The organism is Bacteroidota bacterium (assembly GCA_018698135.1).
GTDB lineage: Bacteria > Bacteroidota > Bacteroidia > CAILMK01 > JAAYUY01 > JABINZ01.
The window spans coordinates 1-47,468 of record JABINZ010000134.1 but is presented as its reverse complement, the minus strand read 5'-3'; the positions used below and the strand labels follow the sequence as shown (position 1 = coordinate 47,468).

Sequence of the window (47,468 nt, the reverse complement as noted above, 5' to 3'; positions counted from 1 at the left end):
GATGAGTTTCTTCATATGAGTATTATTTCAGCAATTATACAATTTTACACTTTTTCAGTTTTACACTTTTTCAATTTAACAGTTTTTCAATTTAACAGTTTTTCAATTTAACAGTTTTTCAATTTAACAGTTTTTCAATTTTGCAGTTTTTCAATTTTGCAGTTTTTCAATTTTGCAGTTTTTCAATTATACAATTTTACACTTTTACAGTTTAATAGTTTACCAATTTCACAGTTTACCTCATTCATATCGCAAAGAAACAACTGGATTTCTTCTGGAAACCTGAATGGCTTTGTATATCGTGATTAAAGCTGTAATGGCAAAAGTAAGTATTGCAGAGAATGCAAAAGGCTCCCAGCCTATATTTACCTGATAAGCGAAATTAGCAAACCAAACTTTTAAAAATAAGAAGGCCAATGGCCAAGCCAATAAATTTGACCACAAAATCAGGTATACAAATTCTTTTGCTAATAAAAATATGATATTGGTGTTGGAGGCACCAAGTACTTTCCTAATGCCAATTTCTTTGGTTCGAAGCTCTGTTAAATAGGATGTTAATCCAAATAACCCCAGTGCTGCTATAAAAATTGTTAAAAGGGATAATATTCCAGCGATACTGCTAAACCTATTTTCTGATTCATATTGTGCAATCAAATCATCCTTTAAAAAAGAATATTCAAAAGGCCGGTTAGGAACATATTTATTCCATATTTTTTCAATAGCAACTATGGAAGCATCAATATCTTCATCTTCAAGTCGCACACTGATATAATTTGTCCATGAAACCTGGTAATTGGAAGGAGGGATCATATCGAGTAAAAAGGGTCCTTTTGGCATGTGCAGGGATTGTACATGAAAGTCTTTTACAACACCTATTACTTTTTCATTTTGCCCCTTGCTATGAAATGTTTTTCCAATTGCTTCTTCGTTCGTCCAATCCTGATGCCTTACCATAGACTCATTAATCAGAATAGAATTATACGATTCATATTCATAATCTTCGCTATAATCTCTGCCTGTAACCAATTCAATATCATAAGTTTTAATGAAATCATTTCGCACCATTAAAGCTGGGTAATAAAGCCAGTCTTCATCTTTTTCTTCCGATAACGAATAATCATGTGTGTTGTGGTTAATACCGAGCCTGTAATCGGATGCTGTTACAGAAACTATCCCATTTGTTTGTAAAAGGTCTTGTTTAATGCTATCGAAATAATAAGCTGCAAAAGAATTAGCAGAAGTTATAATAAGAATTTCATCATGATTGAAGCCAAGGTCTTTTTGCTCAACATATTTAACCTGCTTCATGGCAATTAGCGTAATAATTATAATAGCTGCGGAAATTGAAAATTGGAGGATTACCAATATTTTTCGTCCGAATTTGGCCGTTGAGAGTTTGCCGCTTTTGATTCTTAATACTTTAACTGGTTCGAACTTGGATAGGAAAAAGGCAGGATAAAAACCTGCAATAAATCCAGTAAGTATGCAAATAATGAATAATGGAAATACAGAGATAAATCGGTAATGTGTATTCAATTCAATACTCTTATCAGCAAATTCATTGAAAAGGGGTAAAACCAATTCTACTATACTTAAGGACAAGAAAAGCGATATGAAACAAAGAAAAATACTTTCTGTTAGGAATTGGAAAATTAATTGCGATCGTTTTGCTCCTAATACTTTTTTAATCCCGATTTCTTTGGCACGCGCAGCACTAAAAGCTGTGGCCAGATTCATAAAACTGATACAAGCAATAATCAGGATGAATAAAGCTATTCCTGCCAATAATAAAATATTCAGTATACTGCTATTGGGTTCTATTTCATAAGCAAGATCAGATGATAAATGAATATACTTTAAGTTTTGTAGGAAAAAGGATATGTAGTTTTGTTCATCGCCTGAATAATTATCAACTACAATTTGATCTAAAGCATGTTGAAGTTCTTCTTTGGTGAAATTTGGATTTAGTTTCACATAGGTCCAGCATGGATTCCAAATCCAGCTTTTTTGTGGTCTTTTGTAAATACTATCTACAGTTGACATCGATGATAGAAAATCCCAATGAAAATGTGATTGCAAAGGAGGATCTTTTACAACATTGGTTATCCTGAATTTTATTGCATCATCCAGGAGAATGTATTGGCCAATTGGATCAGCACTACCAAAGTACTTTTTAGCCATACTTTCTGTAATAACCATTGTAAATGGATTTGCTAATGCACTATCTGGATTACCTTTGATGAATTCAACCTTGAAAATTTCAAATACATTGGAATCTGCAAAAAACACTCTGTTTTCAAATGCTTTAATGCTATCGTATTGAATAAAGAACTTGGGTATTTGAAAATTGAAAAATCGAACAACTTCATCAATCATTTCAGGATATTCCTTTTCCAGATAAGGAGCAATTGGAAAAGGGACACTGGAAGAAACTTCTCCAACACCCTGATGGTTGACGGAATTACCTATCCGAAAAATGCGATTAAAATCATCATTATGCTTATCGAAGCTTAGTTCGTCATAAATGTAAAGCAAAATAAACATGAAGCCAACCAAACCAAGCGTAAGACTTAAAATATTGATAAAGGAAAAAGTCTTGTTTCGGATAAATGTGCGATAGGCCGTAATGAAATAATTCCTGAACATAATGCTAATTAGTTGTTATTTCCGGGGAATTAAAATTGGTTTCGGATAAGATTCGTCCATCAAATAGCAATATTTTCTTTTGGCTGTACTGGGCAATAAATTCGGAATGAGTGACTATGATCAGGGTAGTGCCTTCCTCATTCAATCGACTCAAAATTTGCATTACTTCTTTGCCATAAGTGGAGTCAAGATTTCCTGTTGGTTCATCTGCAAGTATAAGCTTAGGTTTGCTAATAATTGCTCTTCCAATAGCAACTTTTTGTTGTTGGCCACCTGATAGTTGTTGAGGAAAACTATTGGCTCGATTGATTAATTGAAGTTTCTCCAAAACTTCAGTTACCCTTAGCTTGCGTTCGCTGCTTGCTATTTTTAGATAAATCAGAGGAAGTTCAACATTTTCATAAACTGTTAGCTCATCAATTAAATTGAAACTCTGGAAAACAAAACCAATGTTGTTTTTGCGTAACTCTGCTCTCTTTCGTTCACTAAGTTTATTAATAAGCTGATCATTAAAATAATATGATCCAGCGGTACATGAATCTATCATACCCATGATATTGAGCAAAGTTGATTTGCCACATCCACTTGGCCCCATAATCGAAACAAATTCACCTTGTTTGATTTCCAGGTTAATATTATGCAAAGCCAGTGTTTCAATTTCTAAACTTTTGTATGATTTTGTCAGATCTTGAAATTTTATCATTTTTTTATCTCAGTTTTGATTTGGTATATTTTGTTCAACTATTGCTATATAAATCTTTCAAGTGCTATGCCGATGATATAATTAGCAGAATTACAGTGTTTTAAATAGGGTATTTATGTTATATCAAAGAATCGATGTGTTAAAATATTTTACAAAGTTGTCTAATTATTGGACATTTTATTAACTTGCATAAGATAAATTTAGTTTCTTGAAATAAATAAAAATATCAAATGAACAAGAAAGTAGCAAAAGTACTAATTGTTGACGATGATGAAGATATTCTGATGTCGCTTAAGCTTTTATTAAAGCAGCATTTTGCCGATATAATTACAGAGAAAAACGTGATTCAATTACCAAATCTTCTTGAAAAAGACAATTATGATCTGATATTGCTGGATATGAATTTCAGTGCTGGCCTGAATACCGGCAATGAAGGAATTTATTGGTTAAGAACTATATTGGATAAAGATCCTGCAGCCGTGGTAGTAATGATGACTGCTTATGGGGCTGTTGAATTGGCTGTAAAAGCCATTAAGGAAGGAGCAACTGACTTCGTACTTAAACCATGGGACAATGAGAAAATGCTGGCAACTCTTCATTCTGCATTAAAGTTAAGACAATCCAAATTGGAGATAAATAAGTTAAAAGGGAAACAACAGCAACTCAAAAAGGATAGTGATAAAAAATACACCAACTTCATTGGAGAGTCAGAAAAAATGATGGACGTTTTCAAAACTATATCAAAGGTGGCTAAAACCGAAGCGAATGTATTTATTATAGGTGAAAATGGAACAGGAAAAGAGTTAGTTGCCCGTGAGCTTCATCGTCAATCCAAACGACAGGATGAAGTGTTCATTTCTGTCGACATGTCTTCCATTAGTGAAAGCTTGTTTGAAAGCGAATTGTTTGGCTCCATGAAAGGCTCTTTTACCGATTCGAAAGAAGACAGGGCTGGACGATTTGAAGTAGCCAGTGGTGGAACTTTGTTTTTGGATGAGATTGGAAATTTATCCCTGGCCATGCAGGCAAAAATATTAACTGTGCTCCAGAATCGTGAAATATTTCGAATTGGATCATCCAAAGCAATTCCAATAGACATTCGGCTGATTTCAGCTACCAATAAGAATTTACACGATATGGTAAGCGAGGGAACTTTCAGAGAGGATTTATTATATCGTTTGAATACAATTCAAATTGGACTGCCACCTTTGAGAGACAGAACCGAAGATATACCTTTACTTGCTGATCATTTTCTAGCTCGATATGCTAAGAAGTACGAAAAGCAAAATCTTAAAATTAATAAATCTGCTTTGGATCACTTAAAAAGTTATCGATGGCCGGGTAATATCCGTGAACTTGAACATGCTATTGAAAAAGCTGTAATTCTTTCGGAATTGGATGTACTTAAAGCAGATGATTTCCTTTTTCATCCTTCGAAACGAAACGAAATGGATGATATCCAATCCCTGAACATTGAGGAAATGGAAAAGGTATTGATAAAAAAAGCATTGCTAAAGCTAAGAGGTAACATGAGTCATGTTGCTAAGGAATTGGGTGTTTCCAGGGCTACATTATATAATAAGATTGACCGTTATGGCATATAAACGATTTTTCATTTTAATCATTTTGCGAATAGCAATTATTGTGGCAATTGCCGTTTTTGCAACTTTATTGTTTATGAACAAACAATATATAACTGTGTGTGTTTTGCTGATTGTTTTGATCGGTATCATTATTAGTCTGATACAATATATCAATCGAACCAATTACAGCCTCAATCGATTTTTCGAATCAATCAAGAATAAAGATTTGACACAATCGTTTAATGAAAATGAAAAAGATGTTTTGATCCGGCATTTGCATAAAAGTTTCAATCAAATTATTGAGGTGTACAAAGAAGCACGTATTGAAAAAGAAAGCCAACATAATTTTTTAAAAACGCTTGTTGAACATTTAGGAGTAGGGCTTATTTCGTTTGATGAAAAAGGAGAGGTAGACATATTTAATAAAGCCGCACAGAATATTTTAAATATGCCATATTTACCTAACATTTCATTGTTAGACCGTATTGATAGTTCACTGTCAGGCATTGTTCGTAATATTCAAAATTCCGAGACCAGATTGGTGAAAATCCAACAACAAAATGAGCTAAAACAATTATCGATTCGAGCCACTGAAATGAAAATGGAAAACAATCTGGTTAAATTGGTTTCCATTCAGGATATTAAAAGTGAATTGGATGCACAAGAGCTGGGAGCATGGCAAAAACTAATCAGAGTACTCACACATGAAATTATGAATTCGATTTCACCAATTACCTCATTGAGTTCTACGATCAGTCAAATGTTGGAAACAGAAAAGCAGCAAACGAAAAATAAAGTTATAAATCCAGAAGTTGTTGATGATGTGCTTACAGGATTGAAAACGATCAGTAAAAGGAGCAAGGGGCTGATTAGTTTTGTGGATACTTACAGAAACCTGACTCGGATTCCTACTCCGGTTATCGAAGTATTACCTGTTAATCAGTTACTTGATAATGTACACCGGCTAATGAAAAAGGAATTAGCCGAACAAAAAATTAAATGCATGTGTACCGTCAATCCAGAGAGTTTGCAACTGAAAGCAGATGAAAAACTATTGGAACAAGTTATTATTAATTTGGTAAAGAATTCGATACAGGCTTTGGATAGTATTGCCGATGGAGTTGTTGATATCAGGGCATTTATGCATAAGAGTGGTCAGACTTTAATTCAGGTACGAGACAATGGAATTGGAATGAATGCAGATATTATTGACGAAATATATACACCATTTTTTACAACGCGTGAAAAAGGAAGTGGCATTGGATTAAGCATTTCGCGCCAAATTATGCAATTGCATGGAGGCAGTATATCTGTTATTTCAGCGCCTGGGGAGGGGACTGTGTTTACTTTGTCTTTTTAATGGCAAAAAAAAAGCCCTTTCGGGCTTTCACTTACTTTGCTGCTTCAAATTCATATCGGGTTATTGTTCCCGAATTATCAATTTCAAGAATGATAGATGAATTCTTGAGTTGAATAATGTTGTAATAGTCGGTATAATCATCATTAAGATAATATACTTCAATGATTTCTTTGTCTGCACTAAAACTCCAAATCGCTGGATTTACATTAGCTTGACCATTGTAACTTCTTGTAAAACTTTCGTCCTTGTTAAAGGACCAAACTACAACATCTGATACAGTTTGGCTGTTTTGCAGAACGATTTGCCAATCGCCCGTTATGCGGGAAACTTTTGACATTAATGATAAACTGGGTCCTTCGTCATACTTCCCGCAACTGCTTAAGCCAACTACAATAAATAAAAGAATTGAAACTTGTAATAAATACTTTTTCATTTGTTTGATTTTTGCCTTTCGTAAAGCATTCGAAAATAGTAGAATTGAATGAATTTTCGGTTCGAAAAATTTTAATTATTATTAACAATTTGGGTTTTTAGTATTCATAAAAATCCTAATCGGTCAAATGAATTACTCGACAGTGAATTAGCCACATATTGACTATGTTCCAAATAAGAATAATTAAACTCCAAGCCTCACCAATACTTGGCTTGCATATTTTATCTTTGTTGTTCAAAAAAATAGCATTTCATGTATTCAATTAGTGGATTAAGTGTGTCATTTAGTGGGATTGAAATATTCAATAATATTTCTTTTTTGATAAATGCCAGAGATAGAATAGGGTTAGTAGGAAAAAATGGTGTAGGTAAATCAACACTTTTAACCATTATGGCTGGACTTCAACAAGCAGAAAAAGGTTCTTTTAGTTATCCTCAGGAGAAATATGTATCCTATTTGCCGCAAGAACTTCGCAATAAATCGCACAAAAGTGTATACGATGAAACAAGTACAGCTTTTAATGAGCTTATTGAACTCAAAGAAGAAATTGATAAACTAAATAGTGAAATAGAAAATTTTGAGGATTTTGAATCTGACCGTTATTATAATTTATTAGATAGGCTGAATGAGAAAACTGAACGTTTGAGCTTTTTGGATGATGAGAAGAATGATGGGCTGATTGAGAAAATATTGAAAGGACTTGGTTTTAGAGAAACTGATTTTCATCGCAATATGTCTGAGTTTAGTGGAGGCTGGCAAATGCGTGTTGAATTAGCCAAGATATTATTGCGCAAACCTGATTTACTTTTACTTGACGAACCAACCAACCATTTAGATATAGAGTCCATTTTGTGGATGGAGAATTTCCTGAAGAATTACTCTGGAGCTATTGTAATGGTTTCTCACGACAGGATGTTTCTGGACAATATCTGCAACAAAACCGTTGAGCTAATTAATGGTAAAATATACGATTACAATTTGCCGTATAGCAAGTTTCTTGAAGTAAGAGACGAGCGTCTGAAGTCGCAATATGCTACCGCACTTAACCAACAGAAATACATCGAACAGCAAGAACGTTTTATTGAACGATTTAGGGCAAAAAATACAAAAGCTAAACAAGTAAAGTCCAAAATAAAGCGACTGGATAAAATCGAAAGAATAGAATATGACGAAGTCGATAAAAGTCAGATCAGCTTTAGGTTTCCACCTGCTCCACGCTCAGGTACTATCGTTTTAGAAGCTGAAGGATGTTCAAAAAAATATGATCAAAACGTAATTCTAAAAAATCTGGAATTTGTTATTGAAAGGGGGGAGCGGATAGCTTTTGTAGGAAAGAATGGAGAGGGAAAAACAACACTTGTTAAAATGATTATCAATGAAATTGCTTTTGATGGAACATTAAAAAGTGGGCATCAGGTTGAAGTGGGTTATTATGCTCAGGTTCAGGAAAAAAGCATGGACGATAACTTAAGTGTTTTGCAAACCATTGAAGATGTGGCTACTGGTGAATGGTCAAATATATCAAGAGTTCGTGGATTATTAGGTGCATTTCTATTTGATGAAAACGATGTGGATAAGAAAGTAAGAGTACTTTCTGGAGGTGAGAAATCGCGTCTTGCTTTAGCCAAACTATTACTCAAACCTGTGAACCTATTAATACTGGATGAACCAACTAACCATTTGGATATTCAAGCGAAAGAAGTATTGAAACAAGCCTTATTGCAATACGATGGAACCTTGATATTGGTATCGCATGATCGGGATTTTTTACAAGGATTAACCACACGTACATTTGAGTTTAAGAATAAAAAAATAAAGGAGCATTTGGGCAATGTTTCAGAGTTTTTAAGCAAACACAGTGTGCAAACTTTTAGGGAATTTGAATCAAATAAAAACACAAAGAGTTCGAAAAACACAAAATTAAGTAATCTCGATTCGGGAAATAAGGAACAGTACGAGCAAAAGAAAGAGTATGAAAAGCAAGTGCGAAAATTGAAAAATGCTGTTTCAAAAGCAGAAGCTGAAATTGCAGCCATTGATAGAAGGATAGCCGAACTCGACCTGATTATGCAAAAACCAGAATTTTATGATGATTATGCTGAGTCATCGAAGGTGATGCAGAACTATACCAAAATCAACAGCGATTTACTTACAAAATTCGAGGAATGGGAAAATAAAAATGCTGCATTAGAAAAATTACAAGCCGACTCTCCTCTTTAAATGATTCAATGCTTGATTAAGCTGACTGACTGAGTTTTTAGCTTCCAGATCGAATGAGCTTAAGTTTTTAACATCTTTATTGCCGGCTGATTTGTAGGTGTAGCTAATGCATGAACCTGAACTACAATTGATACGAACTTTTTTTCCAACAATTGAAAAACTGACTTTGGCTAAATCAAATGAATAAATTGCTGCTCCATTTTTATCAAAAAAATTCTCAGTGTAGGTGACCTGCGTTTTCAATGATCGCATACTAGACGTGTTTCCTGTTGGCTTAATGTTTTTACTAATCCAGGAAAGTGTTTGCGTTTTATCAAATGACTCAGAAAAGTCTTGAGAATAAATAAAAAGAGGCATCAACAATGCAAAAACGATAAAATACTTTTTCATTTTAATGTGTTTTTGCTTGTAAAATTAAGAATTCATTAATACATAGTAATAATGAATTTGAAATTAACTCTTAATCCAACTTATTATCTTATCATCATTTGGCTTAACATTCGAAGGATACATTTCAATTAATTGACCTTTTTCATCAATTAAATATTTTTGAAAATTCCATTTTACTTTGGAATCCATTTTGCCGTTTTTGTTTTTTCCCGTTAGCCATTTATACACAGCATGCTGGTCGCTGCCTTTTACAGATACTTTCGACATCATCTGAAAAGTTACTCCATAGTTTACTTGACAAAATGATTTAATTTGTTCTTCATTTCCGGGCTCTTGTCGTGCAAAATCATTTGAAGGAAATCCCAGAATAACAAAGTTCTCTCCTCCATACTTTTTATGTATCTCCTGCAGCTGCTCGTATTGAGGAGTAAAGCCACATTTTGAAGCTGTATTGACAATTAAAACCTTCTTTCCTTTTAAGGTAGAAAAATCAAATTCTTGATTATCAATTGTTTTTGCTTTTAGTGAATAGAATGATACAGAATTTTGAGCACTTAGTACGCTAGCCATGCTGATAATAATTAAGGTATATATTAACTTTTTCATTAAAATTTATTTTGAATAGTTCTAAACAATAATCATGCATAAGTGGATTGAATGAATCAAATGTGTTGATTTTCAGTGCTTTAGGTGTAAATGCTCTTTAGGGAATAATGTTAGCAAATTAGCTATAAGTTGATGCTTGATATTGCATCAAAGAGCAATAGGTTCAGGTAAATTAGATAATTCTAATTAGTAGATAGAAGAATAGCAAGATGGCTAGTTCAAAAATTGAAATAGCTATTTCTTAAACAATCATTTAATCAATACAGCACAAATTGCAATTAGAAATAATGAAATTAGTTAAGTATGTTTTTCATCAAGAATTTAATCTTATTATAGGCAAACTCATTTTTTCTGACATAATTGAATGCTCCAAATTTCAATGAGTCAAATACGATATTCATGTCTTCCTGACTGGAACAAAGAATCACTTTGATATCTTTGTTGTACTCTTTAATACTTTTTAGTGTTTGAATTCCATTTATTCCTTTCATTTCATAGTCGAGGATAATAACTTCAGGTTTTTTATCAAGATTCTTTATACATTCCTCGCCAGATTCAAATGTCATAACATTGTCAAAGTTCTCTGCTTTAAGATTATGTGAGATCATTTTATGATACATTGGATCATCGTCAACAATAAATATCAGTGGTCTCTTTTCTGGACTCATTATGTAAAATACTTTTCCGGTTCGCTACTTCTTTTTCCATTTTTATGCCATGCGAGAAAAAGTTATTAAGTTTTAGATTATGAGTTGCTTAGATATATTTGCCCTAAACCGAACTTCTTTATATAAGATAGCTTTTCCCAATACTGGAAATAATGTTTGCCTATTTGATTCAATTATTCTAAAATTAAGAAAATTTTCGTAATTTGGAATTCGTTTCAATTCTAGCATATCCAACTTAATTCAATTAATTAATGGATCCTTTTAAAATTTTTATCGTAGAAGATGACACCATGTACGGTGAATTGCTGGCTTTTAATTTGTCATTAAATCCAGATTACGAAGTCGAGCGTTTTTCTACAGGGGCTGAATGTGTGAATGCACTCTATAAAGCACCATCTGCAATCTCTTTAGATTATTCTCTTCCTGATATGACTGGTTTAGAAGTAATCGAAAAAATTAAAAAATACAATGCGGAGATTCCGGTTGTTATCGTTTCCGGTCAGGAAGATGTTTCAACTGCTGTCGATCTTCTAAAAAAAGGTGCATACGATTACATCGTTAAAGATGAAGACACCAAAGACCGATTGTGGAATACCATGAAAAATATTCGTGAAAACGTCAGTCTGAAAAAAGAAATATCTGAATTAAAGGAAGAGATTGGAAAAAAATATGAGTTCAATACCATAATTAAAGGTAAAAGTAATGTCATCTGGCAGTCATTTAAATTAATGGATAAGGCTGCAAAAACAAATATCACGGTTTCGGTAACTGGAGAAACAGGTACAGGAAAAGAGTTGGTAGCCAAAGCAATCCATTATAATTCACCTCGGGGAAAAAGACCTTTTATAGCCATTAATGTTTCGGCCATTCCTAATGAACTTATTGAAAGTGAGTTGTTTGGACACGAAAAAGGATCATTTACCGGTGCAGCAGCTCGCAGGATTGGTAAATTTGAAGAAGCAGCAAAGGGAACCATTTTTTTGGATGAAATTGCAGAAATGGATTTAAACATGCAAACAAAATTATTGCGTGTTATTCAAGAGAAGGAATTAACCAGAGTTGGAGGAAATCAGATTATTAAAACGGATGTCAGAGTAATTGTAGCAACACATAAAAATCTGGCAGAGGAGGTGAAGAAGGGTAATTTTAGGGAAGATTTATATTATCGTTTGTTAGGTCTGCCAATTGAATTACCACCACTTAGGGATAGAGGAAATGATATATTAATTTTGGCAAAGTTTTTTGTCGATGAGTTTTGCAAAGAGAACAAGTTGGAAAAACTGACCATTTCGGTTGAGGCACAGGAGAAATTGACAAAATATGTCTATCCCGGTAATGTTCGCGAATTGAAAGCTATTGTTGAATTGGCGTCTGTTATGTCTAATACAAGCATTATTGAAGCTGAAGATATTTCTTTTAATTCTACCCGATCAATGACTGATTTTCTGCTCGATGAAAATACACTGAGAGGATATACGCAGAAGATAATATTACATTATTTGGAGAAGTATGACAATAACATTTTAATGGTAGCAAAGAAGCTGGATATTGGGAAATCAACGATTTATCGGATGATTAAGACTGGTGAAATTAAAATGAAGTAATTTTAAACTATTTGTTATGGAAGAGAATATTAAGCTATATAACCTCGAGAATCTTATTAGTATGATTGGTGCTGATAAAGTTGCATTGCAAGAGTTTGTTAAATTGTTTTTAGAAACTTCGGCAGAAACAATGGATGAACTGAATTCATCTTTTGATAGTAAGGATTATGGGCAAGTTGGTGCCATGGCTCATAAGTTAAAATCCTCAATCGATTTAATGGGTATTGAATCATTAAAAACTGATATTAGAACCATTGAGCGAATCGGGAAGGATCAAGATGACATTGAATCATTGAACGATTTGATTCCTAAATTGTCCTCTACACTTAAGCAAGTATACATACAAATGGAACACGAACTTGATTAATTCTCTTTAATACGAATGAATACTTCACTTTTTTGTAGAAGTTGTAATCGAAAATATGGTTCAGCTAGTTTGCTTTGGCGATGTGATTGTGGTGGGTTATTAGATGTTGATTTTGTAGCTGAATTTCCTCTTGAAAAAATAAAAAAAAGTAGTCCCTCACTTTGGCGTTATGAAAGTGCCATACCTGTTTCAAGTAAGTATAAAATAAGTTTTGGTGAAGGATATACTCCTTTGGAACAAAACGAATTATTTGGAATTAAATTCCATATCAAACATGATTATTTATTTCCTACAGCCTCGTTCAAGGATAGAGGAGCCAGTGTTTTGATTTCTAAGCTGAACGAACTTGGCGTTTCCAGTATTATTGAAGATTCATCAGGAAATGCAGCGAGCTCAATAGCTGCCTATGCAGCAAAATCAGCCATTGCATGCAAAATATTTGTTCCAGAAAAAACCTCCAAAGAAAAAATCAGGCAAATTGAAAGCTATGGAGCAGATTTAGAATTAGTAAAAGGTAGCAGGCAAGAAGTTGCTGATTATACACTTTGTAAAGCTGAAAGTATATATTATGCCAGTCATAGTTGGAACCCTTATTTTTTTCAGGGAGTTAAAACCATTGCCTACGAGATTGTGGAACAGCTTAATTGGGTAGCACCCGATACAGTGATTTTACCTCTAGGAAATGGAACCTTACTCATTGGAGCTTATATTGGGTTTAATGATTTATTAATTGCTGGTTTGATTGACAAAATGCCCAAATTATTAGCTGTACAAGCTGAAAAATGTGCTCCCATTTATCATTATTTGAAGAAATCGACTTTTCCCAAAATGGCAAAAACAATTGCTGCAGGAATTGCTGTTGAAAAGCCTGTCCGGTTTGAACAAATAATTGAAGCAATTCTTAAAACAGAAGGAGATATTTTTAAAGTTAGTGAGGAAGATATAAAGCATGCGTTGAAGTTCATACAAAGAAAGGGGTATTATATAGAGCCTACTTCAGCGGTGGTTGTGGCTGCTATCTCCCAAATTCAAAAAAGCAATTTATTGGGACAAAACAATGTGTTGGTATTTACGGGTCATGGATTAAAATATTCAGGCTAAGCAAGAGACTTAATTATTTTTCTATTTTTGCTCAAAAATCAAAATATGCTTAAACGCCTTATTCCAATTCTTTTCATCCTCATTCTCAATTTTAATTCCTTTGCTCAAACAAAGGACAAGAAATCTTCTTTTGGAATTCAATTTCACGGTTTTGTAAACTGGCAAGCTTTTTATGATACCCGTCAAATGGTAGAGGCACGTGAAGGGATGTTTACGCTCTATCCTAAAAATGCAGATTATGACCATAATTTAGTGGATATGAATTCAGCATCCAGTTTCCAAATGTTAGCCATGACTACCCGATTATCTGCTAATATATCAGGACCTGATGTTTTTAAAGCGAAGTCATCTGCCTTAATTGAAGGAGACTTTACGGGTGTGAGCAATGGCGATAACAATGGTTTTCGATTAAGGCATGCATATATGAAATTGAATTGGGAAAATGATGAACTATTGATTGGTCATTATTGGCATCCGCTTGATGTAGTGGAAGTGAAAGTGGGTACGATTGCCTTAAATTCCGGTGCACCAATGAGATCTTTTTCTCGGTTTAATCAAATTTCGTATACAAGAAAAATTGGCCTTTTATCCCTTTTAGTATTTGCAGGTTCTGAAAGAGATTATGCATCCATTGGTCCGCTTGGTGTTTCCAATTCCTATCAACGAAATGCACTTATACCAAATGTTCATTTTCAGATGAAATTTGATCTTGAAAACTTCAAAGCAGGAGTGGGATTTGATCAAAAAATTCTACGTCCCAGATTGGAAACAGAAATGGGGTTTCAGACCAAGGAATTATTATATTCTCAGGCATTTGTAGCTTATGGGCAATATGTTTATAATGATTATGCTTTTAAAGTACAATATATTGAAGGTGGAAACCTGACTGATCATTTAATGTTAGGTGGTTATGGTGAGTTTCTGGAAGACACCATGACTGGATTTTCAAGCTATCATAATATTAGTCAAGCCTCTATTTGGGGTGTAATCGAAAAAACAAAAGGAAGCTTTCGACCAGGAGTATTCTTGGGTTATGCTAAAAATCGGGGCTCCGATCATATCATTAACAGCCATGTTTATAGCAGAGGATCAGATATAGATTATGTTTATAGAATAGGACCTCGCTTATCTTATTGGAGTGGAAAATTAATGGTATCTGCAGAAATTGAATATACTGTTGTTGCTTATGGTACCACCGATCAATACATGCAGGTTGCAAATTCCATCGAATATGCTAACCTCCGAACACTGATTGCCGCATTTTATTTCTTTTAGAAATAATACATCCAATTTAAAGCAAGTTTGCCAGCTGTTGTTACTTGATCAATTGATGATCCTGTTGAATTAAGAATTGAAATATCAGTATTGATTATTGCTGATCCTAGTATTTCCAAATACAAATCTGAATGATTCAGAAAATGTATTGTGTTTTTTGCTACGTAACCATAGGGGATAAGTAGGCTAAATCCAAGGTCTACAGATAGGTATGGAACTAATTTTTCATTGGTTAACATATCTTCACGATACAACTCAGTGAATGCAAAATTATAATGAGAAGCGAAATCCAAACACAATCTGAGGTTGTCAAAATATTTGTCGCTTTTATATCGATTATCACCCAATAGCAACCATTTCATTTTAATTCCGGGTGAAATCCGATTAAACTTAACTGTACGCAAATTTGTTTCAGGCAAACTTTTACCAAAGGTGTAGTTTACATTCCCACTGATATGAAATTTATACTGATTGAATAATCCAACTCCAAAAGAGAAACTTTCAGCACGTATTTCTAATTGTGAATATAAAACCTCATAAGCTGGTGCCAATGAAATAAAATACTGCTTATTATTTTGTGCTTGTATATGTATGGAAAGTATGTTTAATAATAAGCTGATCAAGATAATCAATACTAATTTTCTCATGAAATTTCATTTACTAATTCCAGAAACAATAATGCTCTGTTTGTATAAAATAGATTACATAAAATGTGAAGAGGTTACCCCAAAAACTTAAATTTTTTTAATGTTTTTGTAAGCTTTTATTAATCTGCAAAATTGAATAATTTGACGATTTAAGCCTGCTCCAGATAAAAACCAAAACTACTTCCTCTTCCTTCTTCACTCTGTACACTAACTTTACCACCTTGCTTTTCAATAATTCGTTTGACTATTGAAAGTCCTAAACCATGTCCTTTAATAATATTCTTTTCAGCCAGTTCAGTAGCATTAAAAATAACCGCAACTTGCTCGCTGGTCAATCCATTGCCATTGTCTTTTATCCAGTAATTAATCCATTTATCTTCTTTATTGAAGCCAAATTCAATTTCTGGTGGGTTTCCTCCATATTTGATGGCATTACTTATCAGGTTGAACCATACTTCCTCTATCCAAGCTGCATGCCCCAGTGACAAGGGGAAATTATCAGCCATTTTTATTGAAATATCTACATCACTAGTCAAATAATGCAAACGTTTTAAGGCTTCATCGATAACCGATTTCATTTCAATTGGAAGCAGATTGACCTCTATTTTATCGATACTGGCAAAAAGAAGTAATTCATTAATAATATTACTCAGTTTTCTCCCTGATTGAGCTACTTCTAGTAATAAATCTTTTTGTTTTTCTTGCGGAATATGATCGTATTGTTCTGCCAATAACTCACTTAAACTCACAACACCAACTAACGTATTGTTTATGTCATGTGCAACGGTTTTTGCAAATGCTTGTAATTCATTATTTGCATCGCGTAATTCATTCTCTAATTTTTTTCGAAATCGGAGATCATTTATAAAAGATATGCCCAATTTGCCTTCTTTGGTTTTTAAATAGCTAATGCTAACTTCAACCGGAATAACTTCCTGATCTTTCTTTTTAGCAAATAAATCAAGACCAATTCCCATGGGTCTGTTTTCAGGATTTTTGAAAAAACGATCAATATGAGATTGGTGTGTATGGATAATGTTGTCCTGAATTAATATATTCAATAATTGCCCTGCTAACTCAGCTTTTTCATATCCAAACAAATCTTCTACACGTTTATTGGTATGAACAATTTCATTGTTTTCATTAATAATTATAATTCCTACTTCGATGTTGTCAAGAAATCTAGCCAGATTAATATCATCTAAGCTTATATTTGTCAAGAAATCAATTTGTCGTGAAATGGCTTTCATTGGTAAGGTATAATTGAGCTATAAAATTATAAAAAAAATGCAATTGTCTTGTTACAAATTATCAAGATAGTTTTAATTATTTAAGACCAGACATTATTTCAAATCATTATATGTTTTTCTTTAAATGTATCGATTCTAGGCTGTTTTTCGCTGTGAATTAATTAACAAAAAACTTTGTTATCTGATTTATTTAATGATACTTTTGCCTCACTAATTAATATGGAATATGAGTATTAAACCAAAATATATCGAACATATTGGAATTGCTGTTCGCAATCTGGAAGAATCGATTGCTTACTATGAAAATGTTTTTGGATTAAGTTGTTATGCTATTGAAGAAGTTGCTGATCAGAAAGTTAAAACTGCCTTTTTTAAAGTTGGTCAGACAAAAATTGAACTCCTCGAATCTACCGATCCCAACGGGCCAATTGGTAAATTCATTGAGAAAAAAGGCGAAGGTGTACATCATTTAGCCTTTGCTGTTGATGATATTGAGGAAAAATTAACAGAACTTGATCAAAAAGGAATTCAATTAATAGATCAGGAGCCTAGAAATGGGGCAGAGGGTTTGTCAATTGCTTTCTTACATCCAAAATCAACACATGGCGTTTTAACAGAAATATGTGAAGATAAACAGAACAAATAGTTTATCATGAGTATGCAACTAAAGATCAATGAATTGATGGCTCTTCGCGAAACAGCCCGATTGGGTGGTGGCGAAAAGCGCATTGAAGCACAGCATAAAAAAGGAAAATATACTGCTCGTGAGCGTTTAGACATGTTGTTGGACGATGGTAGTTTTGAGGAGTTCGACATGTTCGTATCACATCGCTGTATAGATTTTGGCCTTGACGAGCAACACTTTCTATCAGATGGTGTTGTTACAGGTTATGGAACAATTGATGGGCGACTTGTATATGTTTTTTCACAGGATTTTACTGTTTTTGGTGGTTCACTATCGGAAATGTTCGCAGCAAAAATTTGCAAGATAATGGATAAGGCTCTCAAAGTGGGAGCACCAGTAATCGGGATTAATGATAGTGGAGGAGCACGTATTCAGGAAGGAGTAAAAAGTTTAGGTGGTTATGCTGAAATTTTTCAACGTAATATACTCGCTTCAGGTGTGATTCCTCAAATATCAGCCATTTTTGGTCCTTGTGCCGGTGGTGCAGTTTATTCTCCTGCTCTCACAGATTTTAATATCATGAGCAAGGATACGAGCTATATGTTTGTTACAGGCCCAAAAGTAGTAAAAACGGTTACAGGTGAAGATGTTACTACAGAAGAGCTAGGTGGTGCAAGTGTTCATTCTACTCGTTCTGGAGTGGCTCATTTTGTTGCAGAAGATGAGGAAGAAGGCCTCATGTTGATTCGCAAGCTAATCAGTTATTTCCCACAGAATAACATGGAAGATCCTCCATTAGCATTTTCAGATGATCCTATCGATAGAGTTGATGATAACTTGAATGAGATATTACCAGAAAACACCAATAAACCATATGATGTCAAAGAAATAATTGAGTCGATTGTTGATTATCATGAATATTTAGAGGTACAACGAAACTATGCACCGAATATAGTTACTGCATTTGCACGTTTCAATGGCATGTCTGTTGGTATTGTGGCTAATCAACCAGATTACCTGGCTGGAGTTTTGGATATTAATGCTTCCCGAAAGGCAGCTCGTTTCGTTCGTTATTGTGACGCTTTCAATATTCCACTTGTTACTTTGGTTGATGTTCCCGGATTTTTACCTGGTACTGCTCAAGAGTATGGAGGTATTATTATTCATGGTGCAAAGCTTTTGTTTGCTTATGGAGAAGCAACAGTTCCTAAAGTAACTGTCATTTTAAGGAAAGCCTATGGAGGCGCTTATGATGTGATGAGCAGTAAACATTTGAGAGGAGATATAAATTATGCATGGCCGGGATCAGAAATAGCCGTTATGGGTCCGAAAGGAGCTATTGAGGTCTTATTAAGCCGCGAATTATCATCTATCGAAGATGAAAAGAAAAAGAAGGAGATCTTAAAAGAGAAAGAAGCTGAATACAAAGATAAGTTTGCCAATCCCTATGTAGCTGCCAAGTTTGGCTATATTGATGATGTTATCGAACCACGAAATACTCGTTTTCGTATCATTCGGGCACTGCAATCTTTATCAACCAAAAAAGACGTGAATCCGCCTAAGAAACATTCTAATATACCTTTATAAATCAATATGCTTGTCCTGAATTTACTATTATCGACAGCCACTTTGATAGGTGCAAAAAGTGGAAGAAATTCTGCTCAAGAGTTTTATGAGCAAGATCCTACGGGTATTGGTATGGCTATTATTGCAATGAGCGTTGTTTTTATGTCGCTTGTTCTTCTTTTTTTAGTGGTTAATGCCCTGACCATGTTGATGAATAAGGATCTCCAAGTCAGAAGGAAAAGGAAATCAAAAGGTTCTATTGAAACAAAAAATGAAGAAGATATTTCTGGAGAGGTGAATGCAGCTATTGCTTTGGCTATTCATATGTACCGCAAACAAATTCATGATATTGAGAGTTTTAAACTTACAATTGATCGTGTTTCAAGAATATATTCACCCTGGAGTTCTAAATTGTATGGTATGTCTCAAACACCATTAAAAAAATCGAGATGAAAAAGTTTAAGTATATTATTAATGGGAATGAATACGAGGTTAATATCAAGGATATTGAAGATAATATAGTAGATGTTGAAGTGAACGGAACCCATTATTCTGTTGAAGTCGATAAAGATATAAAACCGACCAAAACGCCTAAATTGGTTCGTAAATCAGCTATTCCGACAACAGATACACCCAGACTTTCTCCGGAAAAAACGGTTCCCATTCAAACATCTGGAGAGGGATACCAAATACTTTCGCCCTTACCGGGTGTGGTTCTTGAGCTTGATGTAAAAGTCGGTGACATGGTAACAGAAGGTCAAAGACTGATGATGCTCGAAGCGATGAAAATGGAAAACAATATAGACTCTGACCGAGCAGGAAAAATAATTTCAATAAAAGTAGGCAAAGGCGATTCCGTTATGCAAGGTGATCTCCTGTTTGTTATAGCTTAAGGATTATGGAAAATACAAGCTTCATTGGTTTTTTATTAGAAAATCTGGAAAGATTTTTCCAATATACTGCTTTTGCAAACATGAGCTGGGGCAATTTAATCATGATAGTAGTGGGTTTGGTTTTTATAACCTTGGCCATCACAAAAGAATTTGAACCCTTGCTTTTAATTCCGATTGGATTTGGAATGATAGTCGGTAATATTGCCTTTTGGGGTGCAGAATTTACTGATATAAGCGATCCAAACAACATGAAATTGGGTGTTTATCAGGAGGGTAGTGTAATGAATTACCTATACTTTGGGGTAATAAAAGGTATTTATCCTCCCTTAATATTCCTTGGCTTGGGTGCCATGACTGATTTTTCCGCTTTACTGTCTAAACCTCGTTTGTTATTAATCGGAGCTGCAGCTCAATTAGGGATATTTGGTGCCTATGCCATTGCATTGGCTTTGGGATTTTCTCCAGAGCAAGCTGGTGCGATTGCCATTATTGGTGGAGCGGATGGACCTACAGCCATTTTCCTATCATCCAAACTGGCTCCTGAATTAATGGGTGCAATTGCTGTATCAGCCTATTCTTACATGGCTTTGGTACCGGTTATTCAGCCACCTATTATGCGAATGCTAACCAACAAAAAAGAACGTGTAATTCGAATGAAGCCACCTCGTGTTGTTTCTAAAACAGAAAAAATTATTTTTCCAATTGCCGGATTATTATTGACAACCTTCATTGTCCCTGCTGGTTTACCATTGCTGGGTATGTTATTTTTTGGGAATTTGTTGAAAGAATCAGGTGTAACCAAACGTCTGGCTCAAACGGCAAGTGGGGCATTGGTTGATATTGTGACCATACTTTTGGGACTTACTGTAGGAGCATCTACACAAGCGTCCACTTTTTTAACCACTAAGTCGATTGGAATTTTTGTCATTGGAGCATTTTCATTTATGGTTGCCACCACTGGAGGTGTTTTATTTGTAAAATTCATGAATCTTTTTCTCAAAGAGGGAAATAAAATCAATCCTTTAATTGGTAATGCTGGAGTTTCTGCTGTGCCAGATAGTGCTCGTGTCTCTCAGGTTCTTGGTTTACAATACGATAAAACCAATCATTTGCTGATGCATGCTATGGCTCCAAATGTAGCTGGTGTAGTCGGAAGTGCTGTAGCCGCAGGTATTTTGCTCAGTTTCTTGTATTAGGAATAGATGGTTGATAGTATTTTTCGATGACCTCCATAATCTCTGAATTCACACAGGTAAATGCCTTGCCATACACCTAAAGCTAATTGATAATTCTGTATGGGTATTGTGAGGGAGCAACCAATCAAACTGGATTTTATATGTGCTGGCATATCATCCGAACCTTCTTGCGTGTGCGTATAAAAAGATTCATTTTCTTTCACTAAAGCATTGATTGAATTCTCTAAATCTATTGGCACACTTGGATCTGCATTTTCGTTTATTGTAATTCCTGCAGAAGTATGTTTAATGAAAAGATTTAGCAAACCTTTTTCAGGTAATGCTGGGAGCTGCTTTTTAATGGTTTGAGTGATCAAATTAAAACCTCTTGGGTACGCATCTAAAACTATTTCCTTCTGCTCAATCATATTGTTTTCATTTGTAATGAAATTTAGCACTTTTAGCTGATTATCTTTGAATTGTTCAAAAGATATGGAAAGAAAGCTTCAACAAGACATAATGAATTGGTATAAGGAAAATGCCAGAGAACTGCCTTGGAGAAAAACAAAGGATCCTTATGTGATTTGGCTTTCGGAAATTATCATGCAACAAACTCGAATAGAACAAGGAACTCCTTATTTCAATAAGTTTGTTTCTAGTTTCCCAACAGTATTTGGTTTGGCCAAAGCCTCTGAAGATCAAGTTTTGAAACACTGGCAGGGCTTGGGCTATTATTCAAGAGCCAGAAACATGCATCATGCTGCAAAAACCATAGTTGAAAAGTGGAATGGTCATTTTCCTTCAAATTACGATGATTTAATATCGCTGAAAGGAATTGGAGATTATACAGCTAGTGCACTCCTTTCTTTTTGTCATCATCAGCCCTATGCGGTTTTGGATGGGAATGTTTTCCGGTTATTATCCCGATTATTTGGTATTGAAGAGCCGATCAACAGTACAATAGGAAAAAAAATATTCAAGAAAAAAGCAAATGAATTTCTTGATCAATCAAATCCTGGAGATTTCAATCAGGCACTAATGGATTTTGGGGCTATGGTTTGTAAGCCAAACAATCCTGCATGCACATCTTGCCCGTTACAATTTGATTGTGTGGCAAAGAGAGAGCAAAGTCAGGCGAGTCTACCCACGAAATTGAAGGCAAAAGATCTGAAAAAGCGCTATTTGCACTACTTTGTCTTCAAGCAAAATGGTTCTTTATTTATAAAAAAAAGAAACACAAAAGGAATTTGGTTTAAACTGTATGAACTTCCTTTACTCGAAAAAATGGATGAAGGGAAGCTGTCTTTGATTGAAGTAAGGAAAAATTTCTCTTGTGATTTAGAAAAACTCAAACTCATTTCATCAGTCAAGCACCTGTTATCTCATCAGGAATTATACATTTCATTTTATGAGATCGATAGGGGAGAATGCATGGTGGAAGAAGCTTATTTGGAAATAGCCGTTTCCGAAATACAAGCTTATCCTTTTCCAAAACCTATCATAGAATTCCTTGACTTTTATTACTAAATTTGTTAAAATTCAAACCTAAAAATATGAGAATAATTACATACATACTTTCATTTTCCTTATTAGCAACAATTGGTTTTTCTCAAAATGCAGGAACAGCTCTTGATTTTGATGGATCAAACGATTATGTAGATTGCGATACGAGTAGTTCATTTCGTCCTGCTCAATTAACTATTGAAGCCTGGATTTATGCAGATACATGGCGTTCAAATAATTGGCAAGGGACCATTTTAAGTACTGATTCGTGGTCAGGAACTGGTGGTCAACGAGGTTGGGATTTACGAACAGGAGACAATGGGAGACTTACACTTTTAGCAGCAAATGGCAGCACTGGAGCATGGGTAGAATGTATGTCCGCTCAATTAATGAGTACAGGAAAGTGGTATCATGTTGCAGGAACATATGATGGATCAAACCAAAAAGTATATATAAATGGTGTTTTAGTAAAAACAATAGCCAATACAGGCGGAATTCGTTACTCTACAATGGAGAAAATGATTATTGGAGATTGCACGGGGCAATTGGGAAATAGAGTTTTTGATGGTAAAATCGATGAAGTTCGATTATGGAATGTTGCATTGGATACCACCACAATGAGAAAATGGATGAATAAACCAATTAGCTCAGCTCATCCAAGTAGCTCTAATTTAGTAAGTTATTACAAAATGAATGCGGGAACAGGAACTACCGCTTATGATTCAAGTGGAAATAGTTTTGACGCTACTTTAACAAATTTTGCAGCTTCTCCATGGCAAAGCTCCTATGTTCCAATGGCGTCTACACCTTCCAATTTTTTACACGATTTGAATGCAGTCTGGCCAGTATGGTCAACAGCATCTTCCTCCGTTTTTGAAGTAAGTGATAATATGTCAGGAAACACCTACGTTGTTTTTGGACACAATGGAAACAGTTTGAGTTACAACATCACTAATAAACCCAGTTATATCCAAAAAAGGCTGGGTCGGATTTGGAGATTGGAAAAAGAGGGATCGCTAAGCGGATCGATTAAACTTGACTACGCTAATTTAGATACAAATGGATTTTATACTTTCAAATTATTAGTGTCATCTGATACGAATTTTAGCAATGCATCGGTCATTTCTGGTAACAAAATTGGAAATCATCAAATTGTATATAACAATATTTCATTTCAGGATTCTTTTTATTATTGTTTTGGAGCTTACGATTATCAGGGGCCAACAGTTGAAACAAACTTAATTGAAGAGGTGAAAGCTTATTCAGCTAAAATAAGAGGAAAAGTGCTTGATGATGGTGGCCTTCAAACCAATCGTGGAATTTGTTGGTCAACGAATGTTAATCCTGATATTGCTGACAGCAAAACCGCAAATGGAACCGGGAACGGATTGTATACAGCTAATCTTAGCAATCTAACTGCAAATACGACCTATCATGTGCGTGCTTATGCCTATAATACCAAAGATACTGTTTATGGTTCAGATAGTACGTTCACCACTCCAACACCATATGCACCTACAGTAACAACTGATGGAACGCTTAGTTTATTTACAGATTCAGCTTTGGTGGCAGGTACAGTGGTTTCTGATGGAGATGTTAATGTTACGGAAAGGGGTATTTGTTGGAGTAGCTCTGCGAATCCAAAAGCCAATTTAAGTACTAAAGTAATTAAGGGAAGTGGAGAAGGTTATTTTACAGCTATGATAAGTGGACTCACACCGAATAGTCAATACCATTACAGAGCCTATGCAATCAATGCAGTTGATACGTCTTATGGGGCAGATAGTAGTTTCACTACTTTGCCTATTTCAGTTCCTGATGTATTTACAGGAGGATTATCAGCTATTACCGGATATACTGCAACAGTTAGTGGAGGATGTACTTTTGATGGTAGACGTGCAGTAAGTCAAAAAGGAATTGTTTGGGGAACTTCTGCAAATCCCACTATAGCGTTAACTACTAAAACAACTGAAGGTGGTGGAATTGGTAATTTTGCGAGTTCACTCACAAATTTACAAGCAAATACAACCTATTATGCACGTGCATATGCAACTAATTCTGTTGGTACAGCCTATGGAGCCGATAGTGTTATTCTTACGGCTACACATCCCGAAGTTCAAATTGATCAAATAAGTGCAATCACCTATTATACAGCAACAGTAAAAATTAATGTAACCAGCGATGGAAGAATGCCCATTACATCAAGAGGGATTTGTTTAGGATTGAGTTCAAATCCTGATTTAAGTGCTTCAGCCGTGATTAAAGCAGGGGCAACTGGTGTCGTTAATTGCAATTTAGTAAACTTGTTTCCAAACACGATTTACCACACACGGGCTTTTGCCATTAATGATGTGGATACTTCATATAGTGCGGATAGTATTTTCACAACAGTCGCTACTGTTGCCTCAGTTGTGACCACTAAAAAAGTGGTTAATGTGCTTGCTACTTCTGCATTATGTGGTGGAATAGTTATTTCTGATGGTGGAACTCCTGTAACTGAACGAGGTTTATGTTGGAGTACATCCGCTAATCCAACAATTGTAACTGGTGTAAAATTGACCTTGGGATCAGGTACAGGTACTTTTAACGGAACCATGATTAATCTTGCCAAAGGAACTCTTTATCATGTTCGTGCTTATGCGATAAACAACATTGACACATCTTATGGTGGAGATAGTAGCTTTACTACCTTGGGAGCTCCTACTGTAGTTACCGATGCAATAAGCAATATAGGGGCAGGAACAGCTCAATGCGGAGGCACCGTAACGGATGATGGTGGAGCAGCAGTAATCAGAAGGGGTGTTTGTTGGAGTAATGTTCCGAATCCAACGGCCAATTTATCGACTAAAACTACTGATGGATACGGTTTAGGACACTATAACAGTGCTTTAAGTGGCCTTTCTGCTAATACTACTTATTATGTAAAAGCATATGCTATCAATTCAATGGACACTGCTTATGGACAAGAAATTAATTTTCTGACACCCAGTGCTCCTGAAGTTATTACCAGCGGAATTGAATTAATAAGCGGTTATACTGCAAAAGTAAATGGTGAGGTAGTTTCCGGAACGAATGTTACTGAAAGGGGGGTTGTTTGGAGTAAATATCCAAACCCATCAACAGGCTTAACGACCAAAAATATTGAAGGAAGCGGATTAGGAACATTTGGTAGTCTGATCACAGGCCTATTGGCCAATACCACCTATCATGTCAGAGCCTATGCCATCAATACTGTAGGAATAGCTTATGGAGGCGACAGCACATTTACAACAGCCGATAAACCAAGTATAACCACTGCCAGTATAAGCAACATCATGTCTTCTTCTGCAGATTGTGGAGGAAATGTAACTGATGATGGAAGAATGCCAGTACTATTGAGAGGTATTTGCTGGAGTTCAAACCCAAACCCAACAGTTGCCTTATCAACAAAAACGAATGATGGAGCCGGATTGGGAACCTTTGCATCCAGCATAACAGGCTTGCAAGCCAATACAATTTATTACGTACGAGCTTATGCTATTAATGATGTAGATACAGCATACGGTAATGAAAGAAGTTTTGAAATTACACCACCAACGGCTGTTACTGGAGCCCCAACCAATTCGACCATCGATGGTGTTGAGTTATCGGGAATTGTGAATGCCAAAGGAGTTTTAACCAATGTTTATTTTGAATATGGATTAACAACAGCTTATGGAAGAAATTCTGCTGGCATACCCAATAATATAACCACCAGTGTTGATGAAAATATTAGCACAACACTTAGCGCTTTAACCAGCAATAGGGAGTATCATTATCGACTAGTTGCTAAATGTGATCATGGCGAAGCTTATGGTGCAGATTCTACCTTTTATACTTTAAATAATGCAATTAGTGAAAACCCAAATGACGATCTCAAAATTTGGTCTGAGAATGGCAAAATTCACATCATTTCAAAAACAAGTGAAGCGCTAACTTTAACCATTTATAATGCAATTGGTAAGGAATTAGTTAAAGATTTTGTTAAAGGTGAATATTCTTACACGGTTCAGGAACCACAAGCTATTTACTTTGTGCGGATACAGTCAAGCAATTTACTGGTCAATAATAAACTATTTGTTCAATAAAATAAAACACGATTAAAATGAAAAAAACAGAACTCGGCTTCGTCTTACTTATTTTGCTTGGTGCCCTATTAAAAGTTTTGCATATTCCGGGTGGAGGAATTTTGCATGTATTGGGATTTCAGGCTTTAGCTATTTTCTATTTATTTGCATTATTGCCTTTATGTAGCGAATTGCCTATCAAAGCGGCTTATCAGAAGGTGCTAAAGGAAGATGAAAATTATTGGCGTGCATTCGGAACATTTGCAACAGCTTGGGTTTTTTCCATTCTCTTACTGGGAATCTTATTTAAAATTCAACTCTGGAAAGGAGCGACCATCATGCTCAAATTGGGCTTGCTTACTTTGCTTGTTTCTTTAATTATAGCTGCAGTTAAGCTTTTAAAAGCAAAAGATGATTTTTATTTGAATTTGATGAGGAGAATACTTCCAATTGGTATCGTGGCTTTTGTATTATTCAATATTCCCAATGTTAGTTTGATGAAATATCATCATAAAAATGCTCCTTTGGAATATATCCAGGCATATGAAGACTATCTTACCTATCCTGATAGTGTGGAATTACAACATATTTATGAAATGGAAAGGGAAAAAATGCATGTGAGAGAATATGAAAACGATGAAGTAGAAGACTCAACTTTTATTAAAATGTAATCTTATATCCAATTCCATGAATATTGAGAATTTCAATGCTGGAATTCTCTTTGGAAATAAGTAATTAAAGCGTATATTGCTTAGTGAAACAAATTCTTTTCAATTTAAATTAAGGATTATGCAAAAACTAATACTTGTCTTTATTTGCTCACTATTATCATTGTATGGAATTGCACAACATGATAGCTGTTTGCAAGCTGATTTCCGATTTGAAGGAAATGTTGATGATTATTCACTAAAAGGGGTTCAGGCTGTTAATTATGGTGCTGATGCTGTGGAAGGATATCTTGGGGATGCTAATTCTGCTTTTCATTTCAATGGGCAGGATGAATATATTGTACTCGATAATGCTTTTGATTATCCTAACAGATCAGTTAGTTTTTGGGTTTATGTTGAGGATAAAATGGAAACAACCATCATTTTTAATAATGATAATCCAAGTCTGCTTTATGGCAAAAATATTATCAATGTAAACCACGATGGTACTCAATACAACATCAAATACAATGTTGGTAAGGATGGCAATCAATTTAATCAAGCAATTTCTCTTGAAACATGGTATTTTATTGCTTTTACTGTAGATGTGAATTATGTTAAGTACTATTTTAATGGACAAGAGGTATATTCAGGAAATATGCTTTACGGAACGGGAAGTGTGGATGGTGATACCAATACCCGTGTTGGATGTGGTAGAAAGTATGATAAGTTTTTCAAAGGTTCAATAGATAATTTTAAAGTGTTTGGATGTAGCTTAACATCAGCTGAAGTTAACCATATTTATACTTCAATCAAAGAACAATATGTCGTTCAGGATCAGTTAAATGTATATCCAAATCCCGTGCAAGATGCTTTTACTATTGACTTTTCTGCTTCGCTTCAAAATCAATTAAGTTTTGAACTCTATAATTCATTAGGTCAGCAAGTTAGGAATGAAGCACTGGGTATGGGAAATGCAAAAATTTATAGAAAGGCCGAACCAAATGGTGTTTATTTTTATAAAGTATTTGACTCTGAACAGGAATTGATTGGCTCAGGAAAGTTGATTTTCAAATAACCGATAACATATTAGTCATTTCCATTCATGCGAATTAAATCATTTGTGCAAAAAGGAATTCGATTATTTCTAGATGAAGTATCGATGTTTTTCACAAGTGGATTAGTAGGATTTGCTAAATTAATTCTTCATCTGACTATTTTTATAGCAACCATTTTTTTTCAACTAGGAGTAATTCTTATTCTTACACATCAATTTAGAGCATTTGAAGAATTCTATGAAAGGATGGAAGATTACGAATACAAAACATTGGTTCAATTTGTTATTTCTATGCTTCTTTATCGATTGGTAAGTAGTAATATCAAGTTTTTGAAATCTAAATAATACTATAATTGAATATCCGCAATTGTACCTATGATGTAAAAATTGCCACAGATTCCACTGATTTGTTTTCAGGAGACATTGAAATTTCTGCGAATCAGTGGTCTAAATATGAATGGTATTAAGTAAATATGTTTGTAGCATAATAAAGGGTATACGTTAATATACTTTCAAGAATTATCTATTTCAAATACTGCAATGTACCCTTTTCTTTGGAGGGGATATAATAACCTTCTTTATCTAAGATTTGTTATCAGAAATTATACAGAGTCTTTTTTTATAAATAATATCAGTATTTTTATTGTCACTGCAACCTTTTTCTAATATAAAGGGTTCATATAAAAAAGAAAGCAACCTTGACTGAAGCTGACCTGATATTTCATTGTAAAGAAAAGAATACACTTGCACAGCGAATTCTATTTGATAGATACTATCAACAATGTTTTCATTTAGCTTTTAGGTATCTTGGAAATCACCATGATGTTGAAGATATACTGAGTCTGGCATTCACAAGAATATTTAAGAAAATAGTTTCCTTTGAAAACAGGGGTGAAGGAAGTTTAAATAAATGGATAAATACTATTGTCATAAATGAATCGCTCAGGTTTGTTGAGAAGAAAAGAATAGTTTTCTATCCAGATGAGATTGAGCATTATATGGATGAAAATTTGGATGATTATTTTGATTCATCTATTGACTGTGAAAAATTATATGCACAAATTAACGAGTTGCCAATAGCACAAAAACTAGTATTCAATCTATTTGTACTTGACGAATATTCACATCAGGAAATAGCTGATAAACTGAAAATTCCAGTTAATACATCAAAATCTCATTTGCATAGAGCTAAAACTCAACTCAGGAACAAATTGGTTAAAGTAGATGATTATGAAAAAGAATAAAGAAAACGAATTAAGAAAAATATTGGATACTTCATATCCTATTGCCCAAAATGCAGAAGATGTAAAAGAGAATGTTTGGAATAAAATTGATTTGAGTAAAAAGAATAACTTTTTGTGGTTTAGAATTGCCGCACTTTTACTGATAATATTTCTCTCTACTTCAACTATTTACTTGTATTTGAACAGAGATTTTCAGTCCAACCAGTTACTTAATGTGATTGAAGAACTGAAAACAAAGGTTAATCAAAATCAGGACATTATTGCTGTTTATCAGTCTGAAAATGAAGGACTGAAGCTTAGTTTGACAGAGAATGATTATTTGATTGAAAAAGAGGGAAGTATTAGTAATACCCAGGAAATAATCAACATAATTGAATACGACACTATCCGTATTTATCAAACCGAAGAACCTCAGTTTATTACTCATATTATTTATGATACGGTGATAATTGAAAAAGAATTGATTAAAACTATTGCAAGTAATTCTCACACTTCATCTACCCCAACCTCATTTCAGGTTGATTTAAAATCAAATAAAACCAGACCACAGGAAAAAGTAAGGTTTGGAATTAGAATAAGGAAATTTAATACAGAACATGCTGAAGAAGCTCAATTTTCAGCTTTACGAATAAAATTATAATAACCTAAAAATGAAGACATTAGCATTAAGTTTGATTTCTATCGTATTTATTCTGTTCACTTTGAATGTGGTAGCTCAGGAAGAGAATGAATTCAATGATTTAATCCAAATTAGATATAGTGAAAATGTATATTTAAATATGCATTTAGTAAACTATGCTGACGATTATCAGTTTAAAAGTATTGATACAATTTATAATCAGTTTTTAACTGTTTTTAATTCAGTAAAAGATTCAATTCCAGTGTATTCATCCTATTCTATCGAATTTGTGAATGGGAATTTTTTAAAAATTACTGCTGCTGAAAGTGCTAGTATTTATAGTCTGGGAAAAGATCAACTTTTTCATAGCCAGACATTAATTCACAAATTAGTTATTAAGGATTGGCATTATCAAATTGATGTTTTTTTTGCTGATTTAGCGTATTTGAATGATACGACTATTCAAAGCTTAATTAATCAGAGTCTGGAAGAATTGCCAAGAAGAAACAGGTGGTGTAATTCATTCCATTATGAGTATATTAATGATAGTCTCAAAAAATCAGAAAACTATAGGTTTAAGATTAATAAAAGTTATGTATATGACATCATATATAGTGCTCAATTTGGTATAATAAATGGCAGAATTGCCAATGTTTTAACATCAGGTATTGGTTATATGTGGACTGTTAAAAATGAAGACGAAATTTTTATATATTCTACCGTATCTACATTAAGTACCTATAATTCAGCGGTGGAAAAACTTGAAGGAGCTAGTCATATTTGTTTAGGTTTCAGAAGGAAAACATTACCATGGTATGGTAATATAGGAAATTGGTTTGGTTTTGAATTCGGATATCCCTTGGGTTCTGAAATGCAATTATTTGAAAACCCTATAAGCTATAAATTTGGACTTGTAATGAGTTCAGGCAAGAATACATGGTTGCATTTCGATACATACAAAATTAAGAATAATAAAAAATCGTATTTATTTATGGGCATTGGTATTGGATTCTAAAAGCAAATCATGTTATTCCATCTTCTATTTCAAATACTGCAATGTGCCTTTTTCTTTGGAGGGGATATAATAACCTTCTCTATCCAACAAATGATCTAAATTAGCAACGCCATATACGACTACAGCCGTAACAATGGCTGTATGCTCCTGATAATCAGGTATACTTTTATTATATAAATCCCTTTCGGTATGCCAAATTTCATGATAATCGAAATTGTCACCTCTTGGATATCCTGTGCTAAATGTCATGGTAGGAACACCCATAACTGCAAAAGGACCACTATCAGTTCCCCATGGTTTAAGCGGTTGCTGACGAGCTTCCTTGGTTTTAATTTCAAAAGGGAACTCAGGATTGATGCTGTTTAGTGGTGCACAAATCTTTTCCATATCATCAAGCATGGCTTCAGTTACACTTATTCCTGTGGTTACAGCAGGTCCTCCATCACGATTAAACATATTGGATATTTTCCCCAGTTTGTCTTCATTTCGCAAAATCCAACTGGTTGAACCCAACAAACCAAATTCTTCTCCAGCCCATAAACAAACCAGAATAGTCCGCTTTGGTTTTCCCCCAGCTTTCATAATCAGGCGGGCCGCTTCCATGGCAGGTGTAGCTCCTGAACCATCATCAACGCCTCCGGTGGCTACATCATAAGCATCCAAATGTCCACCCATAATTACATATTCATCTGGAAATTCGGTTCCAGGAATAATGCCAATTACATTGTGATATTTAATGGGACCCATTTTGAAATGATTGCGAATATCAAATTCTAACTGAAAGTATAATCTTTCTTTCACTTTCTGCTCTATGATTTTATATTGATGTTCGTCAAGCTTAATATCGGGTACGCTTGGCAGATTCTCAAACGTCATACTCATGATATTCTTTCGATCATACATAGCCCTTATGGGAAGCTTTGATGACTGAATAATACCCAATATTCCAGCTTCTACCATTTGTCGGTAGAACAAAGCTGGCTCTTCATAGTAGGGTAGAAGCTCTTTCTGTTTTTTACTATGCCTGTTTTCTCTACGAATGACATCGTTCTCTTTATCAATTTCTTTATTTAATGCAACAATAGAGTCTCTTATTTGGTCAGCTTTGGCTGAAATATCAATCGGAAAACCATCGTTCACACCAGTAATCAAAACCCAGGCTCCTTTGAGTTTACCTTTTATGTTGTTGAATTCAGCCTGTGTTTTTGGCTCAATCAAAACTTCACCTCTTTGCACTCCTTTGGTTCCGGCCGTATAAGACGGGGTTGCAAAATGCAAATGAAAGCCATCAACATCAAGCATTTTCCCAAACCATGGACCTCTGTTAAAACCGATAGGCAATTCGCCCGCTTCATCCAATTCAACGTCCATTCCCCATTCTTTGAATTTAAAGGCAGCCCAATTTGCTGCATTTTCATACGCGTCAGAACCAATGGGTCGACCACCAAATCGGTTGCACAAAATATCTAAATGATCCATGGCCTGGTTGTCGGTTTGTCCGATTTCTATGATTTTAGCAATAACCGGATCATCACCATCTGTAGTTTGGAATGCAAATAAGGATAAAATAAATAGGGGGAAAATGAATTTTAGGTATTTCATATGTCTATAATTATTTTTTTAAGGTTCCCGAATAACTCGGGAGAACTCACATGATAATCATCCCCCAATATGAGGAATATTTTACTCATGTTCGTTTCATATAACTGACTTTTGGCGGCTCAAACCTACATAAATTTTTCATTATTAATTTAAAATTATGTTGATGAAAAATTTTGTGAGCTGCTTCTTTCCATATTGTAATTGGTTTTACAATACTTTGTATATACCCTATAAAGGAACAAGTATTTATATTAATCCTTGTAAATAGCTATCACTTCTGATTTATCAGATTGTTTATAAGCACGGTACATCCCTTCGGTATTAAAGGATATAGCAATGTTTCCACAAGCATCTACTCCTACAAGGCCACCATCTCCACCTAATTTCAATAATTTATTGTTTACAACCTCATGGCAAGCATCAACTATGCTCATTCCTTTGTATTCCATTAAACAGGAAATATCATAGGCAACCACCCCTCTCATAAAAAACTCTCCCGTACCAGTGCAAGAAATCGCACATGTGAGGTTATTGGCGTAGGTTCCACTACCAATTATTGGGCTATCGCCAATTCGACCAATCTTTTTATTGGTTACTCCTCCTGTAGATGTACCAGCAGCAAGATTTCCAAAAGCATCAAAAGCAACAGCCCCAATGGTTCCTATCTTTTTATTTTTATTTACTGAATGATCTAACTGAACTTTATCCGAACCTTTCACTTCCAACCATTGTTGATATCTGAATTCATCATAGAAGTAGCTGTCTTGTTCAAACTTGCATTTCATTTTCTTAGCAAACTCAATGGCCCCTTCACCTGCAAGCATTACATGTTCTGATTTATCCATGATTAATCTTGCCAAAGAAATAGGGTTTTTTATGCTTTGTACTAAGGCTACAGCTCCGGCATAAAGTGTTTTCCCTTCCATGATAGAAGCATCCATTTCGTGAGTACCTTTATTTGAAAAAACTGCCCCTTTTCCAGCATTAAACAATGGAGAATTTTCCATTTCAATAATTGATAATTCCACTGCATCCACTGCAGTTTTGTTTTGTTCGAGGGCAGCATAGCCAACATCTAATGCCTGCTTTAGGGCTTTTTTATAAGCCGCTTCTTGTTCAGTAGTAATATATTTTTTTAAGACTGTACCTGCACCACCATGTATGGCTATAGCAATTTTGCTCATTTTTCAAGTTTTAAAGCACGAAGTATTTCTTCGGCCAGTATTTCTTTATAATCGATCACATCTTGAATCACTTGTTGTATATCATCTGCTTGAAGAACAACAATATCGCCATCAGATGCCATATTCAGGGCTTTTTGTGTAGCTTCTCTTCCATCAATTATAATATCTATATTATCTTTAGAATAACCAGCTTTAAGTAAACCCTGTTTTACCAGTTCGCATGTTTCCCCGGGGGCTCTATCGCGCGGATCAGTATCTTTAATCACTACATAATCATAAAATTCAGCAAGGCTTTCTCCGAAATCAATTATATCTTGGGTTCTGCGATTTCCTGTACCTACTGCCATTCTAATTTTTTTCCCCGGAGCAACAAAAGGAAGCATTTTTCCTGTAGCTATAACGGCTCCAATATTATGACTGTAGTCAATCATCACCTTAAATTTACCCATGTCAATAATATTCATTCTGCCTGGAGATTGACCAATGGATGGGCTGAAACTGATAACACCAGCTCTTATTTGTTTCTCGTTTAATCCTAATGCATAGGTTGCCCCAACTGCGGCTAGAGTATTTGACACATTGAATAAGGCATTACCATTAAGGGTGAGAGGTATTTCAATTACGTTAGCAACAGTAGAGATCAAAGATCCTTGTTGAATGATAATGACTCCATCAATAAGAGTTACAATAATATGTCCTTCGGCATGGTGTTTTTGCAATTCAGGATTATTGTGATTGATAGAAAATAGGATTACGCGCCCTTTTGTTTTCTCTTTTAGTGTCAAGACCAAATCATCATCTGCATTCAATACTGCGTAACCTGATGGTTTTATTGCCTCCACAATAGTGCCTTTTAATCTGGCGAGTTCTTCGAGGGTGTTAATTCCTCCTTCACCGAGATGATCCTGTGTGATATTTGTCACCACAGCAACATCACTTTCTTCATATCCAAGCCCCCTCCGAATAATTCCTCCTCTTGCTACTTCCAATACTGCATGATCTATAGATGCATCCCTCAGTACAATTTTTGCACCTTCAGGCCCGCTATAATCACCTTCAAGAATCAAGTCATTGCCAAAAACAATCCCATCTGTTGATGTCATTCCAACAATGTTTCCATTCAGCCCAATTATATGCGAAATGAGTCGGGTAGTGGTTGTTTTTCCATTTGTACCCGTAACCGCTACAATGGGAATGTCGAATTTAGACCCTGGAGGGAAAAGCATGTCTACAATTGCTCCTGCTACATTTTTGGATTTCCCTTCAAATGGGTTTACATGCATACGAAAACCTGGTGCTGCATTAACTTCGATAACGCCTCCATTGTCATTTGATAATGGAATTCTATGGTCACTTGTAATAAGATCGATACCAATTACATTTAATCCTACGATTTGAGATATGCGTTCTGCTATTGTTTTTGTCATCGGATGCACTTCATCCGTTACATCAATAGCGATTCCTCCTGCACTTAAATTTGCTGTAGATTTGATATAGAGTTTCTCGTCTTTCGGAATAATTGATTGCAGCGTCAATTGTTTTTGACTCAAAAGACGCTCTGTCATGTAATCAATTGCAATACGAGTGAGAATTTTCTCGTGACCAAAACCTCTGTTTGGGTCAAGATTTATCTCATTTACCAATTGCTGAATGGTGGATTTCCCATCACCAACAATAGATGCAGGATCTCTTCTGGATGCAGCTATAAATTTCCCATCGATAACCAGCATACGATAATCTGAGCCAGATAGGAATTTTTCAACCACAAGATATTCACTGAATTTTTTTGCATTTTGGAATGATGTTTCCAAATCTGAAGGGCTTAATATATTGGTGGTAATGCCTCTTCCATGATTGCCTGAAACGGGTTTGATGGCAACTGGATATCCTATGGTTTCAGCTGCTTCCAATGCTTCAGATAAAGTTTCTACCGAATACCCTTTAGGAACAGGTATACCCATTCCCGAAAGCAAATCTTTTGTCCGTTTTTTATCATCAGCTATTTCAACTCCAATAGCAGAGGTCGTATCAATAATAGTTGCCTGAATTCTTCTTTGATGAATACCATAGCCAAGCTGAACATAGCTGTCATCATTTAATCTTATGACCGGAATAGACCTGTTATTAGCTTCAGAAACAATAGATTGAGTCGATGGGCCAAAAAGGTTATTTTCTCTTATTTCCTTTAATCGCTGAATGATTGGAGGTATGTCAGTTTCCTGACTATTAAATAGGTTATTAACTATTTGCACTGCGTATTTACCCGCTTCTATTCCAACTTCTTCGTCTCTATATCTATATACTATATTGTATATTCCATAATCATCGGTACTATATGTTTTCCCAAAGCCAACCTCCATTTGTGCCAGACATTGAATTTCAATAGCAATATGTTCTGCAATATGACCGGCCCAAGTGCCTCTGTCAAGGCGCTCAAAGAATCCGCCACGATGGCCTGGAGAGCATTGGTGTTCAATAAGAGATGGAAGTATTTTTTCAATTCTGGTTTTGAATCCTGGGATTGTATCCGATGGTTTTTCTTCCAGTTCACCAAGAGCCACTTGCATGTAGATAACAGGGTATCTGGAATAATAGTTTGCACCTCTTAATGCGCGTATTTCACGTATTTCCATAATAAAATAATTAATTAGTAAGTAATTTCTCCAATTCCGATGGTTGGAGAAACATCTCATTTAAAACATCATAGCCGTAACCATTAACTAAGGTATGCACTTGCATATTTTCAACAGCAATGGCTTCTCCTATTTTTATTGAATAAATATTGGAATACTGGATGCGTTTCCCATTAAAAATTGCCACCAAGCCATTTCCTATTGCCTCAATCAAATATCCCTTTCTAATAATGATACCGGTGTCCTCACCCAATCCAATTCCAAGATGACCTGGGGTTGAGGTGATTAGTTCCATTAAACGACTAAAACGACCTCTTTTAATAAAGTGGCTATCGATTATTATATTTTGAACTAAGCCCATGCCAGCTGTAACATTAACAGATCCCTTTACCAAGGCTTCTGCACTTTCTCCATCAAAAATCATTGTTTGCGACATGGCTGTTGCTCCTGCACTTGTTCCAGCTACAATACACTCTTCAGTATGGTATTTGTTTTTTATAACATCCATAAATACTGTACCTCCTAATATACTTGTAATTCGAAGTTGATCGCCACCTGTGAAAAATATAATGTGGCATTTTTTTAGTCGTTCTATATATTGTTCCTCTTCTGTTTGCTCTCTTGTTCTTATGTGCATAAATTGAACAGCTGTATTGTCAATCTTGTCAAATGCTCTCTGATACATTTTGCCAACTTCTTCTGGTATTTCACTGGCAGTGGTAATAATCTCAATAAGAACGAGGTCTTTTTTTACTAAAGAAACAATTTTTCGTAATACGAATAAATCATGTTCTTTGTCTTCGTTTCCGCCAACAGCCACTAACAAGCCTTTTGGCACTATAACACCGTTGTTCTTTTCAAAATCCTTTGCCTCTTTCATCATACATGTTTAACTCAATTTGTTAAGGAAAAATTATTCTCAGTAGAAAGTCCCGATAGGCCAAAAGCTTTTGAAAATCGGCTATCTATATCGGACAAAGAAACAGTTTGAAGTTTGTTATAATGTTATTGCAATTGAGAATTTATAAAGGACTAATTCTCTGAAAACGTCTATTGCATGTCCTCAATTTTTGCTATTTCTTTTTTGTAATGATTGTGATATTTTGTAGGAATAAAATCATTAATGTGTTGAACCAACCTATTAAGATTTTGTTAATACTAATTTTCTACTAGAATTTTTGTGTTTATTAATACAAAAGGTAATTATAACTTTTTGCAGTTGTAAAGATACTGAAAACAACGATAAAGGAAACGTTTAAATAAACGATCTGATATTCTCATTTACAACTATCAATATGATCAAGAAAACGAATGGGGTAAGGATTACAAAATAGGAATAGAAGTCCCTCATTACGGCTTATTTTGAACTGTTTTTACTATTCTTCGATGAATTGTTTCCTCATTTCAAATTTCCCTTTAGTCGGGAGAACAGGAATGGGTAAAAAACCAATAAACATGAATCCAAATTTAAATCTCCATTCACCCTCTATGGTTTTATTATCTAAACTTAATATCCCAGAATAATATATCTTGGGATGCTTCCTGTCAAATTCTCTCCTTTTCCCATCAAAATCTATTATTGTATTAATTGGCATTTCTTTAATAAAATCAACATTTCGTTTATTGATTACTCCTTTAATAAAACCAATCCCAGCTGAACCCCCAGATTCAAGATCATCAGAGACTTCTCCTGTAAAATACTCTTGATTAATTTCTTTAATTTTCAATTTGAAATAAGTCATTTGGTGTCCAATAGCCTCTTGGGCTGCTTGGTTATTATATGTGTAATACCCATTCCAAGTTCCTTTCATATTCTTAATTAATTATGGTTTGGTTCTTTGATTATTTGTCAATCAGGCTAACAAAATATCTGCAGGTATTTTTAATCCTTTATACAATGCCTTTACCATTTTAAGGGTCAACTTTCTTTTCCTGTTCAAAATTTCGCTTACTCTACTTTGGCTTCCAAGATATTTAACCATATCTTCTTTTTTCATACCCATCTGTTCCATCCGAAATTTAATTGCATCTATTGGGTCAGGAGGTGCAATTGGGTAATGTTTCATTTCATAAGATTCAACTAAAGTTACTAGTAAGTCCAATTCATCACCTTTTGGAGTATCTTTTTTGGCGCCCCATAATTCTTCAATCCTTTCTAAGGCTGAATTATAGTCTTGCTCTGTTTTTATTGGTCTAATTTCCATAATCAAATCGTTTTAGCATCAATTTTGTCGTATTGCTTATGAGTTCCAATAAATCTTATAAAAATCACTTGAAAATCATAGTCAATTGCAACTACTAATCTGTAATCATTGCCTTTTATATTAAAAACCACTTTTCCTTCTCCAAGAATACTTGCATTTTTATATAGCTGTTTTAGTTCATTTGAATTTTTCCACTCTGCTTTTTTAACATCATGATACCATGCTCTTAAAGATGCCTCGGAATCTGAGTACTCAGGTCTCTCAAAAAAATCCCGTATAGTCCGAAATGCAATAATTCTCATTATGCAAATATACAAAAATTAATCCGCATTTCCCAATTTGGGATATTTTGTTCTAGTTGGTTGTTTTATTATACTAAGCAATGTGATACAATGGTTTGGCACGTTGGGAGGGAACTTACTCTTTACTTCACCATCCTCAAAGAAAACCTTTGTCACCCAAAGTTTTAACGAAAGCTGACTTTATCGTCAATAGATTTTATGCAAGCATTTCATAATCCAATTGGTATATAACTATAGTGGGGTTTAAATAGGTATCTTTGTCTAATATGATTTATCTGGTGATATTAAAAACCTATCCAGAACAATTTTAAAGACTTCTAGACCATATTAATGTTTTTAAGAATTGTTATGACGCCTTAAAAAAACAAAGTCATAGAAATTACAAAACAAATTTCGTTCACTATAAGCGAAAGTAAAACCATTTAATGATTGAAGATATTAATGTAAACAAGCCAGAACCTATTGCTTCTGGAAAACAATTGGAGTTGTTTAATCGCACGACTGATGTTAAGCTTACAATTAAAGCATTAGAAGCGGGGAAACCAGTATTAGTGACAGAGTTTTACAGCAATGGAACTCTACTTCTCAAGGAGTTGCAAATGCATCTTTTTAAAAAGTTGCCTAATAAATCCTTTCAGGAGCAACGTGAGTATCGGTCAGAATATCGTAAGCTGTCAAATCTAATTTTTATAGAAATTGAAGATCATAAATTGAAGGTAAAAAAATCGCCTTTTATTGGGTGGTTAGAAAAGCTTTATCCAGAAACCAGTGAGTTCTTATTGCCCTTTCCTCAGGTTCAAGGACTAAATAGTGCTTGGCAGTGGTACAAAAATGGAATTTCCATTCCTGTATTGCGAAATAAAATACATCCGTATTACGGTACTTATTTTCCTACACGTTTTGAGCATTTGATTCTTTTCGACAATTGGTTAAAACGTTATGAAGGACCTAAAAAGTTTGCAATTGATGTTGGGGTAGGGAGTGGTGTGCTTTCTTTTCAAATGATAAAGTATGGTTTTCAGAAGGTTTTTGCTACAGACACAAATCCCAATGCCATTGTTGGACTAACAGAGTTTATGGCTGATACTAAGTTGTCGAGAAAGATTGAATTAGATTTTGGACATCTTTTTGGTAAATGGGAAAAACAGACCGAATTAATTGTTTTTAATCCACCTTGGTTACCAGCATCATATGACCCGGAAGGAAATGACGAAGCTATATATTACAATGAAAATTTATTCCCTGATTTTTTTGAAGGGGCAAAAAAGAGACTATTACCGGAAGGAAAGCTGGTCATTTTATTCTCAAATTTAGCTCAGATAACGAATGTAACTAAAGACCATCCGATAGAGAAGGAACTAACCGAAGGAGGGAGGTTTCAATTGGAAAAATGTTTGAAAAAAACAGTGAAGGCTGCTTCTGAAAAAACAAAGCGAGATCCGCACTGGCGCTCATCCGAAGAAGTAGAGCTTTGGGTTCTGATTAATATATAAGCTTTTAGAAGTATAGCGAAACCGTGCTTTCATGTATAGGAATAATTGGGGTTTTTACGGACATAATCAATTCCAAAGGTGGAGCTTTGTTGTGTGGCAATAAACTTCTCTTCCTGCATTCCTATTTTACAGAAACCCTTTAAATGCCGATTTTATAATTTAAACTTACTGATATTATTGCAGAATTATATTTGGCCATCCATGGAACGATAACATTTGGATCTGGATATTTTTTGGTATTACTAAAGCCTTGATAGTACTTGACCAATGTATTAATCTGAAATTTATCATGCCTATACACCTCATAGCCAAGTTCCAGAATCCCACCAACACCAAACCTTTTTGTAAATCGTCTTAAATTATCAATATAACCTATTGCACATCCACCAATTATTTCGTCAGGGATATCTTGTACTGCTTTTATATTAACAGCTCCATATATACCAAAATTCGCAATAAATCTTTTTGATTTGCCGAGGTGAGTGTTGATTGTTGCTGGAACAACTAAATAATTTAACTTACCTACTACTTCATTTTTCACATCATCAGGAACAATGTAACATGTTCCATGTTTATAGCCTTGCTTAAGAAATTGTAAACCAGAGCCAAATGATATGCTTTGATTCATCGTTTTTTGAAAATTTACACCAAAATAATCGGTATTTCGCCTATTTTCAATATCTAATCGATTGTAGTCAGAGTTTGAAGATGAAATCAATCCAATCTCATAACCAATTGACAAATCTTGCGCAAGAATTATAGTAGATGATAATAATGCGATTAATAAAAATATTATTCTCATGATTTTTTCTTAATTGGCATAAGGATTCAACTTTGAGTAGTATGAAGCGAATAGCAAAGTAATACTTTAAGCTGGTACTGTGTGCCGTATTTATCTTATTTCTTCCTCTTTTATTTCAAATTGATAATCCTGGATTTCAAATGGTATTGAACTTAAACTAGTCCTTTCTGATCCTTCTTTCAAAATAAAGTGCCAGATTGAATTCTTTGCATACATGTTTCTTGAATAATTCTCTACAGATTCTGGTCTAAATTTTATCACAACTGTCGAATCGAGTTTTATTTCTATAGCAATACTATCAAATATTTCTTTTAATAATAATTCCGGTTCATAATCCAATTTAGCTGATTGATAAAGATTCTCAGTTTCATTTGGAGCAATTGTAAATACCATATCTGAATAATCATTGTAAGAGGAAATTTTATATTGATCTCCTTTTATTAACTCTGATTTTGGAAAAACCTTGACTTGAATTTCTTTTGTCGTTCTATTATGAATGCCAATCCAATATCCATAATTGGTTTCTTTTTTACATGATGATATCAATAATAAAATGCCAAATATTATAATCGTTAATTTCATTTTCATTTTTTGGTTTTCATATCACTTTTCCATGATCTCCATAAAAAATCTGAATCCAAGATCATTAGTTGGTTTAGAATAAAATGCCCTTGATTTAATTTGTACTTCACCACCGGGACTTTTCCAACTGCCTCCTCGTGAAATTCCTTTTTCATTGACCATTTCCGCCACATTTCCAGCTATGTTATACAATCCAATATTATTAGCAAAATAGGAGGCTACTGGTTCAGTGGCTGCAAAAATATTTTGTCCTGAACTAGAAGTATCATATGTATAGCGGCTATTTTTATGTCCCACAAAATAATTTTTATAATATGCATAGGGGGTATTTGTAAATTCCACAACAAATTTATTAGTCAATGAATCATATATGATATTCTCATCACCTATACTTTGGTAATTACACAAAGCCCTTCCTTCTGAATTTCTTAAATACGGCCCCCCCCAGGGATAATCAGCGTTTTGTCTGCCACCACCTGCAGCTAATTCCCATTCTTTTTCAGTTGGCAGCCTAAATAGCACCTTTTTAAACTTACGTTTTGGACTGCTATTGTATTTATCAGTCAGCCATGTGCAAAATAATTTTGCTGCTTCGTGTGAAACACCTACAACAGGGTAATCATTATAAGCCGGATGCCTGAAGTAGAACCTTGTCATAGGTTCATTTACATCCAGTTTTGGACTCCAAACATTTGAATCAACTGTGGCAATTTTTAATAATTCAGTATGATGGGGATTTTTAAGGTCTTGCTCAATTGAGAAAAAAAACACTCTGTAAAGCAGGTTGGATAATTCATATTTGCTGGCATACAAACTGTCATGAACCTGTGATAGGGATTTGTCAATTTCTTTTACATAAGTCTTATACCTCTTCATCTTAACATAAGGTGTCATATTTTGAGCACTAATTATGGTAAGCTGAGCAGCTAAAAAGCAGAACAGAATTGAAATTTTTATTATTGCTTTCATAATAGATGTGTTTAATAATTGCACTAACAATTCTTTATAGTAAAATGATTAACGTTTTTATTAAGTCACTAAGAATTTTTTACTAATTCTTTGTTTCATGTATTCTATTCTTTATCTTGTCTTCATTTTCAGCCGGAATATTATCAATAATTAGGTATGTTTTTTTAAGGTCTGTTGAGTTTATTATAGAAATATTTTGGCTTTCAGATCACTCTTCTATCACAACCATAAAAATCCTGAATCCAAGATCATTATCAGGTTTAGAATAAAATGCCCTTGATTCATTTTGTACATCACCACCTGGACTTCTCCAACCACCTCCTCGTGAAATTCCTTTTTCATTGACCATTTCCGCCACATTTCCAGCAATATTATACAATCCAATATTATTATTATAAAAGGATGTTACCGGGACAGTGGTTCTTAAAAGTGTCCCTGAAATAATAGTATCAGCTTTATTGGGGCTATTATAAAACTCTACAACAAATTTATTAGTCAATGAATCATATATGATATTCTCATCACCGATATTTTGGAAATTACACAAAAACCTTCCTTTTGAATTTCTTAAATACGGCCCCCCCCAGGGATAAACAGTGTTTAGTCTTCCACCACGTGCTGCCAATTCCCATTCACTTTCAGTTGGCAGCCTAAATATCACCTTTTTAAACTTTCGTTTTGGACTGATATTGTATTTATCAGTCAGCCAATTGCAAAATAATTTTGCTGCTTCGTGTGAAACACCTACAACAGGGTAATCATTATAATTAGGATGTCTGTGATAATATATAACCATTGGTTCATTTGGTGATGTCCATACATTTGAATCAATTAAAGCAATTTTAAAAAATTCGGATTGATTAGATTTTAAAAGATCATACTCAAACATTCTGTAAAGCTTATTGGACAATTCATATTTGCTGGCATACAAACTGTCATATACCTTTGCAAGCGATTCGTCAATTTCTTTTACAGTAGCCTTAGGCTTCTTCACCTTAAGTTTTTGTGTCTTATTTTGAGCACTAATTATGGTAAGCTGAGCAGCTAAAAAGCAGAACAGAATTGAAAATTTTATTATTGCTTTCATAATAGATGTGTTTAATAATTAATTACTCATGGTATTCAGCATTTTCAATTACAAGAAATAACGTAGTTAAGGTCAGATTAGTATATTTTTATTATTCTTCGTTTTAATATTATCTGTTGTTAATTTTATAAAGTCTGGTTTTTTGGATTTTCTTCACAGCTAACGTTTGAGCTTTTTGCGGTGACAATAACTCTTCTTTTCCCCATCCCGAAAGTTCGTATTGATACCCGTTATTCTTTATTTGTCTTAAATATTATTCTTAAATCAAAACTTGACATGATAAAATCTAATAGAAGAATCCAAAATATTAATAGTGGAAATAGTCTATACTCTCCTCTTATCCAATGCTGTACAGTAAGTATATAGGTAGTTGTGGCTGAAAAAATGTATAGAAATTTTAAAATATCTAATCGCTTTTTATATTTCTTCAACAAGAATCGTATGGTGTAAGTTGCACATATTCCTAGTTGAGAGATTAAAAGTAAAATACCTGCACCGACCCAATGTTGGATTTTGAATAAAGCTCCTAAAATTGTTAATCCAATGAAAAATTTTATGATTTTCCAAAAAACTGTAGTTTGGAGCATACTATTTCGAAAGAGTAGATATATTCCTGATAATTGTCCAACAACAGCACCTATGTTAAGTAATACATAGCCAATCTCTTTTGTTTGATAAAAAAGATTAAGGATTATGCCTATGAGTATAACAAACAATGATGAGCTTATGATTCTTAATAGATTCTTATTTGTCATTTTATTTGTAAACATAAAATTCTATAAAATCAATTTCAACTTTATGATTATAGGATGGATTATTAATAAAAAATCCATCCATCCATACCTGAAGATTTGAACGTCCACTGTATAAATATTTATCTTTCTCTAAATACACATATTTATTATTAAACTCAACCCCATCAACAAAAAATTTTATAAGCCCATTATCATATTCCGCTATATACTCTTTCCCATAGGGCAGAATAACATTTTGACCAATAATATAATTCGGGATTACAATTTGATAATACCCATAGTCTATTGTAAACTTGATGCCATTACTACCGTAAGGAGGCCAATTGAAATGATAATGGATATCACCATCGCGCAATTTTATCCTAATTCCAAATTTCGTTATTGTTGAATCTCTTAATAATGAATCCACTATTTGAGCATTCGCCATAGAAATCAACATCGCTGGTTTTGTACTTAAAACGCTAGCGATCATTGCTCCATTAGAAATAGAAATATTATTATCAATAGAATCTGGTGGATTAGTTATTTCCCAATTTTTTGAGTCATCAAAGTCATCAAAGAATAAAATAATTTTTTCAGGAGTATTTGGGCTATAATTAGCTTTTTCACATGATATTATAAATAAGCCCAATGCCAGTATTGCGAGTAGTCTGATCATTATAAATATTTACATTTACAAACAAAAATAGTGTTTTAACATTTTATTGCTGCCAATGGATCAGCATTATGTGGCATTATTGATTTCCAAGAAAAGATATTTTTGGAAAATATTTAGCATCTTTTTCATTTGCGATTCTCACTGTATTTATAATTATCATAGTAATGTTAAACAAATACATTATTCCAATAAATAAGATTATTCTTTTCAAATTAGTCACTAATATTTCTGGAGAGAATGTATTTAATGGGTTTGCGTTGTTTGCTAGGTTAAGAACAATTATGAAATATCCAAGAAAAAATAGAATTGTCCATGTAATTTGAAAATTCATTATTTGTTTTCCAAGCAACTTAACATGGCTTATTGTATCTTTTTTTGAAATCCACATAATAAGCGGAACCAATATTCCAAGTAATGGAAAGAATATGAATGTTAATGACGCAAGATTAAGGTTCGTGAGGTATCCAATATCTACTTTTATTGTCCAATCAGTTAGTGTTTCTGGAGTCACATTAAATACATTTGATAATCTTTTCAAAGAATCACCCCTTGGTTCATTTTCTCCTCCTTCGATTCTTTGTATAGTTCGCAAACTTAAACCAGATAAATCAGATAATTCTTCTTGAGAATATCCATTTCTCATTCTTAGTTCTTTCACACGTTTCGCTAAAACGTTATTCTTCATGTTAAAATTTTTAGTTCAGAACAATATTAAGTTTAATCATTTTTCTAGTTTGCGTCAAGAGTATGTCATTTTTACGTCATTGGTGCAGTGAGCTAATTTTAAGGCCAAATAACCGCATTGGCAATAATACTTATTTTTTCAATCCCTAATATCCTAAAACCTTTGTCAGCCGAAGTTTCAACGTAGGCAGTCTTTGTCAGCCGAAGTTTCAACGCAGGCAGTCTTTGTCAGCCGAATTTATAACGAAGGTTGACTTTATTGACTTAGCTTAATGGGGATGTTACCTACTGTTCTTATTTGGCTTTCATTTTATTTCCTCGTTTTTCGTGAGTCACTTCAGCGAGTCCGAGTGCTTCCATGAGAGGTGGGATATACATGCCAAATCGACCTTTGAATCCTTTTTTTAAACCATACCACCCTCCGATTGGGTTCTTTGGCGAGCGACCCCAATGCTCTACAGTTCCTTCTTTGGTTTCTACCTTTTCATCTTTGCTCCCAAGTTCCATCCAGTCATTGTGCTCAATGAGCATTGTATGTAAGTCTTTCAGACAATGGCTGTCGTAATGAAGTACGGTTGATTTAACAGTGCACACCAAAATTTCCTTTCCGTCTTTTTCATCAACATGCATAGTGTATTCTGAAGACAATGGTGGAGTCTTGAGAACCATTGGATTCTCTTTGGTTCCAATTTTTTCTTTATAATTCATACCATTTGTATTTGTTTGTTTATTCAATTATTTATTCGTACAACAGCTAACTCCCTTCTATCAAAGATCCAATAGCACATTGTTTATGAAATAAGTTGGCTTTGTGCTAATATAATCTCTATTCAAATATAGCTAAATTAGATATTTGCTTTCTGATGGAAAGTGTTGATGAATATTATTGGGTAGAAGTACCAAATGCAATGTTCTGATAATGCTTTAAACAAGGGCTGTTTCAAAAGTCATAAACATTTTGCTATTACTATTTGAATTGAAATCGATCCTAAAACTGAAAATATATAAAGGGCTGTACATCAGCTGATTTGGCTTGGTAACAAACAAATACAACTAAAATTACAATGGCAAGCTTAACCCAAACGGGTGTTGCCTTAAACCAATTGATGTATTTGCTTTTGAAAGTAGTTGGTAGCCAATGAATAAGGTAAGCAGTTCTCATTAAGGCAAATACTTGCCAATAGCTCACAAAAATTGTTGGTATTAATGCCCAGGAGAAACTCCTGAAAAT

Annotated in this window: 46 protein-coding genes; 21 read left to right on the top strand and 25 right to left on the bottom strand. The window is 34.2% G+C overall.

What is annotated here, in order from left to right; translation table 11 throughout:
• Positions 1-240: 240 nt before the first annotated feature.
• Both HOG71_08915 and HOG71_08910 read right to left on the bottom strand, forming a co-directional pair.
• A complete protein-coding gene (locus HOG71_08915) occupies positions 241-2,646 on the bottom strand; it encodes an FtsX-like permease family protein (GenBank protein ID MBT5990965.1) in 2,406 nt (801 codons plus the stop codon).
• A 4-nt stretch (positions 2,647-2,650) separates the two neighbouring features.
• Entirely contained in the window at positions 2,651-3,349 is a 699-nt protein-coding gene (locus HOG71_08910; protein MBT5990964.1) for an ABC transporter ATP-binding protein, read from the bottom strand.
• A 230-nt stretch (positions 3,350-3,579) separates the two neighbouring features.
• Between HOG71_08910 and HOG71_08905 the strand changes: the two genes are divergently transcribed.
• On the top strand, positions 3,580-4,953 hold the full coding sequence (locus HOG71_08905; protein ID MBT5990963.1) for a sigma-54-dependent Fis family transcriptional regulator: 1,374 nt from the start codon (positions 3,580-3,582) through the stop codon (positions 4,951-4,953).
• Positions 4,943-6,292: an ATP-binding protein gene (locus HOG71_08900; protein MBT5990962.1), complete on the top strand. Its 1,350-nt coding sequence runs from the start codon at positions 4,943-4,945 to the stop codon at positions 6,290-6,292. The genes HOG71_08905 and HOG71_08900 overlap by 11 nt, the downstream gene beginning before the upstream one ends.
• A gap of 31 nt (positions 6,293-6,323) precedes the next feature.
• Here the strand turns inward: HOG71_08900 and HOG71_08895 are convergent, their stop codons facing one another.
• A complete protein-coding gene (locus HOG71_08895) occupies positions 6,324-6,725 on the bottom strand; it encodes a hypothetical protein (GenBank protein ID MBT5990961.1) in 402 nt (133 codons plus the stop codon).
• Positions 6,726-6,977: 252 nt separating this feature from the next.
• Here HOG71_08895 and HOG71_08890 point away from each other — a divergent pair, with 252 nt between their 5' ends.
• Positions 6,978-8,945, top strand: coding sequence for an ABC-F family ATP-binding cassette domain-containing protein (locus tag HOG71_08890; GenBank protein MBT5990960.1), 1,968 nt, complete (start codon positions 6,978-6,980; stop codon positions 8,943-8,945).
• On the opposite strand, the gene HOG71_08885 is transcribed toward HOG71_08890, so the two are convergent.
• The 3 genes from HOG71_08885 to HOG71_08875 form a co-directional block, all read right to left on the bottom strand.
• A complete protein-coding gene (locus tag HOG71_08885) occupies positions 8,922-9,335 on the bottom strand; it encodes a hypothetical protein (GenBank protein ID MBT5990959.1) in 414 nt (137 codons plus the stop codon). The two genes, HOG71_08890 and HOG71_08885, sit on opposite strands and share 24 nt — an antisense overlap.
• Before the next feature lie 63 nt (positions 9,336-9,398).
• Positions 9,399-9,941, bottom strand: coding sequence for a glutathione peroxidase (locus HOG71_08880; protein MBT5990958.1), 543 nt, complete (start codon positions 9,939-9,941; stop codon positions 9,399-9,401).
• A 293-nt stretch (positions 9,942-10,234) separates the two neighbouring features.
• Positions 10,235-10,609, bottom strand: a complete 375-nt coding sequence (locus HOG71_08875) for a response regulator (protein ID MBT5990957.1) — start codon at positions 10,607-10,609, stop codon at positions 10,235-10,237.
• A 251-nt stretch (positions 10,610-10,860) separates the two neighbouring features.
• Here HOG71_08875 and HOG71_08870 point away from each other — a divergent pair, with 251 nt between their 5' ends.
• Genes HOG71_08870 through HOG71_08855 form a run of 4 tightly spaced genes read left to right on the top strand, consistent with a single transcriptional unit; the run spans position 10,861 to position 14,956 of the window.
• Positions 10,861-12,213 (top strand): sigma-54-dependent Fis family transcriptional regulator, encoded by a 1,353-nt coding sequence (locus HOG71_08870; GenBank protein ID MBT5990956.1) that lies wholly within the window; start codon positions 10,861-10,863, stop codon positions 12,211-12,213.
• A gap of 16 nt (positions 12,214-12,229) precedes the next feature.
• A complete protein-coding gene (locus HOG71_08865; GenBank protein ID MBT5990955.1) occupies positions 12,230-12,580 on the top strand; it encodes a hypothetical protein in 351 nt (116 codons plus the stop codon).
• 15 nt (positions 12,581-12,595) lie between these two features.
• Complete coding sequence (locus HOG71_08860; protein ID MBT5990954.1) at positions 12,596-13,681, top strand: threonine synthase; 1,086 nt, start codon at positions 12,596-12,598, stop codon at positions 13,679-13,681.
• Positions 13,682-13,726: 45 nt separating this feature from the next.
• On the top strand, positions 13,727-14,956 hold the full coding sequence (locus HOG71_08855; protein MBT5990953.1) for a hypothetical protein: 1,230 nt from the start codon (positions 13,727-13,729) through the stop codon (positions 14,954-14,956).
• Here the strand turns inward: HOG71_08855 and HOG71_08850 are convergent.
• Positions 14,953-15,603: a hypothetical protein gene (locus HOG71_08850; protein ID MBT5990952.1), complete on the bottom strand. Its 651-nt coding sequence runs from the start codon at positions 15,601-15,603 to the stop codon at positions 14,953-14,955. The two genes, HOG71_08855 and HOG71_08850, sit on opposite strands and share 4 nt — an antisense overlap.
• 149 nt (positions 15,604-15,752) lie before the next feature.
• The gene (locus HOG71_08845; GenBank protein MBT5990951.1) at positions 15,753-16,853 is read right to left on the bottom strand and encodes a PAS domain S-box protein; all 1,101 of its coding nucleotides are present in this window, start codon (positions 16,851-16,853) and stop codon (positions 15,753-15,755) included.
• A gap of 232 nt (positions 16,854-17,085) precedes the next feature.
• Here HOG71_08845 and mce point away from each other — a divergent pair, with 232 nt between their 5' ends.
• From mce to HOG71_08820, 5 genes are read left to right on the top strand one after another with little or no spacing between them, the layout of a single operon-like run.
• Positions 17,086-17,499, top strand: a complete 414-nt coding sequence (mce, locus tag HOG71_08840; protein MBT5990950.1) for a methylmalonyl-CoA epimerase — start codon at positions 17,086-17,088, stop codon at positions 17,497-17,499.
• 6 nt (positions 17,500-17,505) lie between these two features.
• Positions 17,506-19,065 (top strand): acyl-CoA carboxylase subunit beta, encoded by a 1,560-nt coding sequence (locus HOG71_08835; GenBank protein ID MBT5990949.1) that lies wholly within the window; start codon positions 17,506-17,508, stop codon positions 19,063-19,065.
• 6 nt (positions 19,066-19,071) lie between these two features.
• A complete protein-coding gene (locus tag HOG71_08830; GenBank protein MBT5990948.1) occupies positions 19,072-19,497 on the top strand; it encodes an OadG family protein in 426 nt (141 codons plus the stop codon).
• On the top strand, positions 19,494-19,937 hold the full coding sequence (locus HOG71_08825) for an acetyl-CoA carboxylase biotin carboxyl carrier protein subunit (GenBank protein ID MBT5990947.1): 444 nt from the start codon (positions 19,494-19,496) through the stop codon (positions 19,935-19,937). Before HOG71_08830 ends, HOG71_08825 begins: the two co-directional genes overlap by 4 nt.
• Positions 19,938-19,942: 5 nt before the next feature.
• Positions 19,943-21,133 (top strand): sodium ion-translocating decarboxylase subunit beta, encoded by a 1,191-nt coding sequence (locus tag HOG71_08820; protein ID MBT5990946.1) that lies wholly within the window; start codon positions 19,943-19,945, stop codon positions 21,131-21,133.
• Here the strand turns inward: HOG71_08820 and HOG71_08815 are convergent.
• A complete protein-coding gene (locus HOG71_08815) occupies positions 21,130-21,540 on the bottom strand; it encodes a YjbQ family protein (GenBank protein ID MBT5990945.1) in 411 nt (136 codons plus the stop codon). The two genes, HOG71_08820 and HOG71_08815, sit on opposite strands and share 4 nt — an antisense overlap.
• Before the next feature lie 64 nt (positions 21,541-21,604).
• Between HOG71_08815 and mutY the strand changes: the two genes are divergently transcribed.
• The 8 genes from mutY to HOG71_08775 all read left to right on the top strand — a co-directional run bounded on the left by mutY (position 21,605) and on the right by HOG71_08775 (position 31,282).
• The gene (gene mutY, locus HOG71_08810; protein MBT5990944.1) at positions 21,605-22,639 is read left to right on the top strand and encodes an A/G-specific adenine glycosylase; all 1,035 of its coding nucleotides are present in this window, start codon (positions 21,605-21,607) and stop codon (positions 22,637-22,639) included.
• Between the two features lie 26 nt (positions 22,640-22,665).
• On the top strand, positions 22,666-26,721 hold the full coding sequence (locus HOG71_08805; protein MBT5990943.1) for a LamG domain-containing protein: 4,056 nt from the start codon (positions 22,666-22,668) through the stop codon (positions 26,719-26,721).
• A 17-nt stretch (positions 26,722-26,738) separates the two neighbouring features.
• Complete coding sequence (locus tag HOG71_08800) at positions 26,739-27,371, top strand: hypothetical protein (protein ID MBT5990942.1); 633 nt, start codon at positions 26,739-26,741, stop codon at positions 27,369-27,371.
• A gap of 118 nt (positions 27,372-27,489) precedes the next feature.
• On the top strand, positions 27,490-28,425 hold the full coding sequence (locus tag HOG71_08795) for a T9SS type A sorting domain-containing protein (GenBank protein ID MBT5990941.1): 936 nt from the start codon (positions 27,490-27,492) through the stop codon (positions 28,423-28,425).
• A 27-nt stretch (positions 28,426-28,452) separates the two neighbouring features.
• Positions 28,453-28,749 (top strand): hypothetical protein, encoded by a 297-nt coding sequence (locus HOG71_08790; protein ID MBT5990940.1) that lies wholly within the window; start codon positions 28,453-28,455, stop codon positions 28,747-28,749.
• Positions 28,750-29,102: 353 nt separating this feature from the next.
• Entirely contained in the window at positions 29,103-29,648 is a 546-nt protein-coding gene (locus tag HOG71_08785) for a sigma-70 family RNA polymerase sigma factor (protein ID MBT5990939.1), read from the top strand.
• Positions 29,635-30,288, top strand: coding sequence for a hypothetical protein (locus tag HOG71_08780; GenBank protein MBT5990938.1), 654 nt, complete (start codon positions 29,635-29,637; stop codon positions 30,286-30,288). Before HOG71_08785 ends, HOG71_08780 begins: the two co-directional genes overlap by 14 nt.
• Before the next feature lie 10 nt (positions 30,289-30,298).
• The gene (locus HOG71_08775; GenBank protein ID MBT5990937.1) at positions 30,299-31,282 is read left to right on the top strand and encodes a hypothetical protein; all 984 of its coding nucleotides are present in this window, start codon (positions 30,299-30,301) and stop codon (positions 31,280-31,282) included.
• Positions 31,283-31,306: 24 nt separating this feature from the next.
• Here HOG71_08775 and HOG71_08770 read toward each other — a convergent pair whose 3' ends face one another.
• From HOG71_08770 to HOG71_08740, 7 genes are all read right to left on the bottom strand, one after another.
• The gene (locus HOG71_08770) at positions 31,307-32,884 is read right to left on the bottom strand and encodes a M28 family peptidase (protein MBT5990936.1); all 1,578 of its coding nucleotides are present in this window, start codon (positions 32,882-32,884) and stop codon (positions 31,307-31,309) included.
• Between the two features lie 251 nt (positions 32,885-33,135).
• Positions 33,136-34,068, bottom strand: coding sequence for an isoaspartyl peptidase/L-asparaginase (locus tag HOG71_08765; GenBank protein MBT5990935.1), 933 nt, complete (start codon positions 34,066-34,068; stop codon positions 33,136-33,138).
• Positions 34,065-36,701 carry a cyanophycin synthetase gene (gene cphA, locus HOG71_08760; GenBank protein MBT5990934.1) on the bottom strand — a complete coding sequence of 879 codons (2,637 nt, stop codon included), beginning with the start codon at positions 36,699-36,701 and terminating at the stop codon, positions 34,065-34,067. The genes HOG71_08765 and cphA overlap by 4 nt, the downstream gene beginning before the upstream one ends.
• A gap of 10 nt (positions 36,702-36,711) precedes the next feature.
• Positions 36,712-37,581 carry a cyanophycinase gene (locus tag HOG71_08755; GenBank protein MBT5990933.1) on the bottom strand — a complete coding sequence of 290 codons (870 nt, stop codon included), beginning with the start codon at positions 37,579-37,581 and terminating at the stop codon, positions 36,712-36,714.
• A gap of 496 nt (positions 37,582-38,077) precedes the next feature.
• A complete protein-coding gene (locus HOG71_08750) occupies positions 38,078-38,512 on the bottom strand; it encodes a hypothetical protein (protein MBT5990932.1) in 435 nt (144 codons plus the stop codon).
• Between the two features lie 42 nt (positions 38,513-38,554).
• Positions 38,555-38,905: a hypothetical protein gene (locus HOG71_08745; GenBank protein ID MBT5990931.1), complete on the bottom strand. Its 351-nt coding sequence runs from the start codon at positions 38,903-38,905 to the stop codon at positions 38,555-38,557.
• A gap of 2 nt (positions 38,906-38,907) precedes the next feature.
• A complete protein-coding gene (locus HOG71_08740; protein MBT5990930.1) occupies positions 38,908-39,207 on the bottom strand; it encodes a type II toxin-antitoxin system HigB family toxin in 300 nt (99 codons plus the stop codon).
• 425 nt (positions 39,208-39,632) lie between these two features.
• Between HOG71_08740 and HOG71_08735 the strand changes: the two genes are divergently transcribed.
• Positions 39,633-40,700, top strand: a complete 1,068-nt coding sequence (locus HOG71_08735) for a methyltransferase (protein ID MBT5990929.1) — start codon at positions 39,633-39,635, stop codon at positions 40,698-40,700.
• 139 nt (positions 40,701-40,839) lie between these two features.
• Here the strand turns inward: HOG71_08735 and HOG71_08730 are convergent, their stop codons facing one another.
• From HOG71_08730 to HOG71_08690, 9 genes are all read right to left on the bottom strand, one after another.
• A complete protein-coding gene (locus HOG71_08730) occupies positions 40,840-41,502 on the bottom strand; it encodes a PorT family protein (GenBank protein ID MBT5990928.1) in 663 nt (220 codons plus the stop codon).
• 90 nt (positions 41,503-41,592) lie between these two features.
• The gene (locus HOG71_08725) at positions 41,593-42,084 is read right to left on the bottom strand and encodes a hypothetical protein (protein ID MBT5990927.1); all 492 of its coding nucleotides are present in this window, start codon (positions 42,082-42,084) and stop codon (positions 41,593-41,595) included.
• A 21-nt stretch (positions 42,085-42,105) separates the two neighbouring features.
• On the bottom strand, positions 42,106-43,053 hold the full coding sequence (locus HOG71_08720; protein MBT5990926.1) for an SUMF1/EgtB/PvdO family nonheme iron enzyme: 948 nt from the start codon (positions 43,051-43,053) through the stop codon (positions 42,106-42,108).
• Between the two features lie 208 nt (positions 43,054-43,261).
• Complete coding sequence (locus tag HOG71_08715) at positions 43,262-44,140, bottom strand: SUMF1/EgtB/PvdO family nonheme iron enzyme (GenBank protein ID MBT5990925.1); 879 nt, start codon at positions 44,138-44,140, stop codon at positions 43,262-43,264.
• Positions 44,141-44,370: 230 nt separating this feature from the next.
• Positions 44,371-44,895 (bottom strand): hypothetical protein, encoded by a 525-nt coding sequence (locus HOG71_08710; protein ID MBT5990924.1) that lies wholly within the window; start codon positions 44,893-44,895, stop codon positions 44,371-44,373.
• Position 44,896: 1 nt separating this feature from the next.
• Positions 44,897-45,553, bottom strand: coding sequence for a hypothetical protein (locus HOG71_08705; GenBank protein MBT5990923.1), 657 nt, complete (start codon positions 45,551-45,553; stop codon positions 44,897-44,899).
• Positions 45,554-45,629: 76 nt separating this feature from the next.
• Positions 45,630-46,238 carry a helix-turn-helix domain-containing protein gene (locus tag HOG71_08700; GenBank protein MBT5990922.1) on the bottom strand — a complete coding sequence of 203 codons (609 nt, stop codon included), beginning with the start codon at positions 46,236-46,238 and terminating at the stop codon, positions 45,630-45,632.
• Positions 46,239-46,531: 293 nt separating this feature from the next.
• The gene (locus tag HOG71_08695) at positions 46,532-46,945 is read right to left on the bottom strand and encodes a hypothetical protein (protein ID MBT5990921.1); all 414 of its coding nucleotides are present in this window, start codon (positions 46,943-46,945) and stop codon (positions 46,532-46,534) included.
• A 280-nt stretch (positions 46,946-47,225) separates the two neighbouring features.
• Positions 47,226-47,399 (bottom strand): hypothetical protein, encoded by a 174-nt coding sequence (locus HOG71_08690; GenBank protein MBT5990920.1) that lies wholly within the window; start codon positions 47,397-47,399, stop codon positions 47,226-47,228.
• Between the last annotated feature and the right edge of the window lie 69 nt (positions 47,400-47,468).

Bases quoted from the DNA above. Each gene is read 5' to 3' on its own strand.
- HOG71_08855 (MBT5990953.1), top strand. From the start codon at position 13,727: ATGCTTAAACGCCTTATTCCAATTCTTTTCATCCTCATTCTCAATTTT.
- HOG71_08860 (MBT5990954.1), top strand. From the start codon at position 12,596: ATGAATACTTCACTTTTTTGTAGAAGTTGTAATCGAAAATATGGTTCA.
- HOG71_08895 (MBT5990961.1), bottom strand. From the start codon at position 6,725: ATGAAAAAGTATTTATTACAAGTTTCAATTCTTTTATTTATTGTAGTT.
- HOG71_08690 (MBT5990920.1), bottom strand. From the start codon at position 47,399: ATGAGAACTGCTTACCTTATTCATTGGCTACCAACTACTTTCAAAAGC.
- HOG71_08745 (MBT5990931.1), bottom strand. From the start codon at position 38,905: ATGGAAATTAGACCAATAAAAACAGAGCAAGACTATAATTCAGCCTTA.
- HOG71_08735 (MBT5990929.1), top strand. From the start codon at position 39,633: ATGATTGAAGATATTAATGTAAACAAGCCAGAACCTATTGCTTCTGGA.
- HOG71_08790 (MBT5990940.1), top strand. From the start codon at position 28,453: ATGCGAATTAAATCATTTGTGCAAAAAGGAATTCGATTATTTCTAGAT.
- HOG71_08825 (MBT5990947.1), top strand. From the start codon at position 19,494: ATGAAAAAGTTTAAGTATATTATTAATGGGAATGAATACGAGGTTAAT.
- HOG71_08775 (MBT5990937.1), top strand. From the start codon at position 30,299: ATGAAGACATTAGCATTAAGTTTGATTTCTATCGTATTTATTCTGTTC.
- HOG71_08720 (MBT5990926.1), bottom strand. From the start codon at position 43,053: ATGAAAGCAATAATAAAAATTTCAATTCTGTTCTGCTTTTTAGCTGCT.
- HOG71_08820 (MBT5990946.1), top strand. From the start codon at position 19,943: ATGGAAAATACAAGCTTCATTGGTTTTTTATTAGAAAATCTGGAAAGA.
- HOG71_08770 (MBT5990936.1), bottom strand. From the start codon at position 32,884: ATGAAATACCTAAAATTCATTTTCCCCCTATTTATTTTATCCTTATTT.
- HOG71_08805 (MBT5990943.1), top strand. From the start codon at position 22,666: ATGAGAATAATTACATACATACTTTCATTTTCCTTATTAGCAACAATT.
- HOG71_08765 (MBT5990935.1), bottom strand. From the start codon at position 34,068: ATGAGCAAAATTGCTATAGCCATACATGGTGGTGCAGGTACAGTCTTA.
- HOG71_08800 (MBT5990942.1), top strand. From the start codon at position 26,739: ATGAAAAAAACAGAACTCGGCTTCGTCTTACTTATTTTGCTTGGTGCC.
- HOG71_08715 (MBT5990925.1), bottom strand. From the start codon at position 44,140: ATGAAAGCAATAATAAAATTTTCAATTCTGTTCTGCTTTTTAGCTGCT.
- HOG71_08890 (MBT5990960.1), top strand. From the start codon at position 6,978: ATGTATTCAATTAGTGGATTAAGTGTGTCATTTAGTGGGATTGAAATA.
- HOG71_08695 (MBT5990921.1), bottom strand. From the start codon at position 46,945: ATGAATTATAAAGAAAAAATTGGAACCAAAGAGAATCCAATGGTTCTC.
- HOG71_08755 (MBT5990933.1), bottom strand. From the start codon at position 37,581: ATGAAAGAGGCAAAGGATTTTGAAAAGAACAACGGTGTTATAGTGCCA.
- HOG71_08910 (MBT5990964.1), bottom strand. From the start codon at position 3,349: ATGATAAAATTTCAAGATCTGACAAAATCATACAAAAGTTTAGAAATT.
- HOG71_08830 (MBT5990948.1), top strand. From the start codon at position 19,072: ATGCTTGTCCTGAATTTACTATTATCGACAGCCACTTTGATAGGTGCA.
- HOG71_08850 (MBT5990952.1), bottom strand. From the start codon at position 15,603: ATGAGAAAATTAGTATTGATTATCTTGATCAGCTTATTATTAAACATA.
- HOG71_08700 (MBT5990922.1), bottom strand. From the start codon at position 46,238: ATGAAGAATAACGTTTTAGCGAAACGTGTGAAAGAACTAAGAATGAGA.
- HOG71_08740 (MBT5990930.1), bottom strand. From the start codon at position 39,207: ATGAGAATTATTGCATTTCGGACTATACGGGATTTTTTTGAGAGACCT.
- HOG71_08905 (MBT5990963.1), top strand. From the start codon at position 3,580: ATGAACAAGAAAGTAGCAAAAGTACTAATTGTTGACGATGATGAAGAT.
- HOG71_08845 (MBT5990951.1), bottom strand. From the start codon at position 16,853: ATGAAAGCCATTTCACGACAAATTGATTTCTTGACAAATATAAGCTTA.
- mutY (MBT5990944.1), top strand. From the start codon at position 21,605: ATGGAAAGAAAGCTTCAACAAGACATAATGAATTGGTATAAGGAAAAT.
- HOG71_08835 (MBT5990949.1), top strand. From the start codon at position 17,506: ATGAGTATGCAACTAAAGATCAATGAATTGATGGCTCTTCGCGAAACA.
- HOG71_08880 (MBT5990958.1), bottom strand. From the start codon at position 9,941: ATGAAAAAGTTAATATATACCTTAATTATTATCAGCATGGCTAGCGTA.
- HOG71_08730 (MBT5990928.1), bottom strand. From the start codon at position 41,502: ATGAGAATAATATTTTTATTAATCGCATTATTATCATCTACTATAATT.
- HOG71_08865 (MBT5990955.1), top strand. From the start codon at position 12,230: ATGGAAGAGAATATTAAGCTATATAACCTCGAGAATCTTATTAGTATG.
- HOG71_08780 (MBT5990938.1), top strand. From the start codon at position 29,635: ATGAAAAAGAATAAAGAAAACGAATTAAGAAAAATATTGGATACTTCA.
- HOG71_08870 (MBT5990956.1), top strand. From the start codon at position 10,861: ATGGATCCTTTTAAAATTTTTATCGTAGAAGATGACACCATGTACGGT.
- HOG71_08815 (MBT5990945.1), bottom strand. From the start codon at position 21,540: ATGATTGAGCAGAAGGAAATAGTTTTAGATGCGTACCCAAGAGGTTTT.
- HOG71_08885 (MBT5990959.1), bottom strand. From the start codon at position 9,335: ATGAAAAAGTATTTTATCGTTTTTGCATTGTTGATGCCTCTTTTTATT.
- HOG71_08725 (MBT5990927.1), bottom strand. From the start codon at position 42,084: ATGAAATTAACGATTATAATATTTGGCATTTTATTATTGATATCATCA.
- cphA (MBT5990934.1), bottom strand. From the start codon at position 36,701: ATGGAAATACGTGAAATACGCGCATTAAGAGGTGCAAACTATTATTCC.
- HOG71_08915 (MBT5990965.1), bottom strand. From the start codon at position 2,646: ATGTTCAGGAATTATTTCATTACGGCCTATCGCACATTTATCCGAAAC.
- HOG71_08795 (MBT5990941.1), top strand. From the start codon at position 27,490: ATGCAAAAACTAATACTTGTCTTTATTTGCTCACTATTATCATTGTAT.
- HOG71_08750 (MBT5990932.1), bottom strand. From the start codon at position 38,512: ATGAAAGGAACTTGGAATGGGTATTACACATATAATAACCAAGCAGCC.
- HOG71_08710 (MBT5990924.1), bottom strand. From the start codon at position 44,895: ATGACAAATAAGAATCTATTAAGAATCATAAGCTCATCATTGTTTGTT.
- HOG71_08875 (MBT5990957.1), bottom strand. From the start codon at position 10,609: ATGAGTCCAGAAAAGAGACCACTGATATTTATTGTTGACGATGATCCA.
- HOG71_08900 (MBT5990962.1), top strand. From the start codon at position 4,943: ATGGCATATAAACGATTTTTCATTTTAATCATTTTGCGAATAGCAATT.
- HOG71_08705 (MBT5990923.1), bottom strand. From the start codon at position 45,553: ATGATCAGACTACTCGCAATACTGGCATTGGGCTTATTTATAATATCA.